General features: G+C 70.3%; 57 protein-coding genes (1 of these 57 running past the window's edge). 22 read left to right on the top strand and 35 right to left on the bottom strand.

Going from position 1 to position 54,445, the window contains the following annotated elements; all coding sequences use genetic code 11:
* Positions 1-357 precede the first annotated feature (357 nt).
* Positions 358-957, top strand: a complete 600-nt coding sequence (locus ACFY10_RS31600; protein ID WP_390668610.1) for an HAD family acid phosphatase — start codon at positions 358-360, stop codon at positions 955-957.
* A gap of 68 nt (positions 958-1,025) precedes the next feature.
* Here the strand turns inward: ACFY10_RS31600 and ACFY10_RS31595 are convergent, their stop codons facing one another.
* The gene (locus tag ACFY10_RS31595) at positions 1,026-3,554 is read right to left on the bottom strand and encodes an ATP-dependent Clp protease ATP-binding subunit (RefSeq protein WP_275777738.1); all 2,529 of its coding nucleotides are present in this window, start codon (positions 3,552-3,554) and stop codon (positions 1,026-1,028) included.
* A gap of 430 nt (positions 3,555-3,984) precedes the next feature.
* Here ACFY10_RS31595 and ACFY10_RS31590 point away from each other — a divergent pair, with 430 nt between their 5' ends.
* On the top strand, positions 3,985-4,593 hold the full coding sequence (locus ACFY10_RS31590; RefSeq protein WP_390668609.1) for an SCO3374 family protein: 609 nt from the start codon (positions 3,985-3,987) through the stop codon (positions 4,591-4,593).
* 8 nt (positions 4,594-4,601) lie between these two features.
* On the opposite strand, the gene ACFY10_RS31585 is transcribed toward ACFY10_RS31590, so the two are convergent.
* From ACFY10_RS31585 to ACFY10_RS31540, 10 genes are all read right to left on the bottom strand, one after another.
* Positions 4,602-4,937, bottom strand: a complete 336-nt coding sequence (locus tag ACFY10_RS31585) for an Lsr2 family protein (RefSeq protein WP_007498879.1) — start codon at positions 4,935-4,937, stop codon at positions 4,602-4,604.
* Between the two features lie 273 nt (positions 4,938-5,210).
* Positions 5,211-5,762: an amino-acid N-acetyltransferase gene (locus tag ACFY10_RS31580; protein WP_390668608.1), complete on the bottom strand. Its 552-nt coding sequence runs from the start codon at positions 5,760-5,762 to the stop codon at positions 5,211-5,213.
* A gap of 9 nt (positions 5,763-5,771) precedes the next feature.
* Positions 5,772-6,179, bottom strand: a complete 408-nt coding sequence (locus tag ACFY10_RS31575; protein WP_390668661.1) for a BlaI/MecI/CopY family transcriptional regulator — start codon at positions 6,177-6,179, stop codon at positions 5,772-5,774.
* Positions 6,180-6,321: 142 nt separating this feature from the next.
* Entirely contained in the window at positions 6,322-6,501 is a 180-nt protein-coding gene (locus ACFY10_RS31570) for a hypothetical protein (RefSeq protein ID WP_266958539.1), read from the bottom strand.
* A 77-nt stretch (positions 6,502-6,578) separates the two neighbouring features.
* Positions 6,579-7,238: a hypothetical protein gene (locus ACFY10_RS31565; protein ID WP_390668660.1), complete on the bottom strand. Its 660-nt coding sequence runs from the start codon at positions 7,236-7,238 to the stop codon at positions 6,579-6,581.
* Positions 7,239-7,367: 129 nt separating this feature from the next.
* The gene (locus tag ACFY10_RS31560; RefSeq protein WP_390668607.1) at positions 7,368-8,165 is read right to left on the bottom strand and encodes a type III pantothenate kinase; all 798 of its coding nucleotides are present in this window, start codon (positions 8,163-8,165) and stop codon (positions 7,368-7,370) included.
* Positions 8,166-8,174: 9 nt separating this feature from the next.
* Positions 8,175-9,152 (bottom strand): carboxylating nicotinate-nucleotide diphosphorylase, encoded by a 978-nt coding sequence (gene nadC / locus ACFY10_RS31555; RefSeq protein WP_390668606.1) that lies wholly within the window; start codon positions 9,150-9,152, stop codon positions 8,175-8,177.
* Between the two features lie 5 nt (positions 9,153-9,157).
* A complete protein-coding gene (locus ACFY10_RS31550) occupies positions 9,158-10,879 on the bottom strand; it encodes an L-aspartate oxidase (RefSeq protein WP_390668605.1) in 1,722 nt (573 codons plus the stop codon).
* Positions 10,876-11,877, bottom strand: a complete 1,002-nt coding sequence (gene panC / locus ACFY10_RS31545; protein ID WP_390668604.1) for a pantoate--beta-alanine ligase — start codon at positions 11,875-11,877, stop codon at positions 10,876-10,878. The genes ACFY10_RS31550 and panC overlap by 4 nt, the downstream gene beginning before the upstream one ends.
* Positions 11,874-12,803 (bottom strand): Rossmann-like and DUF2520 domain-containing protein, encoded by a 930-nt coding sequence (locus tag ACFY10_RS31540; RefSeq protein ID WP_390668603.1) that lies wholly within the window; start codon positions 12,801-12,803, stop codon positions 11,874-11,876. The genes panC and ACFY10_RS31540 overlap by 4 nt, the downstream gene beginning before the upstream one ends.
* Positions 12,804-12,987: 184 nt before the next feature.
* Here ACFY10_RS31540 and ACFY10_RS31535 point away from each other — a divergent pair, with 184 nt between their 5' ends.
* Positions 12,988-14,202: a threonine aldolase family protein gene (locus ACFY10_RS31535; RefSeq protein WP_390668602.1), complete on the top strand. Its 1,215-nt coding sequence runs from the start codon at positions 12,988-12,990 to the stop codon at positions 14,200-14,202.
* 125 nt (positions 14,203-14,327) lie between these two features.
* Positions 14,328-15,431: a DUF5937 family protein gene (locus tag ACFY10_RS31530; protein ID WP_390668601.1), complete on the top strand. Its 1,104-nt coding sequence runs from the start codon at positions 14,328-14,330 to the stop codon at positions 15,429-15,431.
* A gap of 21 nt (positions 15,432-15,452) precedes the next feature.
* On the opposite strand, the gene ACFY10_RS31525 is transcribed toward ACFY10_RS31530, so the two are convergent.
* The 3 genes from ACFY10_RS31525 to ACFY10_RS31515 are packed head-to-tail and all read right to left on the bottom strand — an operon-like array spanning position 15,453 to position 18,066.
* Positions 15,453-16,085 (bottom strand): AAA family ATPase, encoded by a 633-nt coding sequence (locus ACFY10_RS31525; RefSeq protein WP_390668600.1) that lies wholly within the window; start codon positions 16,083-16,085, stop codon positions 15,453-15,455.
* Between the two features lie 50 nt (positions 16,086-16,135).
* A complete protein-coding gene (locus ACFY10_RS31520; protein WP_390668599.1) occupies positions 16,136-16,807 on the bottom strand; it encodes a response regulator in 672 nt (223 codons plus the stop codon).
* A gap of 59 nt (positions 16,808-16,866) precedes the next feature.
* Entirely contained in the window at positions 16,867-18,066 is a 1,200-nt protein-coding gene (locus ACFY10_RS31515) for a sensor histidine kinase (protein ID WP_390668598.1), read from the bottom strand.
* Positions 18,067-18,184: 118 nt separating this feature from the next.
* On the opposite strand from ACFY10_RS31515, the gene ACFY10_RS31510 reads away from it, so the two are divergent.
* Complete coding sequence (locus ACFY10_RS31510) at positions 18,185-19,210, top strand: SAM-dependent methyltransferase (protein WP_390668597.1); 1,026 nt, start codon at positions 18,185-18,187, stop codon at positions 19,208-19,210.
* Between the two features lie 18 nt (positions 19,211-19,228).
* Here ACFY10_RS31510 and ACFY10_RS31505 read toward each other — a convergent pair whose 3' ends face one another.
* Positions 19,229-20,380, bottom strand: coding sequence for an NADH-quinone oxidoreductase subunit D (locus tag ACFY10_RS31505; RefSeq protein ID WP_390668596.1), 1,152 nt, complete (start codon positions 20,378-20,380; stop codon positions 19,229-19,231).
* A gap of 31 nt (positions 20,381-20,411) precedes the next feature.
* Here ACFY10_RS31505 and ACFY10_RS31500 point away from each other — a divergent pair, with 31 nt between their 5' ends.
* On the top strand, positions 20,412-20,933 hold the full coding sequence (locus tag ACFY10_RS31500) for a PH domain-containing protein (protein ID WP_390668595.1): 522 nt from the start codon (positions 20,412-20,414) through the stop codon (positions 20,931-20,933).
* Positions 20,930-22,267 carry a PH domain-containing protein gene (locus ACFY10_RS31495; RefSeq protein ID WP_390668594.1) on the top strand — a complete coding sequence of 446 codons (1,338 nt, stop codon included), beginning with the start codon at positions 20,930-20,932 and terminating at the stop codon, positions 22,265-22,267. The genes ACFY10_RS31500 and ACFY10_RS31495 overlap by 4 nt, the downstream gene beginning before the upstream one ends.
* Positions 22,268-22,278: 11 nt before the next feature.
* Here ACFY10_RS31495 and ACFY10_RS31490 read toward each other — a convergent pair whose 3' ends face one another.
* Complete coding sequence (locus ACFY10_RS31490; protein WP_390668593.1) at positions 22,279-23,700, bottom strand: hypothetical protein; 1,422 nt, start codon at positions 23,698-23,700, stop codon at positions 22,279-22,281.
* 135 nt (positions 23,701-23,835) lie between these two features.
* A complete protein-coding gene (locus ACFY10_RS31485) occupies positions 23,836-24,963 on the bottom strand; it encodes an alpha/beta hydrolase (RefSeq protein WP_390668592.1) in 1,128 nt (375 codons plus the stop codon).
* 224 nt (positions 24,964-25,187) lie between these two features.
* Here ACFY10_RS31485 and ACFY10_RS31480 point away from each other — a divergent pair, with 224 nt between their 5' ends.
* The 6 genes from ACFY10_RS31480 (at position 25,188) to ACFY10_RS31455 (ending at position 30,281) form a co-directional block, all read left to right on the top strand.
* Complete coding sequence (locus ACFY10_RS31480; RefSeq protein ID WP_390668591.1) at positions 25,188-26,999, top strand: phosphatidylglycerol lysyltransferase domain-containing protein; 1,812 nt, start codon at positions 25,188-25,190, stop codon at positions 26,997-26,999.
* A gap of 134 nt (positions 27,000-27,133) precedes the next feature.
* On the top strand, positions 27,134-28,012 hold the full coding sequence (gene folP, locus ACFY10_RS31475) for a dihydropteroate synthase (RefSeq protein ID WP_390668590.1): 879 nt from the start codon (positions 27,134-27,136) through the stop codon (positions 28,010-28,012).
* Positions 28,009-28,512, top strand: coding sequence for a nuclear transport factor 2 family protein (locus ACFY10_RS31470; protein ID WP_390668589.1), 504 nt, complete (start codon positions 28,009-28,011; stop codon positions 28,510-28,512). The genes folP and ACFY10_RS31470 overlap by 4 nt, the downstream gene beginning before the upstream one ends.
* Before the next feature lie 247 nt (positions 28,513-28,759).
* Positions 28,760-29,119: a dihydroneopterin aldolase gene (gene folB / locus ACFY10_RS31465; RefSeq protein WP_115906700.1), complete on the top strand. Its 360-nt coding sequence runs from the start codon at positions 28,760-28,762 to the stop codon at positions 29,117-29,119.
* Entirely contained in the window at positions 29,116-29,727 is a 612-nt protein-coding gene (gene folK / locus ACFY10_RS31460; protein WP_390668588.1) for a 2-amino-4-hydroxy-6-hydroxymethyldihydropteridine diphosphokinase, read from the top strand. Before folB ends, folK begins: the two co-directional genes overlap by 4 nt.
* A gap of 68 nt (positions 29,728-29,795) precedes the next feature.
* Positions 29,796-30,281: a DUF3180 domain-containing protein gene (locus ACFY10_RS31455; protein WP_390668587.1), complete on the top strand. Its 486-nt coding sequence runs from the start codon at positions 29,796-29,798 to the stop codon at positions 30,279-30,281.
* 22 nt (positions 30,282-30,303) lie between these two features.
* Here ACFY10_RS31455 and folE read toward each other — a convergent pair whose 3' ends face one another.
* The 6 genes from folE to dacB all read right to left on the bottom strand — a co-directional run bounded on the left by folE (position 30,304) and on the right by dacB (position 37,988).
* Complete coding sequence (gene folE, locus ACFY10_RS31450; protein WP_266958509.1) at positions 30,304-30,909, bottom strand: GTP cyclohydrolase I FolE; 606 nt, start codon at positions 30,907-30,909, stop codon at positions 30,304-30,306.
* A 144-nt stretch (positions 30,910-31,053) separates the two neighbouring features.
* On the bottom strand, positions 31,054-33,093 hold the full coding sequence (ftsH, locus tag ACFY10_RS31445) for an ATP-dependent zinc metalloprotease FtsH (protein WP_390668586.1): 2,040 nt from the start codon (positions 33,091-33,093) through the stop codon (positions 31,054-31,056).
* A 183-nt stretch (positions 33,094-33,276) separates the two neighbouring features.
* Positions 33,277-33,837 carry a hypoxanthine phosphoribosyltransferase gene (gene hpt, locus ACFY10_RS31440; RefSeq protein ID WP_030043337.1) on the bottom strand — a complete coding sequence of 187 codons (561 nt, stop codon included), beginning with the start codon at positions 33,835-33,837 and terminating at the stop codon, positions 33,277-33,279.
* Positions 33,838-33,890: 53 nt separating this feature from the next.
* Positions 33,891-34,934, bottom strand: a complete 1,044-nt coding sequence (tilS, locus tag ACFY10_RS31435; protein WP_390668585.1) for a tRNA lysidine(34) synthetase TilS — start codon at positions 34,932-34,934, stop codon at positions 33,891-33,893.
* Positions 34,935-35,126: 192 nt separating this feature from the next.
* Entirely contained in the window at positions 35,127-36,251 is a 1,125-nt protein-coding gene (locus ACFY10_RS31430; protein ID WP_390668584.1) for a zinc-dependent metalloprotease, read from the bottom strand.
* 75 nt (positions 36,252-36,326) lie between these two features.
* Positions 36,327-37,988 carry a D-alanyl-D-alanine carboxypeptidase/D-alanyl-D-alanine-endopeptidase gene (dacB, locus tag ACFY10_RS31425; protein WP_390668583.1) on the bottom strand — a complete coding sequence of 554 codons (1,662 nt, stop codon included), beginning with the start codon at positions 37,986-37,988 and terminating at the stop codon, positions 36,327-36,329.
* 79 nt (positions 37,989-38,067) lie between these two features.
* Here dacB and ACFY10_RS31420 point away from each other — a divergent pair, with 79 nt between their 5' ends.
* Both ACFY10_RS31420 and ACFY10_RS31415 read left to right on the top strand, forming a co-directional pair.
* Positions 38,068-38,559: an inorganic diphosphatase gene (locus tag ACFY10_RS31420; RefSeq protein WP_194078292.1), complete on the top strand. Its 492-nt coding sequence runs from the start codon at positions 38,068-38,070 to the stop codon at positions 38,557-38,559.
* 105 nt (positions 38,560-38,664) lie between these two features.
* Positions 38,665-40,335 carry a threonine/serine exporter ThrE family protein gene (locus tag ACFY10_RS31415; RefSeq protein ID WP_390668582.1) on the top strand — a complete coding sequence of 557 codons (1,671 nt, stop codon included), beginning with the start codon at positions 38,665-38,667 and terminating at the stop codon, positions 40,333-40,335.
* A gap of 8 nt (positions 40,336-40,343) precedes the next feature.
* On the opposite strand, the gene ACFY10_RS31410 is transcribed toward ACFY10_RS31415, so the two are convergent.
* A complete protein-coding gene (locus ACFY10_RS31410) occupies positions 40,344-41,222 on the bottom strand; it encodes a DedA family protein (RefSeq protein WP_390668581.1) in 879 nt (292 codons plus the stop codon).
* Positions 41,223-41,364: 142 nt separating this feature from the next.
* On the opposite strand from ACFY10_RS31410, the gene ACFY10_RS31405 reads away from it, so the two are divergent.
* Positions 41,365-41,730, top strand: coding sequence for a YbjQ family protein (locus ACFY10_RS31405; protein ID WP_390668580.1), 366 nt, complete (start codon positions 41,365-41,367; stop codon positions 41,728-41,730).
* 18 nt (positions 41,731-41,748) lie between these two features.
* On the opposite strand, the gene ACFY10_RS31400 is transcribed toward ACFY10_RS31405, so the two are convergent.
* On the bottom strand, positions 41,749-42,531 hold the full coding sequence (locus ACFY10_RS31400) for a MerR family transcriptional regulator (protein WP_390668579.1): 783 nt from the start codon (positions 42,529-42,531) through the stop codon (positions 41,749-41,751).
* A gap of 166 nt (positions 42,532-42,697) precedes the next feature.
* Between ACFY10_RS31400 and ACFY10_RS31395 the strand changes: the two genes are divergently transcribed.
* A complete protein-coding gene (locus ACFY10_RS31395) occupies positions 42,698-44,098 on the top strand; it encodes a glutamate decarboxylase (RefSeq protein WP_390668578.1) in 1,401 nt (466 codons plus the stop codon).
* Between the two features lie 18 nt (positions 44,099-44,116).
* On the opposite strand, the gene ACFY10_RS31390 is transcribed toward ACFY10_RS31395, so the two are convergent.
* The 4 genes from ACFY10_RS31390 to ACFY10_RS31375 all read right to left on the bottom strand — a co-directional run bounded on the left by ACFY10_RS31390 (position 44,117) and on the right by ACFY10_RS31375 (position 47,841).
* Complete coding sequence (locus ACFY10_RS31390; protein WP_390668577.1) at positions 44,117-44,758, bottom strand: PadR family transcriptional regulator; 642 nt, start codon at positions 44,756-44,758, stop codon at positions 44,117-44,119.
* Between the two features lie 24 nt (positions 44,759-44,782).
* Positions 44,783-45,322, bottom strand: coding sequence for a DinB family protein (locus ACFY10_RS31385; protein WP_390668576.1), 540 nt, complete (start codon positions 45,320-45,322; stop codon positions 44,783-44,785).
* A gap of 118 nt (positions 45,323-45,440) precedes the next feature.
* Positions 45,441-46,904: an aldehyde dehydrogenase family protein gene (locus ACFY10_RS31380; protein ID WP_390668575.1), complete on the bottom strand. Its 1,464-nt coding sequence runs from the start codon at positions 46,902-46,904 to the stop codon at positions 45,441-45,443.
* Positions 46,905-47,016: 112 nt separating this feature from the next.
* The gene (locus ACFY10_RS31375; RefSeq protein WP_390668659.1) at positions 47,017-47,841 is read right to left on the bottom strand and encodes a helix-turn-helix domain-containing protein; all 825 of its coding nucleotides are present in this window, start codon (positions 47,839-47,841) and stop codon (positions 47,017-47,019) included.
* A gap of 339 nt (positions 47,842-48,180) precedes the next feature.
* Between ACFY10_RS31375 and ACFY10_RS31370 the strand changes: the two genes are divergently transcribed.
* A complete protein-coding gene (locus ACFY10_RS31370; protein ID WP_390668574.1) occupies positions 48,181-48,696 on the top strand; it encodes an ATP-binding protein in 516 nt (171 codons plus the stop codon).
* Between the two features lie 93 nt (positions 48,697-48,789).
* Here the strand turns inward: ACFY10_RS31370 and ACFY10_RS31365 are convergent, their stop codons facing one another.
* The 5 genes from ACFY10_RS31365 to rpmG form a co-directional block, all read right to left on the bottom strand.
* Positions 48,790-49,008, bottom strand: coding sequence for a DUF397 domain-containing protein (locus tag ACFY10_RS31365; protein WP_390668658.1), 219 nt, complete (start codon positions 49,006-49,008; stop codon positions 48,790-48,792).
* Between the two features lie 451 nt (positions 49,009-49,459).
* Positions 49,460-49,693, bottom strand: coding sequence for a 30S ribosomal protein S18 (gene rpsR, locus ACFY10_RS31360; protein ID WP_390668573.1), 234 nt, complete (start codon positions 49,691-49,693; stop codon positions 49,460-49,462).
* A 5-nt stretch (positions 49,694-49,698) separates the two neighbouring features.
* Positions 49,699-50,823 carry a CobW family GTP-binding protein gene (locus ACFY10_RS31355; RefSeq protein ID WP_390668572.1) on the bottom strand — a complete coding sequence of 375 codons (1,125 nt, stop codon included), beginning with the start codon at positions 50,821-50,823 and terminating at the stop codon, positions 49,699-49,701.
* Positions 50,823-51,071: a type B 50S ribosomal protein L31 gene (locus ACFY10_RS31350; protein WP_390668571.1), complete on the bottom strand. Its 249-nt coding sequence runs from the start codon at positions 51,069-51,071 to the stop codon at positions 50,823-50,825. Before ACFY10_RS31350 ends, ACFY10_RS31355 begins: the two co-directional genes overlap by 1 nt.
* A gap of 9 nt (positions 51,072-51,080) precedes the next feature.
* Positions 51,081-51,245, bottom strand: coding sequence for a 50S ribosomal protein L33 (rpmG, locus tag ACFY10_RS31345; protein WP_030573688.1), 165 nt, complete (start codon positions 51,243-51,245; stop codon positions 51,081-51,083).
* 62 nt (positions 51,246-51,307) lie between these two features.
* Here rpmG and rpmB point away from each other — a divergent pair, with 62 nt between their 5' ends.
* From rpmB to ACFY10_RS31325, 4 genes are all read left to right on the top strand, one after another.
* Complete coding sequence (gene rpmB, locus ACFY10_RS31340) at positions 51,308-51,544, top strand: 50S ribosomal protein L28 (protein WP_352387865.1); 237 nt, start codon at positions 51,308-51,310, stop codon at positions 51,542-51,544.
* The gene (gene rpsN / locus ACFY10_RS31335; protein WP_390668570.1) at positions 51,544-51,849 is read left to right on the top strand and encodes a 30S ribosomal protein S14; all 306 of its coding nucleotides are present in this window, start codon (positions 51,544-51,546) and stop codon (positions 51,847-51,849) included. Before rpmB ends, rpsN begins: the two co-directional genes overlap by 1 nt.
* A 146-nt stretch (positions 51,850-51,995) precedes the next feature.
* Entirely contained in the window at positions 51,996-52,523 is a 528-nt protein-coding gene (locus ACFY10_RS31330; protein WP_390668569.1) for a hypothetical protein, read from the top strand.
* 104 nt (positions 52,524-52,627) lie between these two features.
* Positions 52,628-53,155 carry a DUF4232 domain-containing protein gene (locus tag ACFY10_RS31325; RefSeq protein ID WP_390668568.1) on the top strand — a complete coding sequence of 176 codons (528 nt, stop codon included), beginning with the start codon at positions 52,628-52,630 and terminating at the stop codon, positions 53,153-53,155.
* Between the two features lie 160 nt (positions 53,156-53,315).
* On the opposite strand, the gene ACFY10_RS31320 is transcribed toward ACFY10_RS31325, so the two are convergent.
* Positions 53,316-54,445: the 3' portion of a DUF2786 domain-containing protein gene (locus ACFY10_RS31320; protein WP_390668567.1), read on the bottom strand. Its footprint extends 28 nt past the window's final position; the window shows 1,130 of its 1,158 coding nt (coding positions 29-1,158); its start codon lies beyond the right edge, outside the window; the stop codon is at positions 53,316-53,318.

Raw genomic sequence — 54,445 nt, 5'->3', positions numbered from 1 at the left:
AGCCCAAAACCCGTGATCTACGACGGAAGCTAGTACTTCACCCCAAAACTTCCCACCCCTTGACACGGCGCCAGTAAGGGACGAATCGCCCCGTGACGGCAGAATCGCCCCTGGGGTTCCAGAAAGCGTGCCATTTTCACCCGCCTCGGACCGCCCACTATCCGCACTAGTACCGGCCGAATCGCCTGTGCGGCTTGTCACCGGCCGGCAAGATCCATCGTCACCCCGAACCAACCGTCATGTGACGCACATCTCTGGCCACTTACCACCCGGTAACCCTACGGTTCCCCTCGCGCCACCCTCGCCCTCGAACATGCACAGGACAACGACATACGGACGTGAGAGGACCCCCCACCCATGACAAGCCGACGCCCCTGGGCGCGCCGCGCAGCGGTCACCGCAGTTTCCGCCTCTGCCCTCATGGCCCTGGCCACCCCCGCGAACGCGGCGACAAGCACCACGGACGTCGACTACGCGACCTGGCAGAAGGACTGCCAGACGGTGATGGACCAGGCCCTGCCCTACCTGCAGCAGCGCATCGCCGCGGCGAAGCCCGGCGAGAAGCAGGCGATCGTCTTCGACATCGACAACACCACGCTGGAGACGGACTTCGGCTTCAGCTTCCCGCAGCCGGCCAACAAGCCCGTCCTGAACGTCGCCGAGTACGCCCAGGAGCACGGCGTCTCCCTCTTCTTCGTCACCGCCCGCCCGGGCATCATCTACGCGCCCACCGAGTGGAACCTGGAGCACGACGGCTACGACGTCTCCGGTCTCTACGTCCGCGGCCTGTTCGACCTGTTCAAGGACGTCGCCGCCTACAAGACCGCCCAGCGCGTCGACATCGAGAACAAGGGCTACGACATCATCGCGAACATCGGCAACAGCGCCACCGACCTGTCGGGCGGCCACGCCGACAAGACCTTCAAACTCCCGGACTACAACGGGCAGTTGTCGTAACCGTACGCAGGCATGACGAAGGGGCCGGTGCTCGAAAGCACCGGCCCCTTCTGGCGTCGCCCTGAGGCTTACGCCTCCTTGCTCAGGTTGGGACCAGCCCCACCCGCGGCCTGCTCGATCGGCGGGACGTCGGGCAGTGCCGACTTCTCCTCACCGCGGAAGGTGAAGGTCTGGGTCTCGCCCTCGCCCTCGGTGTCCACGACCACGATGTGACCGGGACGCAGCTCACCGAAGAGGATCTTCTCCGACAGCGTGTCCTCGACCTCGCGCTGGATGGTGCGGCGCAGCGGACGCGCACCCAGCACCGGGTCGTAACCCTTCTTGGACAGCAGCTCCTTGGCGGACTGGGAGAGCTCGATGCCCATGTCCCGGTCCTTGAGGCGCTCGTCCACCTTGCTGATCATCAGGTCGACGATCTTGAGGATGTCCTCCTGCGTCAGCTGCGGGAAGACGACCACGTCATCGACGCGGTTGAGGAACTCGGGACGGAAGTGCTGCTTGAGCTCGTCCGACACCTTGTTCTTCATGCGCTCGTAGTTGGACTTCTTGTCACCCGAGGCCGCGAAGCCCAGGTTGAAGCCCTTGGAGATGTCCCGGGTGCCGAGGTTGGTCGTCATGATGATGACCGTGTTCTTGAAGTCCACGACCCGGCCCTGGGAGTCGGTCAGACGACCGTCCTCCAGGATCTGCAGCAGCGAGTTGAAGATGTCCGGGTGAGCCTTCTCGACCTCGTCGAAGAGGACGACGGAGAACGGCTTGCGGCGGACCTTCTCGGTCAGCTGGCCGCCCTCTTCGTAGCCCACGTAGCCGGGGGGCGAACCGAACAGACGCGACACCGTGTGCTTCTCGCTGAACTCCGACATGTCGAGGGAGATCAGCGCGTCCTCGTCACCGAAGAGGAACTCGGCGAGCGCCTTGGAGAGTTCGGTCTTACCGACACCGGACGGGCCGGCGAAGATGAACGAACCACCGGGACGCTTCGGGTCCTTGAGGCCCGCACGCGTACGACGGATCGCCTTCGACAGCGCCTTGACGGCGTCGACCTGGCCGATGACCCGCTTGTGGAGCTCGTCCTCCATGCGCAGCAGACGCGAGGACTCCTCCTCGGTCAGCTTGAAGACCGGGATGCCGGTGGCGGTCGCGAGGACCTCGGCGATCAGCTCGCCGTCGACCTCGGCGACGACGTCCATGTCGCCGGCCTTCCACTCCTTCTCCCGCTTGGCCTTGGCGGCCAGGAGCTGCTTCTCCTTGTCGCGGAGGGAGGCGGCCTTCTCGAAGTCCTGCGAGTCGATCGCGGACTCCTTGTCGCGGCGCACGCCCGCGATCTTCTCGTCGAACTCGCGCAGGTCCGGCGGCGCGGTCATCCGGCGGATACGCATCCGGGAACCGGCCTCGTCGATCAGGTCGATCGCCTTGTCCGGCAGGAAGCGGTCCGAGATGTACCGGTCGGCCAGGGTGGCGGCCTGGACCAGCGCCTCGTCGGTGATGGAGACGCGGTGGTGGGCCTCGTACCGGTCACGGAGACCCTTGAGGATCTCGATCGTGTGCGGCAGGGACGGCTCGGCGACCTGGATGGGCTGGAAGCGGCGCTCGAGGGCCGCGTCCTTCTCCAGGTGCTTGCGGTACTCGTCCAGCGTGGTCGCACCGATGGTCTGCAGCTCACCGCGGGCCAGCATCGGCTTCAGGATCGAAGCGGCGTCGATGGCGCCCTCGGCGGCACCCGCACCGACCAGCGTGTGCAGCTCGTCGATGAACAGGATGATGTCGCCGCGGGTGCGGATCTCCTTGAGCACCTTCTTCAGGCGCTCTTCGAAGTCACCGCGGTAGCGGGAGCCGGCGACCAGTGCGCCGAGGTCCAGGGTGTAGAGGTGCTTGTCCTTGAGGGTCTCGGGCACCTCGCCCTTGACGATGGCCTGGGCGAGGCCCTCGACGACGGCGGTCTTGCCGACGCCGGGCTCACCGATCAGGACCGGGTTGTTCTTGGTACGGCGGGACAGCACCTGCATGACCCGCTCGATCTCCTTCTCGCGCCCGATGACCGGGTCGAGCTTGGACTCACGAGCGGCCTGGGTGAGGTTCCGGCCGAACTGGTCGAGGACCAGGGACGTCGAGGGGGTGCCCTCGGCAGGCCCGCCACTGGCGCCGGCGGTCTCCTTGCCCTGGTAACCGGAGAGCAGCTGGATGACCTGCTGCCGCACCCGGTTGAGATCTGCGCCCAGCTTGACCAGGACCTGGGCGGCGACGCCCTCGCCCTCGCGGATCAGGCCGAGCAGGATGTGCTCCGTGCCGATGTAGTTGTGGCCCAGCTGAAGGGCCTCGCGGAGCGACAGCTCCAGGACCTTCTTGGCACGGGGGGTGAAGGGGATGTGCCCGGACGGGGCCTGCTGCCCCTGCCCGATGATCTCCTCCACCTGCTGGCGGACCGCCTCGAGCGAAATCCCGAGGCTCTCAAGGGCCTTGGCGGCGACACCCTCACCCTCGTGGATCAGGCCCAGGAGGATGTGCTCGGTGCCGATGTAGTTGTGGTTGAGCATCCGGGCTTCTTCCTGAGCCAGGACGACAACCCGCCGCGCGCGGTCGGTGAACCTCTCGAACATCGTTAATCGCTCCTCAGAGCGGTCAGGCAGTGGGGGGAACTTCCCCTCCCTGTCCTTCCGCAGCTTAGTCCCGCAAGCGGGGACCGCTCATTCCAACTGCCGACACCGTCGATGGCCTCCTGACCCCGAACGCCGACATCTGCTCCAACCCGATGGTGCGAGACGATGTTCCCGCAGGCCAGGTGGTTACCCTCACCATCAGTACGCCGATGGCGAACGTGAGACCACCTTGCCCGCGTGTCGCCCCCTCCCACTAGGGATGTCTTACCCGCTGGGACTGACACTCCATGCCGCGCGCACCGGTTCGCTCCGCTATGGGCGAACAACCTTGCGCCACCCCGCACCCCCGCACGCCCCCTCTTTCGGCACTCTGTGCATCTGCCAGAACACCCAGCGTAACTCGGGAGCCCTTCTGGCGGTTGCCCTTGGCATGGTTGGCAGCCTCCCCACGGTCCCGTTCCCTCGCCGGCCGCTCGATGCGAGCGATCAGGTCAGCCGGTGGTACGAGAACGAACTGGGCTGGGCGACAGTGCCCGCGCATGCGGAAAGCCCCGGATCCCCGGTACGGCTCTGCGTGGGCGACCGCTTCGACGTCCTGGACGTCCCGGCCGAGGCGGGCCGGGCGGGCCTTCGTCATCTCGCGCCGGCCTCTCCGGTGGCCGTGCAGGCGGACCGGATGCGGCTGCTGGTGGCCGCGGGCAGCGCCGAGGAACTGCCTGGGCTGCTCGACTGGCTGGAGTGGGGCGCGCTGACGCCCGATCTGAGGGCGCTCGGCGAGGGCTGCGTCATGGACGCGCCGCTGCCGCCCGGGGCGCAGCCCGAGGTGCGGCCTGCGGGCCGCTCGGGCGTGCAGGGGGCCGCCGTATGGCTGCGGCCCCCCGAGCCGGGGTGCGCGGTCGAGGCCTCGCTGCCGACACTGTCGGCTGTGAGGGGCGGTGGGGGCGCCCCCGATCTCGTACGACTTGTGGACACGGTGGCAACGCAGTGCCATCGATTGCGGCTGCGGCGCGCGTGCGCCCGGCCATTGGCCCTGCCGTAGACCAGCGATCAGGCGTTGGCCTTCTCGTAGGCCTCGCGGATGGACGCCGGAACACGGCCGCGGTCGTTGACCTCGTAGCCGTTCTCCTTCGCCCAGGCGCGGATCTGTGCGGTGTCCTGGCTGCCGCCGGAAGCGGCGCGCGCCTTTCCGCGTCCGCCCGAAGCGCGACCTCCGGTACGACGACCACCCTTCACGTAAGGCTCGAGAAGGCCACGGAGCTTGTCCGCATTGGCGGTCGTGAGATCGATCTCGTAAGTCTTGCCGTCCAACGCGAACGTGACGGTCTCGTCCGCCTCGCCGCCGTCGAGGTCATCGACAAGAAGGACCTGAACCTTCTGTGCCACCGGATTTCCTTTCATCCATAACTTCAGGGCCGGGGGTCTGCGGCGTCCGCCGTTTCGCCGTCCCCTGTTATATGCAGTACTGCAGTACGTCGGAAAGCAAACCGCTTTTGCCGGAAAAACACAAACCCCTTGGAGAGACTGAGCGAGAGACCGAGCGCGAGACCCAGTGCAGGGCCGAGTGCTGGGCAGACACCCACGCCGTCCGGAAACATACGCGTTTCGGACATAGGGAACCCGGGCATGGGCGGCGGAATACGCCACGATGATCGGCGATCACAGATGCAGAAGCATCCGGCTGTTGCCCAGGGTGTTCGGTTTCACCCGTTCGAGACCGAGGAACTCTGCTACGCCTTCGTCATAGGAACGCAGTAGCTCCGCGTAGACATCGGTGTCGACGGGTGTCTCACCGATCTCGACGAAGCCGTGCTTGGCGAAGAAGTCCACTTCGAAGGTCAGACAGAAAACGCGACGAACGCCCAGCCAGCGCGCGGTGTGCAGCAACTTCTCCAGCAACTGGTGCCCGACACCGGCACCCTTCAGGCCGGGCTTCACCGCGAGAGTGCGGACTTCCGCGAGGTCTTCCCACATCACGTGCAGAGCGCCGCAGCCGACCACCTCGGCGTTGTCGTCCCGTTCGGCGACCCAGAACTCCTGGATGTCCTCGTAAAGCGTGACCGTTGCTTTGTCGAGCAGGATGCGGCCGCGGACGTACGTGTCAAGGAGACGGCGCACGGCCGGGACATCGCCGGTGCGGGCCCGCCGGACAGTGATGGCTTTAGCGCTGACTTCGGGACCTTCGGGGCCTTCGGGACTCTCTGCTGACATGAGCGGACGCTATCGCCCGTCGTCCTCCAGTGCCGACCCGGGGTTCTCGCCGGCGGTATCGCTGCCGGTATCCGAGGCCGCTTCGGGTGTTTCCGGCCCTTGGACCATGCGTACCGCGTCACTGAGGGCCAGTCGCTGTTCATCGCTCATCATCCCGAAGAAGGCGACGAGAGCAGCTGCGGGGTTGTCGCTCTGCGACCAGGCATCGTTCATCAGAGCAGCCGCGTAGGCGGCCCTGGTGGAGACGGCCTCATATCGATAGGCCCGGCCTTCCGCCTCGCGGCGTACCCAGCCCTTCTGATGGAGATTGTCCAAAACGGTCATCACCGTGGTGTACGCGATGGACCGTTCCTGCTGAAGGTCTTCCAGGACTTCTCGAACGGTCACCGGGCGGTTCCACTTCCACACCCGCGTCATGACCGCGTCTTCGAGTTCTCCCAATGGGCGAGGCACACCTCAGCACAATAGTGGGAGAAGTCCCCATTGGCGTGCCGGACGGGCACTTTCACTGACATACGGGACCAAAAATGGGCGTACGGGGTGCCGTCGGGGGGAGGGCTCAGCCGTCGGTCTTGGCGGGGCCCTGCCGGACGCCCTCCGCGCGCGCGATGGCGGCGTCGACGGCCGCGTCCTCCTTGGCCTTGTTGGCCCCGCCCTGGGTCTTCACGATCACCCTGATCACGCCGATGAAGAACACGGCCATGACGACCGGGGGCACAAGCGCGGAGACGTAGTCCATGCGTCCAGGGTAGCCACGGGGTGGCGGGGCGGGCGGGGCGGGGCGGGGCTGGGAGGTACCGGACGGTTCGGGCCGGGTCAGCCGGCGGCGAGGTGCCGGGGCGGGTTGGAGCCGGACGGCGGGGTCGGTTTGCGGCGGGGGAAGACCTCGCCCGGGGTCGGGATGGGACGGGCGGGTTTCGGGGCGGCCGGGGCGGGGGCCGGCTTGGGGGCCGCCGGCTTCTCCGCGGGCTTCTTCTCGGGTTTCCTGGCGGGATCCCGGTCGACGTCCGGGCCGGGGTGCGCCCCGACGCCCTTGATGCCGCCCTGAAGGGCTGTGAGGCGGTTGCGGGCGGCAGGGACGGTCGGGACTGTCGCGCGGGCCGGATCGCGCGCGAGGCGGGCACGTACGTCCTGCTCGGCGAGCATCCGGCAGCGCCCCAGGAGGACGGAGGCGGCCGGGTTGCCGCGCAGGGCCCGCAGGGCGGCGAGATCGTCGGGGTCCGGGCGGTACCCGGCGCCCAGTGCCTCCTCGAGGAGTACGAGGTAGTCGGCGGTGGTGCCGGGCAGGGCGGCGCGGTAGCGCGCGAGGTCGGCCACCAGGAAGGCACGCAGCCTGGCGCCCTCGCGCATGGCCTCGTCGAGGGATTCGGCGAGCCGGAGACAGTCCTGGACGTCCCCGGCAGGGGTGGGGCCTGACTGAAGGGCGAGGGCGAGGGCGCGGCGGAGCACACGCAGCTCCTCCACGCCGAACGCCATGCCGCCGCGGGATCCGTATGGCGTGGGCATGCAGCGACGATACGCGCTAATCAGACAAATTCGACATATTTCGACATAGTGGGTGGGTGTGGCGCGACCGAGCCACCCGGTTGCGCCACCAGGCCGCGCTCACATCCGTGACACGTTCCGCTCGTACACCAGCCGCAGCCCGACCAGGGTCAGCCACGGCTCGTGCTCGTCGATCACCGACGACTCCCCCAGCACCATGGGTGCCAGCCCGCCGGTCGCGATCACGGTCACGTCGTCCGGGTCCTCCGCCAGTTCCCGCGCCATGCGGCTCACGACCCCGTCGACCTGCCCGGCGAACCCGTAGATGATCCCGGACTGCATCGCCTCGACCGTGTTCTTGCCGATCACGCTCCGCGGCCGGGCCACCTCGATCTTCCGCAGCTGCGCGCCCCGCACGCCGAGCGCCTCGACGGAGATCTCGATGCCGGGCGCGATGACGCCGCCGATGTACTCCCCGCGCGCGGAGACCGCGTCGAACGTCGTCGCCGTGCCGAAGTCCACGACGATCGCGGGCCCTCCGTACAGCTCGACCGCCGCCACCGAGTTGATGATGCGGTCGGCGCCGACCTCCTTGGGGTTGTCGGTCAGGATCGGCACGCCCGTCTTCACGCCCGGCTCCACCAGCACTGCGGGCACGTCGCCGTAGTACCGGCGTGTCACCTCACGCAGCTCGTGCAGCACGGACGGCACCGTCGCGCAGATCGCGATCCCGTCGATGCCGTCGCCCAGTTCGTCGCCGAGCAGCGGGTGCATGCCCATCAGGCCCTGCAGCAGCACCGCCAGCTCGTCCGCCGTGCGGCGCGCGTCGGTGGAGATGCGCCAGTGCTCGACGATGTCGTCCCCGTCGAAGAGGCCCAGGACGGTGTGCGTGTTGCCTACGTCGATCGTCAGCAGCATGGCCGGTACCTACTCCGCCGCTCGCAGGTCGAGACCGATGTCGAGGATCGGCGAGGAGTGGGTCAGGGCTCCTACGGCGAGGTAGTCGACGCCGGTGTCCGCGTACGCCTTCGCGTTCTCGAGGGTGAGCCGGCCCGACGCCTCCAGGGCTGCGCGGCCGTGCACGAGGGCCACCGCCTCCTCGCACTCGCCGGGCGTGAAGTTGTCCAGGAGGATCAGGTCCGCGCCGGCGTCGACGACCTCGCGCAGCTGGTGCAGGGTGTCGACCTCGACCTCGATCGGGACGTCCGGGAAGGTCTCCCGTACGGCCTTGAAGGCCTGTGCGACACCGCCCGCGGCGACGACGTGGTTGTCCTTGACGAGTGCCGCGTCCGACAGCGACATGCGGTGGTTGACGCCACCGCCGCAGCGGACCGCGTACTTCTCCAGGGAGCGCAGCCCCGGCGTCGTCTTGCGCGTGTCGCGCACCCTCGCCCTGGTGCCGTCCAGAACGTCCGCCCACGCGCGCGTGGCGGTCGCGATGCCCGACATGCGGCACACGAGGTTGAGCGCGCTGCGTTCGGCGGTGAGCAGGTCACGCGTGCGCGTGGTGACCGACAGGAGCTTCTGCCCGGCCTCCACCCGGTCGCCGTCCTCGACGTGCCGCTCGACCTCGAACTCGTCCGTGCAGACCACCGAGATCACCGCTTCGGCGACCCTGAGGCCCGCCACGACGCCCGCCTCGCGCGCGGTGAAGTCGGCGGTGGCGACGGCCTCCTCGGGGATGGTCGCGACGGTCGTCACGTCCACACCGTGGTCCAGGTCCTCCTGGATGGCGACGTTGGCGATGTCCTCGACCTCGACGGGGTCGAGTCCGGCGTCGGCCAGGAGCTGCGCGAGCGCGGGGTCGAGCCCGCACTCCAGATACTCCGCGTCGGCGTCCGCGCCGCAGGCACAGCCGTCGCCGCAGCCTCCGGACGGGGCGAGGGGAAGGTCGGGGGTGCTCACTTCTGTCACTGCTCCTGGGGACGGTGCTGCTGCCGGGTCGGGGGGAAGTCTGGGGTTTCCGTGGTGTGTACGGCCAGCGTCCGGTCGGGATTCAGCCGTACGACGATGTGGCGCCGCCACGCGGTGTCGTCGCGGTCGGCGCGGTCCTCGCGCCAGTGGCAGCCGCGCGTCTCCTCGCGCAGCAGGGCGGCGGCGACCAGGACGCGGGCCACGCACAGGAGGTTGGTGGCCTCCCAGGTGTCGACGCCGGGCTCGGACGTCTTGCCGTTCTCGTCGAGCGCGTCGCGGGCCTCGGTGTGCAGCTGGTGGAGCTGTTCTGCGGCCTTGGCGAGGGATTCGGCGGAGCGCAGGACGCCGGCACCGTCCGTCATGATCCGCTGGACCGCGAACCGGTCCTCGGGGGCGAGCAGGGGGTGCGCGGGCACCTCGGGGTGCTCGACCGGTTCGGGCACGCGCGCGTGGAGGCCGATTTCCGCGTGGGCGGCGGCGATGTCCTCCGCGATGCGCTCGGCGTAGACGAGCCCTTCGAGCAGGGAGTTGGAGGCGAGGCGGTTGGCACCGTGCACGCCGGTGCACGCGACCTCTCCGCACGCGTACAGGCCGGCGACGGTCGTACGGCCCTGGGAGTCCGTGCGGACGCCTCCGGAGGCGTGGTGGGCCGCCGGGGCGATCGGGATGGGATCGGTGACCGGGTCGATGCCGTGGGCCCGGCAGGCGGCGAGGATCGTCGGGAAGCGGCGCTCCCACATGTCGGCGCCGAAGTGCCGGGCGTCCAGGAACATGTGCTCGGCGTCCTGCTCCTGCATGCGGCGCATGATGCCCTTGGCGACGATGTCCCGGGGTGCGAGCTCGGCCAGTTCGTGCTGCCCCAGCATGAAGCGCACGCCGTCGGCGTCGACCAGGTGCGCGCCCTCGCCGCGTACGGCCTCGGAGACCAGCGGCTGCTGGCCCTCCGCATCGGCGCCCAGGAAGAGCACGGTGGGGTGGAACTGCACGAACTCGAGGTCGGAGACCTCCGCGCCCGCGCGCAGGGCGAGCGCCACGCCGTCGCCGGTCGACACCGAGGGGTTGGTGGTCGCTGAGAACACCTGGCCCATGCCGCCGGTCGCGAGGACGACCGCGGGGGCGTGCACGGCGCCCACGCCGTCGTGCTGGCCCTCGCCCATGACGTGCAGGCTCACGCCCGCCGTACGGCCGTCGGGGTCGGTCAGCAGGTCCAGCACGAGCGCGTTCTCGATCATGCGCACACCACGCGCGCGAGCCGCCTCGACGAGCGCCCGGGAGACCTCCGCGCCGGTCGCGTCGCCCCCGGCGTGCACGATGCGGCGGCGGTGGTGGCCGCCCTCGCGGGTGAGCTCCAGGCCGCCTTCGGAGGACTCGTCGAAGTGGGCGCCGGTGTCGATCAGGCGGCGCACGGCGTCGGGGCCCTCGGTCACGAGGATCCGTACGGCCTCCTCGTCGCACAGGCCCGCGCCCGCCACCAGGGTGTCGTCCAGGTGCTGTTCGGGGGTGTCGCCCTCGCCGAGGGCCGCGGCGATACCGCCCTGCGCCCAGCGGGTGGAGCCGTCGTCGAGACTGGCCTTGGTGACGACGACCGTCCTCAGGCCGGCCGCCTCGCAGCGCAGGGCGGCGGTGAGGCCGGCGACGCCTGAGCCGACGACCACGACGTCCGCGGCGATGGACCACCCGGGGGCGGGCGCGTGCAGTCGTATGCCTGTGCTGGTCACGAGGCGGCTCCGAGGGTTCCGAATACGAGTGGGATGTTGTCGATCAGCCGGGTCGTCCCGACCCGGGCGGCGACGGCGAGGACGGCCTCGCCGTCGAAGTCGTCCTCGATCTCGGTGAAGTCGGACGGGTCGACGAGGGCCAGGTAGTCCAGTTCGAGCGGCGGAGACAGCCGCGCGGCGTCGTCGAGGATCAGCCGTGCGGCGGCGCGGACGGCCGTCGGGGCGCCCGGGAGCGCCTTCGCGACGGCGTGCGCGTCGGCGGCCGCGCGGGACTCCCCTATGGCGCTGAGCGCCTCGGCACGCGCGTGTGTGGCGGGCACTTCGCGGGCACGCGCGCGCAGCGCCTCCTGGGCTGCGTGCCGGTCGCTGCCCGCGAACAGCGCGCGGGAGAGGCTGAGTGCCGTGCGCCGCTGCTCGGGCGAGAGGTAGCGGTTGCGGCTGGAGAGGGCGAGGCCGTCCTCCTCGCGCACGGTGGGCACGCCGACGATCTCGACACCGAAGTTCAGGTCCCGCACCATGCGCCGGATCAGGGCGAGCTGCTGGGCGTCCTTCTGGCCGTACAGGGCGATGTCGGGGCGGGTGAGGTGCAGCAGCTTGGCGACGACGGTGAGCATGCCGTCGAAGTGGCCGGGGCGCGAGGCGCCCTCCAGGCGCGCCCCCATGGGGCCCGCGGTGATGCGGACCTGGGGTTCGCCGCCCGGGTAGACCTCGTCCACGGCAGGGGCGAACACGGCGTCCGCGCCGGACTGTCCGGCGATCTTGAGGTCGGCGTCCAGGGTGCGCGGGTAGCGGTCGAGGTCCTCGCCCGCGCCGAACTGCAGGGGGTTCACGAAGACGGTGACGACGACCTCGCCGTCCGGTCCTGCGATCTCGCGCGCGGTGCGGATCAGCGTGGCGTGGCCCTCGTGCAGGGCGCCCATGGTCATCACCACGGCGCGGCGGCCGGTACGCGTGCGTGCGTGCAGTTCGTCGGCGGTGCGCAGCAGGGCGGTGGTCATCGGGCGTCTCCCTCGGCGCCGTTGGTCCCGGTGGCGAGTACCCCGAGAAGGTCCTCGGCGAGTTCCGGCTTCAGCAGCCCGTGGGCGAGCGCGCGGTCGGCGGTGGCCCGCGCCATCGCCAGGTAGCCGGCGACGGTCTGCGGGGCGTGCTTGCGCAGCTCCGCGACGTGCGCGGCGACCGTGCCGGCGTCCCCGCGGGCGACGGGGCCGGTCAGGGCGGCGTCACCGGAGCGCAGAGCGTTGTCGAGGGCGGCGCCGAGCAGCGGGCCGAGCATCCGGTCGGGGGCCGTGACGCCGGCCTCGCGCAGCAGCTCCATGGACTGGGCGACGAGTGTCACCAGGTGGTTCGCGCCGAGCGCGAGCGCCGCGTGGTACAGCGGGCGCATCTCCTCGGCGATCCACTCCGGTTCGCCGCCCATCTCGATGACAAGAGCCTCGGCGGCCAGCCGCAGCTCCTCGGGCGCCGTGACCCCGAAGGAGCACCCGGCGAGGCGCTGGACGTCCACAGGAGTGCCGGTGAAGGTCATCGCCGGGTGCAGCGCCAGCGGCAGCGCGCCCGCGCGCAGGGCGGGGTCCAGGACCTTGGCGCCGTACCGCCCGGAGGTGTGCACGAGCAGCTGCCCGGGCCGTACGGCACCGGTATCGGCGAGCCCCTCCACCAGGCCGGGCAGCGTGTCGTCCGGGACGGTCAGCAGGACCAGGTCGGCGCGCTCCAGCACCTCGGCGGGCGGCACCAGCGGCACATCGGGGAGCAGCTCCGCGGCGCGCTTCCTGGAGGCGTCGGAGACTCCGGAGACGGCCACCGGACGGTGACCGGCGAGCTGGAGGGACGCGGCCAGCGCGGGGCCCACACGACCGGCGCCGACGACGCCGACGGTGAGCCGCGCGGGACGGTCCCTGGGGTCTGGCTGTTGGCTTGTACTCACGCGACGGCGGCCTTCCCGTTCCAGTCCGCTCCGGGTACCGGACGATTTCTCGTCATGTTAACGCGATCTGTTCGAGGGGCGTCCGGTTGTCCACAGGGTGTGGGTTACGCCACGGCGAAGGCGCACGGGAATGCCTGTGGAAATCCGGGTGCTCGCGCGGACCGCGCCAGGCATGATCCGGACCATGAGCGATGCGGCGGAGCGGGACGGGCAGCAGGCCGAGCAGATATCGGACGACGAACGGCTCAAGCGGCGGCGCAAGCGGCGCATCAGCGCACACCGGAGTGCCGAGCGCGTCCTCGCGCGCCCCGGCTTCCTGGGCACGCTCCGGGAGCGCCTCGCGGTGCTGGAGGGCGCGCAGGACCTGTACGACCTGGACGAGCCGGTGGACATCTACGGCAACGGCATCGTCGAGTTCCTGGAGGAGAAGACCGCGCGGCTGCTCGGCAAGGAGGCCGCCGCGTTCTTCCCGACGGGCACGATGGCCCAGCAGGTGGCGCTGCGCTGCTGGGCGGGCCGCACCGGCAACCCAGCCGTCGCCCTGCACGCACTGGCCCACCCGGAGGTGCATGAGCGGAATGCGTTCAGCCAGGTCAGCGGTCTGCGCCCGGTGCGCATCACGAGCGAGCCGCGACTGCCGTCCGCCGACGAGGTGCGTGACTTCGACGAGCCCTTCGGGGCGCTGATGCTCGAACTGCCCCTCAGGGACGCCGGTTTCGTGCTCCCGTCCTGGGAGGAACTCACCGAGGTGGTGGAGGCCGCGCACGAGCGCGACGCGGTGGTGCACTTCGACGGCGCGCGTCTGTTGGAGTCGACCGTCCACTTCGGCCGGCCCCTGGACGAGATCGCAAGCCTGGCGGACAGCGTCTACGTGTCGTTCTACAAGTCCCTCGACGGTTACGGCGGCGCGGCGATCGCCGGCCCGAAGACGCTGATCGACGAGGCGAAAGCCTGGCGGCACCGGTACGGCGGCCAGATCTGCCAGCAGTTCCCGACGGCTCTGTCGGCCCTCGCAGGACTGGAACGGGAGCTGCCCCGGCTGCCCGAATACGTACGCCACGCGCGCGTGGTGGCCGAGGCGTTGCGCGAGGGGTTCGCGGCGGCCGGGGTGCCGTGGATGCGCGTCCACCCCGAGGTGCCGCACACGAACGAGTTCCAGGTCTGGCTGCCGTACGACGCCGACGTCCTCTCGGAGGCCGCGATCCGGCACGGCGAGGAGACGAAGACGCTTCTGTTCGCACTCCCTTGGGACGCAAGCGGACCGGGCCTGGCGTTCACCGAGGTGTACGTCCGGGCCGCGGGCCTGGAGTGGACCGCCGACGACGTGAAGGCGGCGGTCACGGAGTTCGTGTCCCGGCTCACCGATGTGGCGAGCGAGGCGGAAGCGGTCGGCAAGTAGCGCAAGTCGTCGGCACCGGGCGCGGGCGGACCGGGCTCGCCGCGCTTCGGGGCCCGGCAGGTGCCGATTGACGGCCGCCGTCGATCGAGGCCGGCGTTGTCAGTGGCGGGGTGCACCATGAGGTCATGAGCGTGCGCATCGACATCGCGGGGCTGCGGCCGGAGAGGGTCGCCGTCGTCCCCTCGCCCCTGGCCGAGCTCGGCATGGCGCTGCACGCGCTGTCCGAGCCGGGGCACCACCCCGGCCTGCAGGGCTGGGTGACGGGCGTGACGGCCCGGCTCGACCCGCACCTGGCGGACCGTATGTGCGAGGCGGACTTCCTGTGGCGGACGGCGTTCTCGGACCTGTTCCTGCCGTACGCGGGCATCCCGGGCGGCGACGCCCTCCCCGGGGCCACGCTCGCCGACGAACTGGACCTGCTGGACAAGCTGACGGACGAACAGTTCGTGGACGCGGCCCTGGAGTTCAGCTGCGCAATGCCCTACGGCGACGGGCCCAGCCCGCTCGTCGACGCCGGGCTGCGCCGGCGCGCCCTCGAACTGGCCGCCGCGCGGGGTCCGCAACAGGAGCGGTTCACCGAGCTGCTGCTGGCCGACCCGCCCAGCATCCGGGCCTGGCTGCGGCAGTTCCTCCAGGACTGCGACGAGGGGTTCTTCGCGGAGTCGTGGTCCCGGCTGCGCCATCAGCTCACGGCGGACGCCCGCCACAAGACCGACCTGCTGCGCCGTAGGGGCCTGGCCGAGGCACTGGCCGCCGCGTCCCCGGCGATCACAGTCGACGAGGCCGCCACCGAGATCACGGTCGACAAGCTGAGCGTGGGCAGTACGACCACGGGGGACGGCCCCCTCCTCCTCGTACCGACCAGTCTCGGCCGGCCCCACCTGGCCGTCCTGTACCGGCGCGGCTGGCAGCCGGTGCTGCACTACCCGGTCGGCGCCCCGGAGCTCGCGGCTCCGCCCTCCGTCGGCCAGCTGTCCCTGCGGATGACCGCCCTGTCCCACCCCGTCCGGATGCGGATCTGCCGCTACCTGGCCCGCAGCGCCCACACCACGAGCGAGCTGACGCAGACGCTCGGCATGACGGCCCCGGAGATATCCCGGCACATCGGCGTCCTGAAGAAGGCGGGCCTGATCACCACGCGCCGCCGCGGCCGGTACGTCCAACACCAGCTGGACATAGCGGTCGTGGCCCGGCTCGGCAGCGATTTCCTGGAGGGCATCCTGCGCTGAGTACCGGCCCGTCCGCCCGGCTCAGTCGAACCGGATGTGCCGGATCCCGACGCGCATCTGCCGCATCCGCGTCCTGAGCGCGCCCTCGTTGTTCGGCCGCAGCCTCAGTCCGGCCAGCACGGCGATACGGTCCGCCGTCTTCGGCACGGTCGAGTGGTCCGTCCACAGGTGTTCGGCGAACTCCGGCTCCTGCAGCCGCTCCAGACAGTGGTCGAGCTGCTGCACGGCCCAGGTCTCCCTGCCCAGACCGGAGTTCTTCCCGGCGACGTACTGAAGGAGGTGCCCGAAGCCGCGTTCACGCAACCGCTTGAGCACTGTCTCGCGCTGAGCAAGGAGAGTGAAATGGCGTACGTCATGGCCGAGTTCGCGCAGCCGGCCGACGGTCTCCTCGAAGCAGACCGGGTCGGTGACCGTCATGGGCGCGATCACGACCCCTTCCCGTTTGGCGAGGGCGAGGTCGAGCACCTCGACCACCCCCTGCCGCCAGGACGTCAAGTCCTGGAAGTTGCCGCGCAGTTCGGGCGGGAGCATCCGGCGCAGACCGAAGCCGGCGTGCTCGGGATCGCAGATGACGCTGCCCGGCAGGCGCCGCTGGATCTCGTGTGCGGTCTGTGTCTTGCCACCGCCGAAGGGGCCGTTGATCCACAGGAGCATGCGCAGACCCTAGTGGTCACCGGTTACGTGAGAGTCACGCGCCCGGTGGCTCAGCCGTGGCCGCCCGCGCGCACCAGCCCGGTCTCGTACGCCAGGACCACCACCTGCACCCGGTCCCGCAGCCCCAGCTTGGTCAGGATGCGGCCCACATGGGTCTTCACGGTCGCCTCGGACAGCACGAGCCGGGCCGCGATCTCGCCGTTGGACAGGCCCTGCGCGACCAGGATCATGACCTCGCGCTCGCGCTCGGTGAGCCGCTCCAGCTCCTTGTGCCGGGGCTCCTTCCCGACACTCGGCAGCATCGGCGCGAACCGGTCGAGCAGGCGGCGCGTGGTCGACGGGGCCACCACCGCATCACCGCTGTGCACGGCACGGATGGCGGCGAGGAGTTCGCCGGGCGGCACGTCCTTGAGCATGAAGCCGGAGGCGCCCGCCTTCAGACCCGAGAAGGCGTACTCGTCGAGGTCGAAGGTGGTCAGGATCAGCACCTTCGGCGGGTCGGGCTCCGAGCAGATGCGGCGGGTGGTCTCCACGCCGTCGAGCTTCGGCATGCGGACATCCATGAGCACCACGTCGACGGCGGTCGAGCGCAGCTCCTGGAGAGCCTCGACGCCGTCCCCCGCCTCCGCGACGACCTCCATGTCCGGCTGGGCGGCGAGCACCATCCGGAACCCGGTGCGCAGCAGCACCTGGTCGTCGACGAGCATCACGCGGATCGTCATCGGAGCCTCTTCCGTTTTCGGCGGTCATTACAGGTGTCAACGAGGGGCGTACGTAAGCGTCAGTGTGCGGGTTTCAGCGGGAGCAGCGCACTGATCCGGAATCCGCCGCCGGGGCGCGGGCCCGCGTCGAGTGTGCCGCCGACCATACCGACCCGTTCACGCATACCGATCAGGCCGTGGCCCTGGCCGTCGGCGCCGCCCTCCTCGTACAGCTCGTGCGGGGCGCCCTTGCCGTCGTCCTCGACGAGCAGGCCGAGGCCGTCGTCGAAGTAGACCAGTCGCACGCTGGCGCCCGCGTTCGGCCCGCCGTGCTTGCGCGTGTTCGTCAGCGCCTCCTGCACGATGCGGTACGCGGTGAGCTCGACGCCGCTGGGCAGCGGGCGCGGGGTGCCCTCGACCTTGAAGTCGACGGGCAGCCCGGAGGTGCGGCACTGCTCGATCAGCTCGTCGATCTGGTCGACGTCGGGCTGCGGAACGTACTCGCCGACCTCCTTGTGCTCGCCGGTGCGCAGCACACCGAGCAGCCGGCGCATCTCGGCGAGGGCCTGACGGCCGGTGGAGGAGATGGTCTCCAGGGCCTTCTTGGCCTGGTCGGGGGCGGCGTCCAGGACATAGGCGGCGCCGTCGGCCTGCACCACCATCACCGACACGTTGTGCGCGACGACGTCGTGCAACTCGCGTGCGATCCGGGCGCGTTCGGCCGCAACGGCGACCTTGGCCTGCGCCTCCCGCTCCTTCTCCAGCCGGGCGGCGCGCTCCTCCAGCTGCGCGAAGTAGGCGCGGCGGGTGCGGATGGAGTCGCCGAGCACCCAGGCGAGTGCGAAGGGCACGGTCAGGAAGATCGCCTTCGCGGCATTGCCCAGTGCGCTCCCGTCCTGCGGCCAGCGCATCTGCGCCATCGGCGCCGCACACAGCCCCATGGCCAGCGCGAGCCAGGAGGCCCGTCGGGCGCCCGTCGCGGCCACCGTGTAGACGATCACCAGCATCGCGAAGTCGGCGGCCATCGTCTGGACGTTCAGCGCCAGCTGTGCCACACCGAGTCCGATCGCCAGCAGCAGCATCTTCTCCGGCATGCGCCGGCGCAGCGCGATCACCAGGCACAGCAGAAGCGTGATCGGAACGATCAGCGCCGGTGAGTCGGTGCCCCGGACCGCCGAACTGGACGTTCCGCTCAGCAGCGAGATCCCGAACAGGAAGACGGCCCAGAAGGAGTCGACCCCGGTCGGGTGTCTGCGGAGGAAGTCATAGAGGCGCTGCACGTAACCCAGCGTAGGGAAGGGAGATGCGTGCAGGGGTCAACCGGAGGGCCGATCCGCGCCCGGCGCGCATACTCCCCAAGGTGGAGGCCCTGTTCTCCTGCACGCTTAGCCTGAGCCGGTGACGAAAGAGACATCGAGCCGGTGGCAGGGCTGGCGGGCGGCGGCCGAGGCCGCGCTGTACGGGCCCGACGGCTTCTATCGCAGGCCCGAGGGTCCGGCCGGACACTTCCGTACGTCCGTGCACGCGTCCCCCCTGTTCGCCGCGGCCGTCGCCGGGCTGCTGTGCCGCGTGGACGAGGCCCTGGACCGGCCCGGCTCGCTCGCCTTCGTCGACATGGCGGCGGGCCGGGGTGAGCTGGTCGGCGGCGTGCTGGCCGCGCTGCCCGCCGAGGTGGCGGCACGCACGCGTGCTTACGCCGTCGAGATCGCCGACCGCCCGGAGGGCCTCGACGACCGCATCGAGTGGCTCGCCGAACCGCCGCGGGGAGTCACCGGGCTGCTGTTCGCCAACGAGTGGCTGGACAACGTACCGGTGGACGTCGCCGAGGTGGACTCGGCGGGCGTACCGCGGCGGGTGCTCGTACGGCAGGACGGGGCCGAACGGCTCGGGGAGCCGGTCGGCGGTGCGGAAGCGGAGTGGCTCGCCCGGTGGTGGCCGCTGCCGGCCGAAGAGGGCATGCGGGCCGAGATCGGGCTCCCCCGGGACGAGGCCTGGGCTGCCGCGGTCTCTTCGCTCGCCCGGGGGCTCGCGGTCGCCGTCGACTATGCGCACACGCGGGATGCGCGCCCCCCGTTCGGCACACTCACCGGCTTCCGCGCGGGGCGCGAGACGGCGCCCGTGCCGGACGGGTCGTGCGACATCACGGCACACGTCGCACTGGACGCGTGCGCGGCGCGCGGGTCGGCGCGGACGCTCTCCGGCGCGCGCCTGTTGCCGCAGCGCGAGGCCTTGCGCGCCTTGGGTGTCGCAGGCGCACGCCCCCCGCTCGCACTCGCGTCCACACAGCCGGCCGCCTACGTACGAGCCCTCGCGAGCGCCGGCGAAGCCGCCGAACTGACCGCACCGGGCGGCCTCGGCGACTTCGGCTGGCTGCTGCAGCCGGTTGGAATTCCGGACGTACTGCCGGATGTACTGGTCGACTGACCCGTTGCTTGCCCGTCCCTACTTGTCGATGTCCCCGACCACGAAGAACAGCGACCCCAGGATCGCCACCATGTCCGCGACCAGCGTCCCCGGCAGCAGCTCCACGAGCGCCTGGATGTTGTTGTACGAGGCCGAGCGCAGCTTCAGCCGGTACGGGGTCTTCTCGCCCTTGCTGACGAGGTAGTAGCCGTTGATGCCGAGCGGGTTCTCGGTCCACGCGTACGTGTGGCCCTCGGGTGCTTTCAGGACCTTGGGGAGCCGCTGGTTGATCGGCCCGGGCGGCAGCTCGGCGAGCCGGTCGAGGCAGGCGTCGGCGAGGTCGAGGGCGACATGGGTCTGCTCCAGGAGCACCTCGAAGCGGGCGAGACAGTCGCCCTCCTGCCGGGTGACGACCTTCAGGGTGTCCTGCAGCTCGCCGTACGCGAGGTAGGGCTCGTCGCGGCGCAGGTCGAAGTCGACGCCCGAGGCGCGCGCGATGGGCCCGCTCACGCCGTACGCGTGCACGGTCTCGGGCGCCAGCGCGCCCACGCCCCGCGTGCGCCCCCGGAAGATCTCGTTGCCGAGCACCAGGTCGTCGAACCGGTCCATGCGCGAGCGCACGGCGGCGACGGCGCCGCGCGCGCGTGAGGCCCAGCCGGCCGGCAGGTCCTCCTTGAGGCCGCCGACGCGGTTGAACATGTAGTGCATGCGGCCGCCGGAGACCTCCTCCATGACGTTCTGGAGGACCTCGCGCTCCCGGAACGCGTAGAAGACCGGGGTGATGCCGCCGAGCTCCAGCGGGTACGAGCCCAGGAACATCAGGTGGTTGAGCACCCGGTTGAGCTCCGCGAGCAGCGTGCGCGTCCACACCGCGCGCGTGGGCACCTCCATGCCGAGCATGCGCTCCACGGCGAGGACCACGCCGAGCTCGTTCGAGAAGGCCGACAGCCAGTCGTGGCGGTTGGCGAGCATGATGATCTGGCGGTAGTCGCGCGCCTCGAAGAGCTTCTCGGCGCCGCGGTGCATGTACCCGATCACCGGTTCCGCGTGCACGATGCGCTCGCCGTCCAGTACCAGGCGCAGCCGCAGTACGCCGTGTGTGGACGGGTGCTGCGGCCCGATGTTGAGCACCATGTCGGTGCTCTCCGCGGCGCCGCCGATACCGACCATGGTCTCCGTCGTAGGAGTCATGGACCCAGTCTCCCCTACGTACGCTGGCCGTATGGAGACGGGGAGCCCGCAGAGCACGGGACCGACGGGGACAACGGGGGACGAGTCGGCGGAGCCGGTGTGGATCGGGCTGCCGTCCGGCCTGCTGCGGATGCGTCGGCTGTTGCTGGTGGTGTGGCTGGGGCTGCTGGCCCTCGCCCTGGGCCTGCTGCTCGGGCTGCTCGCCGGGGCCGTCTGGGCGGCCTTCGCGCTGCTGCCCCTGGCGCTGGCGGCCTGGGGCTGGGTGCTGCTCGGCCGCAACTGGCGCTCCTGGCGGTACGCCGAGCGCGCCGACGACCTGCTGATCAGCCGGGGCGTGCTGTGGCGCGAGGAGACCGTCGTGCCGTACGGGCGGATGCAGCTGGTCGAGGTCACCTCCGGGCCCGTCGAGCGGCACTTCGGGCTGGCCAGCGTGCAGCTGCACACGGCGGCCGCGGCGACCGACGCGACCATCCCGGGCCTGGACCCGGCCGAGGCGGAACGGCTGCGCGACCGGCTCACCGAGCTCGGCGAGGCCCGATCGGCGGGTCTGTGACCGCGCCCGGCGTCGACGACGCCGTACGCGCGAAGGAGCCCGTGATCGAACGGCGGCTGCATCCCGTGACGCCCCTGAGGCGGGCCTGGGCGCCGGTGGCTGTGGTCGTCGGGTGGGCCGTGCACGACCCCGACCAGGCGCAGCAGCAGCTGACGAGGCTGACGACCACGACCCTTCTGGTCGCGCTCGCCGTCCTTGTCCCGGCCGCCGCCCTGTACGGCTTCCTGACCTGGTGGTTCACACACTTCGCGGTGACCGAGACGGAACTGCGGATACGGACCGGTCTGCTGTTCCGGCGCACCGCGCACATCCGGCTGGAACGCATCCAGGCCGTCGACATCACCCAGCCGCTCCTCGCGCGCGTGGCGGGCGTCGCCAAGCTCAAACTCGACGTCGTGGGGACCGACAAGAAGGACGAGCTCTCCTTCCTGGGGGAGCGCGAGGCGCGTGCGCTGCGTGCGGAACTGCTCGCGCGCGCCGCCGGGTTCGCGCCCGAGACGGCGCACGAAGTCGGCGAGGCGCCGGTGCGCGAGCTGTTGCGCACGCCTCCGCGCGACCTGGCGATCTCCGTCGCGCTGACGGGCGCCACCTGGGGCTCCCTGGCCGCCGCGCTCGTCGTCCCGCCGGTGCTCTGGCTGGCCACCCACAGCGTGTGGACGGTCCTGGCGACCGGCCTGCCACTGCTGGGCGCGGCGGGCGCGAGCAGCGCGGGCCGGTTCGTCGGCGAGTACGACTGGACCGTGGGCGAGTCGCCGGACGGGCTGCGCATCGACCACGGACTGCTCGACCGTACGCACGAGACGGTGCCGCCCGGCCGGGTGCAGACCGTACGGATCGTGGAGCCGCTGCTGTGGCGGCGGCGCGGATGGGTGCGGGTGGAGCTTGATGTGGCCGGTTCGTCCAACTCCGTGCTGGTGCCGGTCGCTCCGCGGGCGGTCGCCGAGTCGGTCGTCGCGCGCGTGCTGCCCGGGGTGAGCGTGCCGTCGGCCGAGGCGCTGTCACGGCCCCCTCGGCGGGCCGGGCGGTGCGTACCGGTGTGGTGGCGGGGCTGCGGACTCGCCGTCACCGACACGGTGTTCGCCGCCCGGCACGGGCTGCTGCGCCGGAGCCTTGCGCTCGTGCCGCACGCGAAGGTGCAGAGCGTACGGCTGTCTCAGGGGCCCTGGCAGCGGCTGTGGCGGCTCGCCGACGTCCATGTGGACACGGGGGCCAACAAGACCGTGACGGCCCGGCTGAGGGGCGCCCAGGAGGCGGCGGAGTTGCTGCGGGGGCAGGCCGAGCGGTCACGGACGGGGCGCAGGGACGCCCGCCCGGACCGCTGGATGGCGCCGTAGGGCGGCGGGCCTCAGGAGACCGCGCTGCGCAGCCCCTGCACGTCGATCTGCTCGGTCTCGTCGTGGGCCGTCAGGTCGATGACCTGGCCGACGCCGCGCGCCTCCTCGTCGGCCGGCTTGAACTCCGCCCCGGCCTCGGCCTTGTGCACGGCGAGCGCCTCCTGGCCGACCACATCGGCGAGGTCCTCGTTCTGCACGGCCTCCAGAGCGTCCTGCGCCTCCTCCGTCTTCGTACCGAAGAAGTCGAATCCGCCCTCGACCGCCGGACGCCGCACGGGCGCGGCCGGTACGACGGCCACCGCGGTCGGCGCGACGAAGTGACCGGCGGGCTGCTGCACGGGCCGGTCGGACGGGGCGGGCCTGGCCGGAGTGGTGGCGGCCGCGCGCTCATGCCCGTCGACCGCCTGGGGCTGCCCCTGCGACTCATCCTCCTGGGCCGCGGCCTCGGTACCGCCGTCGGCGGCGGCCTCGCTCGCGGTGGGGGCCGTCTCGACCGCGGTGGCAACGGCCTCGGCGGTGGCGGACCCGGCCTTCACCTTCACCGGCTCACGCTTCGGGGAGGTGTCGCCCTTGGTGGGACCGTCGCCCTTCGGAGAGCCGTCGTCGTCGGGCGAGGAGTCGTCCGTCGCGCTGTTCTCGCCCTCCGGGGAGTCGTCCTTCGCGGAGTCGTCGATCGGCGAGTCGTCCTTCGCGGAAGCGCCCTCCTGAGAAACCCCTTCCGGAGAAACTCCCTCCGAAGAAACCCCCTCGGGAGAATCGTCCGCCGCCGAGTCGTCCTTCGGAGAACCGTCACCGTCCTCGTCGAACTGCTTCAGTGCCGCCTTCGCCCGCAGGAACAGGTGGGATCCCTCCGGCGAGAAGACCGCGGGAGCCTCCGGCGTGCCGTCGGTGTCCTCCGCGTCCGCCGAGGCAGCCACAGCCTCGGTCTCCGCCGCCATGTCGCCCACCGGCACGGGCGGCAGCGCGCGGGCCGGGGCACCGGCCTCTATCTCGAGCAGGCGGCGGCCCTCCAGGGCGCTCGCACGCTCGGTCTCGGCGGTGGCGTACCGCCGCAGCAGCGCCGCGTGTTCGTTGCGCAGTCCCGCCAGTTCGGTGCGCTTCGCGCGCAGCCGCTGCTCCAGCTTGGCGCGCAGCTCGCGCGACTCCTCGAGGTCGGTCTCCAGCTCGGCGACCCGCTCCTCGTGCCGCCACTCGTCGCTCGCACGCGCGCGCGTGAGGTCGGCGACCTGCTTGCCGGCCTGAGTGTCCCAGCGGCGCATGACGGCCGCACCGACGATCGCCGTCGCCGCGGCGGCCGCGGCTATGACACGGAGCACGGCCTGTTGCGAGAACACCCACGGACCGAAGGCGCAGACGAAAGAGACGCCTGCGATCGCCGACGGTGGCAGCAGTCTGTGCAAGGGCGGGGAATGGCGGTGACGTCCACGTGGCATGGCCAGAAACTTACCGCGCGTAGGCGAGTGTTGGTGCCCCGCCCCGCAAAAACACAGCCATACCGAAACGTTCACAGGGCATCAGGAATTGCCCTTTGCCGAATTCAGCAAGATCAACACCTGTCGCAACCCTGGTCACCGGTCGCTCAGCCGCCCGCTGATCCACTGCAGCGTCGCCGGAATCTCCCGCCGCCAGGTGTTGAAGTTGTGGCCGCCGCTGTCAAGGATGATCGACGAGATCCGTGTCAGGTTCGTGGCCCGCACACCCTCTATGAACTTCAGTGTCGCCTTGTAGTTGGATTCCCCGATCTTGCTGCTGGTGACGAGCAGTGAAGTGTCCGGGGCGGGCAGGTGCTTGAGGCACCACCACAGGTCGGCGCGGTTGCGCAGTCCCTTGTTGCCGTGGAAGAGATCGCCCGTGGTGGGGTCGATCGGCGCCTTGTAGTACGGCGACAGACCCGCCCCTGCGGCGTAAGCCCGGGGGTGGTGCATCGCGAGCTTCAGCGCGCAGTAGCCGCCCGTGGAATCGCCGATGATGCCCCAGCTGCCCGGCTTTTTGCCCACCCTGTAGTGCGCGAGTACGGCGTCGGGCAGGTCCTTCGCGAAGAAGGTCTCCGTCTTCGGACCACCGGGGATGTCCACGCATTCCGTGTCCCTCGGCGGCGCCACCGTCGGCCGCAGCATCACCAGGATCATCGGCTGCATACGGCCGTTCTTCGCAAGGCTCTGGGCCGTACTCGGATAGTGCAGCTTGTCCACGAGCGCCTGGGCGGTGCCCGGATATCCGGTGAGGACGACGGCCGCGGGGAACGTACGCGTGCGGTACTGCGGCTGGAAGTACTCCGGCGGCAGATACACGTACGCGGGTGTCGCGATGTTCGTCGTACGGCCGACGATGTCGACCTTCTGGATCTGGCCGCCGACCTGCGGCCGGGAACCGCCGGTTCCACGCACGCTCGCCGTCTCGATCACCTGCAGCGGACCGCCCGACCCGCCGAGCGCCGTGTGGTTTATGACCACACCCTGGTCCGTCTCCTGGCCGAACAGGTCCGCCCAGCTGGCGTAGAACCCGAAGGCCTGGTTGGCGGCGAGGCCGACCGACAGGAAGAGGGCCAGCTGGGTGCCGAGCAGCAACCCGACGCGTCCGCTGACGGCACGCCAGTTGCGCCGCGCCAGGCGTGGCCACAGCCACACCGTGCCAACGAACAGCAGTACGGCGAACATGACTGCCAGCAGCAGCACTTTGTTGCTCGTAAGACCCATGACCTGCTTCCTGCCTGCGCTTTCCACCCGGCTCCCTCACTCCTTCGCGAGGGCTTGTCCGGGACTTTCCTCGGCCTTTGGACCGGCTTTGAGGAGAGGCTGGAACCTTGCTCCCCGAGACACCGTCCTAGAGGGCGCAATGTCGCCGGATGCCCGAATCGGGCCCGGATCCAAGGTCTCTCGCAGAACTACGGGATGCGATGTCTGTCAGGACAGATGAGGAAATGTCGGGTGGGGTTCCCTCCCGATCACGCAGCGCGCGACGCGTATTCCGTGGTCCGCGCCCCGAGGCCGTCCCCGTCCTCGTCGCCAGAGCCTGCGCACTCGTAGGCGTTCTGGACATCGCCGCGGGCGTCTTCCCGCGCTTCAGGCACAGCCGTATGCACTCGATCGCCGAGGTGCTGCCCGGGTCGTTCGGCCCGTTCGCGGCCGCGCTCTCGCTCAGCGCCGGCATCCTGCTGCTGCTGCTCGCACACGGCCTCAAGCGCGGCAAACGCCGGGCGTGGCGCGCCGCGGTGGCGCTGCTGCCGGCGGGCGCCGTGGCGGAGTACACGTACCGCCACTCCGTCATCGGAGTGGTCATCTCGCTCGCGCTGCTCGCGCCCCTGCTGCGCCACCGCGACCAGTTCGCGGCGCTGCCCGACCCGCGCAGCAGGTGGCGTGCGCTCGCCAACTTCGTCCTCATGGGCGCCGGTTCCCTGGTCCTCGGACTGGTCATCGTCAGCGTCCACCCTCACCGCATGGTCGGCGACCCGAGCCTGGCCGATCGCATCACGCACGTGCTGTACGGCCTGTTCGGCTTCGAGGGCCCGGTCGACTACCAGGGCAACACCTCGTGGACGGTCGCCTTCTCACTGGGCGCCCTCGGCCTGCTGACGGCGGTCACGACGATCTACCTCGCCTTCCGGCCGGAGCACCCGGCCGCGCGCCTGACGGAGGAGGACGAGGCCCGTCTGCGCACCCTGCTGGAGAAGCACGGCCGCCGCGACTCCCTCGGCCACTTCGCGCTGCGCCGCGACAAGGCGGTCGTCTTCTCGCCCAGCGGCAAGGCGGCGGTGACGTACCGGGTCGTGTCCGGCGTGATGCTCGCCAGTGGTGACCCCATCGGCGACGTCGAGGCCTGGCCGGGCGCCATCGAGCGGTTCATGGACGAGGCCAGGGCCCACTCCTGGACGCCGGCCGTCATGGGCTGCTCGGAGACGGGCGGCGAGGTGTGGACCCGCGAGACCGGTCTTGACGCCCTCGAACTGGGCGACGAGGCGGTGGTGGACGTAGCGGATTTCTCCCTCGCCGGCCGCGCGATGCGCAACGTGCGCCAGATGGTCAAGCGCATCGAGCGCGCCGGTTACGAAACCCGGGTACGACGTGTACGTGACCTCGGCGAGGCCGAGCTGGAGCGGATCCGCGACGCCGCCGAGGACTGGCGCGGCACCGACACCGAGCGCGGCTTCTCCATGGCACTGGGCCGTATCGGCGACACCGCCGACGGCGACTGCCTGATCGCCACCGCACACAAGGCGGACGACCAGCCGAGCGAGTACGGCGACCTCAAGGCGATCCTGCACTTCGTCCCGTGGGGCGAGGACGGCGCGTCCCTCGACCTGATGCGCCGCGACCGTTCGGCCGACCCCGGCATGAACGAACTCCTCATCGTCGCGGCCCTCCAGGCGGCACCGAAGTTCGGCATCACGCGCGTGTCGCTCAACTTCGCGATGTTCCGCTCGGCACTCGCGCGTGGCGAGAAGATCGGCGCGGGCCCGGTGCTGCGCGCCTGGCGCGGCCTGCTGGTCTTCCTCTCCCGCTGGTTCCAGATCGAGTCCCTGTACAAGTTCAACGCGAAGTTCCAGCCCCGCTGGGAACCCCGCTTCGTCGTCTACCGCGCCTCGGCCGACCTGCCGCGCATCGGCTTCGCCGCCATGCAGGCGGAGGGCTTCGTCAACCTCGCACTGCCGCTGCCGCGCTTCCTGCGCCGCCGCAGGACCGCCCCGCGCGTGTGCACACACGCCGTCGCGGAGCGCGACGTACGCGCGGCGTGACCGCCTGACCGGGACACCGGACGCCGGACACCGTGAAGAACAGGCCCGGACGGAAGCCCCGCCCCTCCAGCCGGGGGGGGCTTCCGTCCGGGCCGTGGCGTATCCCGGCCGCGGCCGGGGCCTACGCTGAACGTATGAGCAAGCAGAGCGGACGCGGGCGCGTCGCGGGCCTTCCGGAGTGGGACCGCTGCGCGGTCATGGGGGTTGTGAACGTCACGCCCGATTCCTTCTCCGACGGCGGCCGCTTCTTCGACACGACGGCGGCCGTCAAACACGGCCTCGACCTGGTCGCCGAGGGCGCGGACCTGGTCGACGTCGGCGGCGAGTCCACCCGGCCCGGCGCCACGCGCGTCGACGAGGCCGAGGAGCTCAAGCGCGTCATCCCGGTCGTCCGCGGCCTCGCCTCCGAGGGCGTCACCGTCTCCGTCGACACTATGCGCGCCTCCGTCGCCGAACGGGCCCTGGCCGCCGGCGCCGCCCTCGTCAACGACGTCAGCGGAGGCCTCGCCGACCCCGCGATGATCCAGGTGGTGGCAGCAGCAGGCGCCCCCTTCATCGTCATGCACTGGCGCGGCTTCCTGGAGGGCGGCAACGTCAAGGGCGCGTACGACGACGTCGTCACCGAAGTCGTCGACGAACTGCACGCACGCGTGGAGGCCGTCCTGGCCGGCGGCATCGCCCCCGAGCGCGTCGTCGTCGACCCCGGTCTCGGCTTCTCCAAGGACGCCGAGCACGACCTGGTCCTGCTCGCCCACCTGGACCGGCTGCTCGGCCTCGGCCACCCCCTGCTCGTCGCCGCCTCCCGCAAGCGGTTCCTCGGCCGCGTCCTGGCCGGCTCGGAGGGCGCGCCCCCGCCCGCGCGCGAGCGCGACGCCGCCACGGCCGCCGTCTCCGCACTCGCGGCGCACGCCGGCGCATGGGCGGTGCGCGTGCACGAGGTGCGCGCAACGGCGGACGCGGTACGGGTCGCACGCGCCGTGGAGGGCGCGCGCGCTGCCGAAGGAGCCCGGTGAGCGCCCCCCACACCGACGTCGAACAGGTGGAAGCCGCCAACACCGCCTTCTACGAGGCCATGGAGCGCGGCGACTTCGAGGACCTCTCCGCGCTCTGGCTCGCCCCGTCCGACCTGGGTGTCGACGAGGAGTACCACGACCCGGCCGACACCGGCGTTATCTCGTGCGTGCACCCCGGCTGGCCCGTGCTCACCGGCCGCGGCGAGGTCCTGAGGTCGTATGCGCTGATCATGGCGAACACCGACTACATCCAGTTCTTCCTCACGGACGTGCATGTCTCCGTCACCGGCGACACCGCCCTGGTGACCTGCACCGAGAACATCCTCAGCGGCGGGCCCGCCCCCAAGGGCAGCGAGGAGCTCGGCCCCCTCGTCGGCCAGCTGGTGGTCGCCACCAACGTGTTCCGCCGCACCCCGGCAGGCTGGAAACTCTGGTCCCACCACGCCTCCCCGGTGATGACCGAAAACGACGAGGACGAGGACGACGACACACCCTCCTGAGTGGGTAGGCGCCCCTTGAGAACCAAGAAGTGGTTGGAATCACGGACCCCTGGGTAGGGGCGGCTACCAACCCGTGAGCCGCCGGGTTCCCCAGGGGAAACACGCGATGAACCCTCCTGGTCCCGGCACGGGCCACGCCCCCGTGGCCCGGCCCTGTCAGTGCCCGCAGGTAGATTCGTTCGAGGCCGGTGTGCCGCCCGCACACGGTACGGACCGGTCGTTACCGACGATTGCAGGAGTGATTCGCGTGGATCGTGTCGCGCTGCGCGGCCTCAAGGCCCGCGGGCACCACGGTGTCTTCCCCAAGGAGCGCGAGGAGGGCCAGACCTTCATCGTGGACCTCGTCCTCGGCCTGGACACCCGCCCGGCCGCCGCCGACGACGACCTGGCGAAGACAGTGCATTACGGCATCGTGGCGGAGGAGGTCGTGGCCGTCGTCGAGGGCGAGCCCGTCAACCTCATCGAGACGCTCGCCGAGCGCATCGCCCAGGCCTGTCTGAAGCACGACGGGGTCCAGGAAGTCGAGGTCTGCGTCCACAAACCGGACGCCCCGATCACGGTCCCCTTCGACGACGTGACCGTCACCATCACCCGGAGCCGAGTATGACCGCGTCCTTCGCCACGGGTCCGAGCGACCCGACCGTACAGCCGGTACCCGCCTCCGTCGTGGCGCAGGTGGACGCCGCCGACACGACGCTCCACAACCCGAAACGGGCGGTGATCTCCCTCGGCGCGAACCTGGGCAACCGCCTGGAGACCCTCCAGGGCGCCATCGACGCCCTGGAGGACACCCCGGGCGTCCGCATCAAGGCCGTGTCACCGGTGTACGAGACGGAGCCGTGGGGCGTCGAGCCCGGCAGCCAGCCGTCGTACTTCAACGCGGTCGTCGTCCTGAAGACCACCCTCCCGCCGTCCTCGCTCCTGGAGCGGGCCCACGCGGTGGAGGAGGCCTTCCACCGCGTACGGGACGAGCGCTGGGGCGCGCGCACCCTCGACGTCGACATCGTCGCGTACGCCGACGTCATCGACGACGACCCGCACCTCACGCTGCCCCACCCGCGCGCCCACGAGCGCGCCTTCGTCCTCGCCCCCTGGCACGATCTGGAACCGGAGGCGCAGCTGCCCGGCCGCGGTGCGGTCGCCGATCTCCTCGACGCCGTCACCCGCGAAGGCGTGACACCGCGCAAGGACCTGGAACTTCACCTGCCCGAGTAGTCGTTAAGGTCAGGACGACCACTGTCCGCGGGACGGTCCGCAGGACCCGGGGGAGCTGAAGGGACACCGTGAGAGAGCTGCGCATCAGGGTGCTGGCCGGCGTTTTCGTCGTGGCCGGAATCTTGTCCTGGGCGGGCGCCCGCCTCTGGAACGCGATCGGGACCCTGCCCAGCGTCCCCCTCGCCGCCCCCATCGTCCTCGCCCTGATCGCGGTGGTCCTGCTGGCCACGGCGCTCTCCCTGCGCGGCCGCTTCAAGGCCCAGCGCGAGCGCCTCCCCGACGCCAAGGGCGTCGACCCCCTGATGGCGGCCCGCGCGGTCGTCTTCGGCCAGGCCAGCGCCCTGGTCGCCGCCCTCGTCGCCGGTATGTACGGCGGCACGGGCGTCTTCCTCCTGGAACAGCTCGACATCCCCGCCCGCCGCGACCAGGCGATCTACGCCGGCTTCTCGGTCGTGGCGGGCATCGCGGTCATAGCGGCGGCCATCTTCCTGGAGCGCGTGTGCCGGCTCCCCGAGGACGACGAACACAACAACGGGGCGGCGTCGGCCGCCTGAGGCCGGATCCGCCGGCCCGGCGTCAGCGCGCCATGATCAGGCTCATCGCCTCGTTGCGGGTGGCGGGATCGCGCAGCTGTCCACGCACGGCCGACGTTATGGTCTTGGCCCCGGGCTTGCGGACACCGCGCATCGACATGCACATGTGCTCGCACTCGACGACGACGATGACCCCGCGCGGCTCCAGGATCTTCATCAGCGAGTCGGCGATCTGCGTGGTGAGTCGTTCCTGCACCTGAGGCCGGCGGGCATAGACATCCACGAGCCGGGCCAGCTTCGACAGACCCGTGATCTTGCCGTCGACGGACGGGATGTAACCGACATGGGCCACGCCGACAAAGGGCACCAGGTGATGCTCACAGGAGCTCAGTACCTCGATGTCCTTCACGAGCACCATCTCGTCGTGCCCGAGGTCGAACGTCGTCGTCAGCACGTCCTCGGGCTTCTGCCACAGCCCCGCGAAGATCTCCCGGTACGCCCGCGCCACCCGCGCCGGCGTCTCCCTCAGGCCCTCCCGGTCAGGGTCCTCGCCGACCGCGATCAGCAGTTCGCGTACGGCGTTCTCGGCGCGCTTCTCGTCGAACTCGCCGATCGAGCCCTCGCCGTCCAGCGTCACGGGGTCGGTCATCTGGTGCCTCGTTCCTGTGCGGGTCACGCGTGCGGGCCACGCGCCTCATCTGCGACATGGCTGAAAATGCCGCGCCCCCCAGGCTAAAACCTGGGGGGCGCGGCATTCATTCCGGGCCTGGTGAGGGCGCCGGGAGAGCGCTGATCAGCTCTCCGGGCGGTCCTCCGGGGCCGTCTCGATCGCCGGAGCGGACTCCGCCGCCGTGGACTTGACCGTGCTGATCGCCGGGGTCGCGCCGTTGGCGCCGTTCGTCAGTGCGAGCTCCTTCGGGGAGAGCACCGGCGGACGGGTGGACGGCGTACGGCGGGAGGAGCCGGTCCAGGCGGGCCTGGCCGGGCGCTTGACGATGGCGGAGAAGATCTCGGCGATCTGCTCCTTGCCCAGCGTCTCCTTCTCCAGCAGCTGCAGGACGAGGTTGTCGAGGACGTCGCGGTTCTCGACCAGGATCTCCCAGGCCTCGTTGTGCGCGTTCTCGATGAGCTTCTTGACTTCCTCGTCGACCAGCGCGGCGACCTCTTCCGAGTAGTCGCGCTGGTGAGCCATCTCACGTCCGAGGAACGGCTCGGTGTTGTCGCCGCCGAACTTGATGGCACCCAGCCGCTCGGTCATGCCGTACTGCGTGACCATCGCGCGGGCCGTTGCGGTGGCCTTCTCGATGTCGTTCGCAGCGCCCGTCGTCGGGTCGTGGAAGACGAGCTCCTCGGCCGCACGGCCGCCCAGCATGTAGGCCAGCTGGTCCAGCATCTCGTTGCGGGTCGTGGAGTACTTGTCCTCGTCAGGCAGGACCATCGTGTAGCCGAGGGCCCGTCCGCGCGACAGGATCGTGATCTTGTGGACCGGGTCGGAGTTCGGCGAAGCCGCCGCGACCAGGGCGTGACCGCCCTCGTGGTACGCGGTGATCTTCTTCTCCTTGTCCGACATGATCCGGGTCCGCTTCTGCGGTCCCGCGACCACGCGGTCGATCGCCTCGTCCAGCATGGAGTTGTCGATCAGCTTCTTGTCGCTGCGGGCGGTGAGCAGCGCGGCCTCGTTGAGGACGTTGCTCAGGTCCGCACCGGTGAAGCCCGGCGTACGGCGGGCGACGGCCGCGAGGTCGACGTCCGGAGCGACCGGCTTGCCCTTCTGGTGGACCTTGAGGATCTCCAGACGGCCCTGCAGGTCCGGCGGGTCGACCGCGATCTGGCGGTCGAAGCGGCCGGGGCGCAGAAGGGCCGGGTCGAGGATGTCCGGGCGGTTGGTGGCTGCGATGAGAATCACACCACCCTTGACGTCAAAGCCGTCCATCTCGACGAGCAGCTGGTTCAGCGTCTGCTCGCGCTCGTCGTGACCGCCGCCGAGGCCGGCGCCGCGGTGGCGGCCGACCGCGTCGATCTCGTCGACGAAGACGATCGCCGGAGCGTTCGCCTTGGCCTGCTCGAACAGGTCACGGACTCGGGAGGCACCGACACCGACGAACATCTCGACGAAGTCGGAACCGGAGATCGAGTAGAACGGGACCCCGGCCTCGCCGGCGACGGCACGCGCGAGCAGCGTCTTGCCGGTACCGGGACGGCCGTAGAGCAGCACGCCCTTGGGGATCTTGGCGCCGACGGCCTGGAACTTCGCCGGTTCCTGCAGGAACTCCTTGATCTCGTGGAGCTCCTCGACGGCCTCGTCGCAGCCCGCGACGTCCGAGAACGTCGTCTTGGGGGTGTCCTTGGTGATGAGCTTGGCCTTGGACTTCCCGAAGTTCATGACCCGGGAGCCGCCGCCCTGCATCTGATTCATCAGGAACAGGAAGACGACCACGATCAGGACGAAGGGGAGCAGGGAGAGCAGGATGCCCAGGAAGGGGTTCTGCTTGGACGGCGAAACCGTGTAGCCGTCCGGGATCTGCTTGTCCTGGTACTTGGTCTGCAGCGTGTTGGCGAGGTTCACGCCCTGGTCGCCGATGTAGCTCGCCTGGATCTTCGAGCTGCCCTCGACCTTTTCGCCGTTCTTGAGCTGGACCTTGATGGTCTGCTCGTCACCGGTGGTGAGCTTGGCCGACTCCACCTTGTTGTCGTTGATCGCTGCCACGACCTGGCCGGTGTCCACCGTCTTGTAGCCGCCGGACGAGCCGACGACCTGCATCAACACGACCACGGCAAGGACGGCCAGCACGATCCACATGACCGGCCCACGGAAGTATCGCTTCACGTCCATCCATACGGAGCGGTGTCGCCCCGTCCCTCCTGCCATAGTGAGTTTGATAAGACAGTTCTTCTGACGGTACCCCAGCATTGTCGCGCGAAGCCGCACGGGACGGCTGGCAAACCCGTCTGCATGCTCCAACGGCGCGAAACCCGCTGGGGTTCCCGATCGTCCTACAAAGACGGCCCTGCTGGCTCAGCCGCCGTAGACGTGGGGCGCGAGCGTACCGACGAACGGGAGGTTGCGGTACTTCTCGGCGTAGTCGAGGCCGTAGCCCACGACGAACTCGTTGGGGATGTCGAAGCCGACCCACTCGACGTCGATGGCGACCTTGGCGGCGTCCGGCTTGCGCAGGAGTGTGCACACCTTGAGCGACTCGGGCTCGCGGGAGCCTAGGTTGGACAGCAGCCAGGACAGGGTCAGGCCGGAGTCGATGATGTCCTCGACGATGAGGACGTGCTTGCCCTTGATGTCGGTGTCGAGGTCCTTGAGGATCCGCACGACACCGGAGGACTGGGTGCCCGCGCCGTACGACGACACGGCCATCCAGTCCATGGTGACGGGGGTGGACAGCGCCCGGGCGAGGTCGGCCATGACCATCACCGCGCCCTTGAGGACGCCGACGATGAGCAGGTCCTTGCCCGCGTATTCCGCGTCGATCTTCGCGGCCAGCTCCACCAGCTTCGCGTCGATCTCTTCCTTGGTGATGAGCACTTCTTTGAGGTCGGTGCCCATGTCTTTCGCGTCCACCCGCATCACTTTCGGTCGTCCCACCGGCCGCTCGGACCGACCCTCGGGAGGGTCCGGTTTCAGCCTTGCCGAATCACCAGTCTGCCACCCTGGCGCTGGGCGACGACTTTCCCCGGGAGATTGATGGCTCCCTGGCCGCGCCAGCCGGTGATCAGCCGGTCGACTTCCTCGATGTGGCGGGCGAACAGCGAACCGGCGGGAGCCCCGGCCTCGATGGCCGCGCGGCGCAGGATGCGGCGGCGCACGGCGGGCGGCAGGGCGTAGAGCTTGGCGCACTCCAGGAGGCCCGTGGCGTCGCGCACGGAGGCCTCGGCCTGGCCGGCCCAGGCGTCGAGGGCGTCGGCGTCGTCGCGGGAGAGCTGGGCCGTGCGGGCGAGGGCCTCGACGACGCCCTTGCCGAGCGCCTTCTCGAGGGCGGGCAGGCCTTCGTGGCGCAGCCGGGAGCGGGTGTACGCGGGATCCGCGTTGTGGGGGTCGTCCCAGACGGGGAGCGACTGGACCATGCAGGCCTTGCGGGCGGTCTGCCGGTCGAGCTGGAGGAAGGGGCGGCGGTAACGGCCGGCGGCCCCCGAGACCGCGGCCATTCCGGACAGGGAACGGATACCCGAGCCGCGGGCGAGGCCGAGCAGGACGGTTTCGGCCTGGTCGTCGCGGGTGTGGCCGAGCAGGACGGCGGCGGCGCCGTGGCGGACGGCGGCGGCGTCGAGTGCGGCGTACCGGGCGTCGCGGGCGGCGGCCTCGGGGCCGCCTTCGCGGCCTACGGTCACGGCGACGGAATCCACCGGGTCGAGGCCCAATTCGCGCAGCCGCAGGGCGACTTCGTCGGCGCGCAGGTCGGAGCCTGGTTGCAGTCCGTGGTCGACGGTGATGCCGCCGGCCCGGATGCCGAGCTTGGGGGCCTCGAAGGCGAGGGCCGAGGCGAGGGCCATCGAGTCGGCGCCGCCGGAGCACGCCACGAGCACGAGCGGCGACGAGGGGCGCTCGTGCGGGGCCGGTCCGGAGAGCCCAGGGGGCTCGGGGGACGTCCGGTGGTCGTTGAGGATGTCGTGGAGGACGTGGCGGACCGCCAGGCGTATCGCCGCGACCGCAGGATGGGGACCCATGTCCGGTTCCCTTCATGAAGTTTTCGGGGGGTGAGCCCGAGGTCGGTCACTCAGAGTGTGTAGATGGTGACAGAACCGGGGCGTTCCCCGAGCATCGCACGCCTACCCATGGCTCACGGTCCCTCGGACGGGTGATTGAAGGGGCGTTCGCCTGCCGTCGGCCGGATTCGTTTCACGACCTGCCCACGGGGTTCACGACTCACTCTTGCGGTGCACCCGTGCGACCCAGTCCGCCGGTTTGGCGATCTCCGCCTTGGTCGGCAGGGTGTTGGGGGACGTCCACACGCGGTTGAAGCCGTCCATGCCGACCTGGTCCACGACCGCCCGTACGAACCGTTCACCGTCCCGGTACTGCCTGAGCTTGGCGTCCAGGCCCAGCAGCTTGCGCAGGGCCATGTCCAGTCGGGAGGCGCCCTTCGCCCGGCGCTGCTGGAACTTCTCGCGGATCTCGGAGACGGACGGCACGACTGCCGGACCCACCCCGTCCATCACGAAGTCGGCGTGGCCCTCCAGGAGCGACATCACGGCGGTGAGGCGCCCGAGGATCTCCCGCTGCGCCGGGGTCTGCACGATCTCGACGAAGGACCGCCCGCCGTCGTCCTCCTCGCCCTCGGGGCGCCCGCCGGCGAGGGACTGGGCGGCCTCCCGGATGCGCTCCAGCACGGTCATGGGGTCGACCTCGGTCTCCCCCAAGAAAGACTGGATTTCGCCCTCAAGGTGGTCGCGAAGCCAGGGCACCGCGCTGAACTGCGTGCGGTGCGTCTCCTCGTGCAGGCAGACCCAGAGGCGGAAGTCGTGGGGCTGTACGTCGAGTTCGCGCTCCACGTGCACGATGTTGGGGGCGACGAGGAGCAGCCGGCCGCCGCCGTTCTCCCCCGCGGGAAGTTCGCGGGTGGCCGGGGCGAAGGTCTCGTACTGGCCCAGCACGCGGGAGGCCAGGAACGACAGCAGCATGCCCAGCTCGACGCCGGTGACCTTGCCGCCGACCGCGCCGAGGACCGCGCCGCCGGGGGTGTTGCCGCGCCGCTCCTGCATCCGGTCGAGCAGCGGTTTGAGGATCTCCCGGAAGCCCGCGACGTTCGCCCGGACCCAGCCGGGGCGGTCGACGACGAGGATCGGGGTGTCGTGGGTGTCTTCCTTGCCCATACGGGTGAAGCCCCGGACGTGCTCCTCCGAGGCCTTGGCATGCCGGCGCAGTTCCGCGACGACGGCCCGGGCCTCGTCACGGCTCACGTCGGGGCCCGGCCGCACGAGGCGGGTCGCGGTCGCCACCGCGAGATTCCAGTCGACCATCTCGGCACCACCGATGCTCGTCATGCGTCAACGGTACGTGAGCGTTCCCACTTGGGGCAGGCCGCGGGAGGTCGGCGGAGGCGGCGGTCGGTGGCCGTGTCAGCTGCAACCGCACGCCGCCAGGGCCGTGGCCGTCCGGTCCAGGGCCGACTGGGCCTCCAGCGGGTTGGTCGTGTTCGAGGCCAGGAAGGCGAACGCCAGCAGGCGGCCGTCCTGGTCGACGACCGTTCCGGCCAGGGTGTTCACACCCGTCAGGGTGCCCGTCTTCGCTCGTACGACTCCTGCCGCGCCGCCGGTGTAGCGGCTGGTCAGGGTGCCGGTGAAACCGGCCACCGGAAGGCCCGTCAGGACCGGGCGGAGTTCGGGGTGGGAGGGGTCACCGGCCTTCACCAGCAGGGCCGTGAGCAGGTCGGCCGTGAGTCTGTCGTCCCGGTCGAGGCCGCTGCCGTCGTGGAACTCGGCGCCCTTGAGGGGGAGTTCGAGCTTCTTCAGTGCGCCGGCGATCGCGGACGCGCCGCCGTCGAAGCTCGCGCGCTCCCCCGATGCGGCGGCCGTCTGGCGGGCCAGGGCCTCCGCGATGTCGTTGTCGCTGTTGGTCAGCATGCGCTCGACCAGGGACGAGAGCGGGGGCGACGACACGGCGGCGAGGTTCTCGGCGCGGGTCGTCGCCTTGGACGGGCCGGGGGACGTGGTCCTGATGCCATGGTCCTCGAGGAGCGTGCCGAACTTGCGGGCCGCGTCCGCCGCCGGGGCCGTCACGCGCGCGACGGGGCCGCTGGTCGAGTCGTCGGTGCGGCCCTCGTCGGCCATCAAGGCGCTCACGGGCGCGAGGTTGCCGTTGACGCCGATGGAGTGGAGTTCGGGCCCGGCGTACAGGGTGGTGTCGTAGGAGAGCGTGACTTCCTTGATGCCGCGTTTCTTGAGTGCGGCCGCCGTCCTGTCGGCCAGGTCCGGCAGGCTCGCCCAGCCGTCGGCTTCCGTGTGCGCCGTCAGGGTCGGGTCGCCGCCGCCGACCAGGATGAGTTCCTTGGTGTCGGGTTCCAGGGCCGTGCGGGTGGTCAGGCGGTGGTCGGCGCCCAGCGTCGACAGCGCGGCGACCGCGGTGGCGATCTTCGTCACGGAGGCGGGGGTCAGGGCGGTGTCGGCGCCGGTGCCGTAGAGGCGCCTGCCGGTGGCGACGTCGACGACCGCGGCGGTGTGCCGGGTGCCGAGCGCCGCGTCCTCCAGCAGGGGGCCCAGGACACCGGAGAGGGCCGCGGCGGTCGGGGCCGAGCTGACGGTGCTCGTGGCGCCGCCCAGGCCGGTCAGGACGGATGCGGCGCTGGGGGCGGGGCGTGGTCCCCCGGCCGCCGTATCGCCTGAATCGGACGTATCGGGATTACGTCCGTGATCTGCGCCACCCGTACGGTCCAGGGCGGCTGCGCGGTCCGCCTCGGCCGTACGCTGACCGGTGGAGTCCCAGGGGCCGACAGCGGTCGCTGCGGCGACGGCCAGCGCCACACCGGCGGTGGCGGCGCCCGCGGTGTACTGCCAGGTCCTGACGGTCTTCGGCCACCTGATCCGGGTGGGCCGCACCCGTGCGAGCTGTGGTTTCGCAGCGGTCGCGGCCCGTTCGAGACGCGGTCGCGCGGCGTTCGCGGCCCGTTCGAGCTTCGGGCGTACGGTCCCGGCGGCCCGTGCCAGACGCGGTCGGACGGCGTTCGCGGCCCGCACCACATGCGGTCTCGCGGCCCGCCAAGGCCTCAGCTCTGGCACGACCACCAGCCCCTTTCGCGATCACACACCTGCGTGAGGGACACTTAACCACCAGAACTATGTGCTGATCATGGAGGAGCCACCGGTGGAGTTCGACGTCACGATCGAGATCCCGAAGGGTTCGCGGAACAAGTACGAGGTGGACCACGAGACCGGTCGGATCCGCCTGGACCGTCGACTCTTCACCTCGACCGCCTACCCGACCGACTACGGCTTCGTCGAGAACACCCTCGGCGAGGACGGCGACCCGCTGGACGCGCTGGTCATCCTGGACGAGCCCACGTTCCCGGGCTGCCTGATCAAGTGCCGCGCGATCGGCATGTTCCGGATGACGGACGAGGCCGGCGGCGACGACAAGCTGCTGTGCGTGCCGGCGACGGACCCGCGTGTGGAGCACCTGCGTGACATCCACCACGTGTCGGAGTTCGACCGCCTGGAGATCCAGCACTTCTTCGAGGTCTACAAGGACCTGGAGCCCGGCAAGTCCGTCGAGGGCGCCAACTGGGTGGGCCGGGTCGACGCCGAGGTCGAGATCGAGCGGTCGTACAAGCGCTTCAAGGAGTCCGGCGGCCACTGAGCCCCCAGGAGTGTCCACGGGCCGCACGCATACGCGTGCGGCCCGTTTGCATATCTGTGCGCATACTGGCGTAGCTGCACGCGTCGTACAGGGAGCGTTACTCAAGTGACGGAGGCGGAGGACCGCAAGCCGCAGTCGGACGAGGCCAGGGGCGCGTTCGATCCCGAGATCACATCGGAGTTCGCCATTCCGGCGGGGTTCGCCGCCCCCAGGGGCGTCGTCGAGCCGGAGACCACGTCCGAGTTCGCCGTCCCGGACGGGCTGGACGTCCCGCAGCCGCCGGGCGCGGAGCCGGAAGGGTCGGCGTTCAGCACGCCGGACACCTACAGCGCCAAGCAGGCCCTCGTCGCCTTCACGCCGGCCACCGGCATACCGGTGGTCAGCCTCACCAAGGACGTGCCCTGGCAGGACCGGATGCGCACGATGCTGCGGATGCCGGTGGCCGAGCGGCCCGCTCCGGAGCCGGGGCCGAAGGCGGAGGAGGGCGGTCCGGCCGTCCCGCGCGTCCTCGACCTGACGCTGCGTATCGGTGAGTTGCTGCTCGCGGGCGGTGAGGGCGCGGAGGACGTGGAGGCCGCGATGTTCGCGGTCTGCCGGTCCTACGGCCTCGACCGCTGCGAGCCGAACGTCACCTTCACCCTGCTGTCGATCTCGTACCAGCCGTCCCTGGTCGACGACCCGGTGACGGCGTCGCGTACGGTGCGCCGCCGGGCCACCGACTACACGCGGCTGGCGGCCGTCTTCCAGCTGGTGGACGACCTCAGCGACCCGGAGACCCATATCTCCCTGGAGGAGGCCTACCGGCGGCTCGCCGAGATCCGCCGCAACCGGCACCCGTACCCGGGCTGGGTGCTGACCGGGGCGAGCGGACTGCTCGCCGGGGCGGCCTCCGTGCTCGTCGGCGGTGACTGGATCGTCTTCATCGCGGCCATGCTGGGCGCCGTGCTCGGCGACCGGCTGGCCTGGCTGTGCGCGGGGCGCGGGCTGCCGGAGTTCTACCAGTTCACGGTCGCGGCGATGCCTCCGGCGGCCATCGGGGTCGCGCTCAACGTGGCGCACGTCGACGTCAAGGCGTCCGCGGTCATCACCGGTGGGCTGTTCGCGCTGCTGCCGGGGCGGGCGCTGGTGGCGGGCGTGCAGGACGGGCTGACCGGGTTCTACATCACCGCGTCGGCGCGCCTGCTGGAGGTCATGTACCTCTTCGTCGGCATCGTCGTGGGCGTGCTCGTGGTCCTGTACTTCGGAGTGAACCTGGGCGCCAAGCTCAACCCCGACGCGGCTGTGACCATCGCCGAACGGCCCGGCTGGCAGATCGGGGCGTCGATGCTGCTGTCGCTGACGTTCGCCGTGCTGTTGCAGCAGGAGCGGGCCACCGTGCTGTGGGTGACCTTGAACGGCGGGGTGGCGTGGTCGGTGTACGGCGCGCTGCACTATCCCGGCGGGATCTCGCCGGTCGCCTCGACGGCTGTGGCGGCGGGGCTGGTCGGGCTGTTCGGGCAGCTGCTGTCGCGGTATCGGTTCGCTTCGGCGCTGCCTTACACGACCGCGGCGATCGGGCCCCTGTTGCCAGGGTCGGCCACCTATTTCGGGCTGTTGTCGATCGCGCAGAACGAGGTCGACAAGGGGCTGGTGTCGCTCGCCACGGCGGCGTCCTTGGCCATGGCCATTGCCATCGGGGTCAACCTCGGGTCGGAGATCTCGCGGTTGTTCCTGCGGATTCCCGGCGGGGCTTCGGCGGCGGGGCGGCGGGCTGCGAAGCGGACGCGGGGGTTCTAAAAGCCCCTTCAGTAACCCTGGTTCTGGTTGTACGGGTACTGCTGCTGGTCGCCGTAGTGGCCCTGCTGGTACGGCTGCTGCGGGTACTGCTGGGCGTAGTGCTGCTGGTTGGGGTCGTACGGCTGCTGCTGCGGCTGCTGCTGGTACTGCTGGTGGTGGTAGCCGCCCTGGTCGTCCGTCGGCGGGATGCGGCGGAGCTGGGTCGTTGCGTCGTCCATGACCGGGGGCTGCTGGGCCTGGCGCTGGGTCGGCTGCTCGGGGTTCTTCTTGGCCTTGGAGCGGGCGCGCAGGAACTCGATGATGATCGGGATCACCGAGACGAAGACGATCAGGATGAGGATCGCCTCGATGTTCTTGTGGACGAAGTCCACGTTGCCGAGCCAGGAGCCCAGCAGGGTCACGCCCGCGCCCCAGAGCACGCCACCGATGACGTTGAAGGTGATGAACGAGCGGTACTTCATGCCGCTGACGCCGGCGATGATCGGCGTGAATGTGCGCACGATGGGCACGAAACGGGCCAGGACCAGGGACTTGGGGCCGTACTTCTCGAAGAACTCGTGCGCCTTGACCACGTTCTCCTGCTTGAAGAGGCGGGAGTCCGGGCGGGTGAAGAGGGACGGGCCGACCTTCTTGCCGAAGAGGTAGCCCGCCTGGTCGCCGAGGATCGCGGCGAGGCAGATCAGCAGGATGGCCGCCCACAGGGGGAAGTCCAGGGTGCCTGCGGTGATCAGCAGACCGCAGGTGAACAGCAGCGAGTCGCCCGGCAGGAAGAAGCCGATGAGCAGGCCCGACTCCGCGAAGACGATGAGGAGCAGGCCCCAGATGCCGAACGAGTCGAGGAGATTGTTCGGATCCAGCCAGCTCGGGCCGAGGGCAAGCGTCGTCACGGTTCCGGGCTCCTGAGGGGGTGGAGGAAGGTACGGCGTCCTTGTGCGGGCGCCCAAAGCTATCAACGCAATGTGTCTGCCCCAGGTTCCACCGGTGTCTCCAGGATGCACTGTGCGTCGACTGGCACAAAGCTGTGAGGCTATGGGAATCGATGAATACGGCGGCGGGCAGGGCCCGCGGCCCGACGTGCTGGTCGTGACGACGAACGACGTACCCGGGCACCGGGTTCAGGAGGTACTCGGCGAGGTCTTCGGGTTGACGGTGCGCTCCCGCCATCTGGGGAGCCAGATCGGCGCGGGGCTGAAGTCGATGATCGGCGGGGAGCTGAAGGGGCTCACCAAGACGCTCGTGCAGACCCGGAACCAGGCCATGGAGCGGCTCGTCGAGCAGGCACGCGCGCGTGGGGCGAATGCGGTGCTGATGTTCCGCTTCGACGTGACGGAGGCTGCGGACGTGGGCACGGAGGTCTGCGCGTACGGGACCGCGGTGATCCTGGCCCGGGAGTGATCCCCCGGGCCAGGAGGGCTACGCGGTGTGGCGGGACGCGTTCGCCTCGATGGCGTCCCTGAGGTGCTCGGCGAGGCCCGGCCGCATGGAGTCGTAGAACGCCTTGAAGCGCTCGTCGGAGACGTACATGCCGCCGAGGCAGCGGTGCATTTCGTACGGGCACTCGTAGAACCACCTGCTGATGTGCTGCCGGTGTTCCTCGGCCAGGTCCATCGCCGCCTCGCCGGCCGGCGGTTCGCCGGCGGCCACCAGGGCGGCGTAACGCTCGCTCCAGGCGTCCACCTCGGCCTGCAGACGCTTCCAGTCCTCCTTGGTGTAGCCGGCCGCGCGGCGCTGCGACTCGGCGTATGCCTCCGTGCCGCCCCAGCGCTGTTCCGCCTCCTCGGCGTACTGCTCGGGATCCTTGTCGCCGAAGACCTCGAACCGCTCCTCGGGGGTGAGATTGATGCCCATCTTGCGTGCCTCCATGGCGTGCTCCACGGCCGCCGCCATCTTCTGCAGCTTCTCGATCCGGGCGGTCAGCAGTTCGTGCTGACGGCGCAGGTGTGCGCGCGGGTCCGCGGCCGGGTCGTCGAGCAGGGCGGCGACCTCGTCGAGCGGGAAGCCGAGCTCCCGGTAGAACAGGATCTGCTGCAGCCGGTCGAGGTCGGCGTCGCTGTAGCGCCGGTGGCCCGCGTGGCTGCGCTCGCTCGGGGCGAGCAGGCCGATGTCGTCGTAGTGGTGCAGCGTGCGCACCGTGACGCCGGCGAAGCCCGCGACCTGTCCCACGGAGTAGCCGGCCTGTCCTGCCGAGTGGCTCACTTCGTCCGCTCCCTTCTCGTATCGGTACGCACTCCACGGTGGGTCCTCACGCCGCGTGAGGTGCAAGCCGGAACCCGGGCGTGCCGGGCGGCCCCGGATGCAGTTGTGCAACAACGGAACTCAGATCCGCCGGCATCCGTTCCTCAGACGACACAAGGAGACGTCCATGCCGCTCCACAAAGGTCCCGAGAAGCACGACGAGCGCCCGCTGTCGGTCAACCCCTTCTTCGGGGAGGCCAATCCGGTCGGCGGCATGACCCAGGCGCCGCCCAAGCACCGGCTCCCGGACGCTCCGCTCCCGCCGATGACGGCGTACCAGCTGGTGCACGACGAGCTGATGCTGGACGGCAACTCCCGTCTGAACCTGGCCACTTTCGTCACCACCTGGATGGAGCCGCAGGCCGGCGTCCTGATGGCGGAGTGCCGGGACAAGAACATGATCGACAAGGACGAGTACCCGCGCACCGCCGAGCTGGAGCGGCGCTGCGTGGCGATGCTCGCCGACCTGTGGAACGCGCCGGACCCGTCGGCGGCCGTGGGCTGTTCGACGACCGGTTCCAGCGAGGCGTGCATGCTCGCCGGGATGGCGCTCAAGCGGCGCTGGAGCAAGCGGAACCCCTCCCCCGCCGCCCGCCCGAACCTCGTCATGGGTGTCAACGTCCAGGTCTGCTGGGAGAAGTTCTGCAACTTCTGGGAGGTGGAGCCCCGCCTGGTCCCCATGGAGGGCGACCGTTTCCATCTCGACCCGCAGGCCGCCGCCGAGCTGTGCGACGAGAACACCATCGGGGTCGTCGGCATCCTGGGCTCCACCTTCGACGGCTCGTACGAGCCCATCGCCGACCTGTGTGCGGCGCTCGACGCCCTACAGGAGCGCACGGGCCTGGACATCCCGGTGCACGTCGACGGCGCGTCCGGCGCGATGGTCGCGCCCTTCCTCGACGAGGAGTTGGTGTGGGACTTCCGCCTCCCGCGCGTGGCGTCCATCAACACCTCGGGGCACAAGTACGGCCTGGTCTATCCGGGCGTCGGCTGGGCGCTGTGGCGCGACAAGGAGGCGCTGCCCGAGGAACTCGTCTTCCGCGTCAACTACCTGGGCGGTGACATGCCGACCTTCGCCCTGAACTTCTCCCGTCCGGGCGCCCAGGTCGTCGCGCAGTACTACACGTTCCTTCGGCTGGGGCGGGAGGGCTACCGGGCCGTGCAGCAGACGACGCGGGACGTGGCCCGGGGCGTCGCCGAACGCGTGGCGGCGCTCGGCGACTTCCAGCTGCTGACCCGGGGCGACGAGCTGCCCGTGTTCGCGTTCACGACGGCGCCGGGCGTGGAGTCGTACGACGTCTTCGACGTCTCCCGGCGGATGCGCGAGAGCGGCTGGCTGCTGCCCGCGTACACCTTCCCGCCGAACCGCGAGGACCTGTCCGTGCTGCGGGTGGTGTGCCGCAACGGCTTCTCGACGGACCTCGCCGACCTGTTCATCGAGGACCTGACCCGCCTGCTGCCCGAGCTGCGCCGACAGCCGCACCCGCTGACCAGGGACAAGGAAGCGGCCACCGGCTTCCACCACTAGCGACTCGGTCAAGCTTGACTAGTGGTCGTCCTCCGGGTGCCGCACCCCCGTCGCATACGGGTTCTCCTCGCCCTCCGCGAGGACGCCGACGAACGGCGCACCCTCCCCCGCGAACGTGTACGCCCCGCCCTCGATCCGCCCGATCAGCCCCTGGGTCCACCCGGCCTCGGCGTCGGCCGTGTGGATCCAGAGGTTCATGATCTCGCCGATGTGGCCGAGCTGTTCGGGGCCGTCCGCGGGCACGTAGTGCTCGGTGACGGCCCCCCGCCACTCCTCGATCCGCCGGATCCGCTCCTTCAGGAGCGCGACCGCCTCCGCACGCGGCAGGTCCACGATGAAGCCGATGGCGGCCGACTTGACGTCCGTCTTCTGGTCGTACGAGGTCAGCGCCTCGCGCAGCAGCCGGTAGTACTCCTCGGTGCCCCGGTCGGTGATCTCGTACTCCGTGCGCGGCGGACCGCCGGCCGTGGACGGCGCGACCTCGTGCGCGTGCAGCAGCCCCAGCTTCGCCATCTGCTTGAGCGCGTGGTAGATCGAGCCGGGCTTGGCGTTGGACCACTCGTGCGCGCCCCAGTACTCCAGGTCGCCCCGCACCTGGTAGCCGTGGGCCCGCCCGTGCTGGCGGACCGCGCCGAGCACGAGGAGACGGATCGCGGACATGGGATCCAGCTTATTGTCAAGCGATCAGCCCGCGTGCTCCAGGGCGACCAGCTCGAACGCCGTCTTCCCGTCGAGCGACTCCCGGATGATGTCGGCGTGGCCCGCGTGCCGGGCCGTCTCGCGGATCAGGTGCAGGCACAGCCAGCGCACGGAGACACGGCCCTCCGGCGGGAACCAGGGGTCGTTCGGGAGCGGGAAGGTGTCGTCGAGGCTCGGCACCGAGCGGATGTAGGCCTCGGTCTCGGCAGCGACCTTCTCCCAGTACGCGAGTTGGGACTCGACACTCTCGCCGTCGACGAGCTGGAAGGTCTCGTGCCAGTTGGTCTCGTCCCGCTTGATCGCCGGGGGCTCCTGCTTGGCCCGGGCGATCCAGCCCTGCTCGACCTCGGCGACATGCTTGAGCAGACCGGAGAGGGACAGCTCACTGGCGCTCGGCTTGCTGGCGGCCTGCTCCTCGGTAAGCCCGAGCAGCGCCCGCCGGATCCCACCGCGCTGCTCCTCGATGAACGCAAGCAGCGCCCCGCGCTCGTCGCCCTGCGCCTCTGCCGGTACGTGCGTGACCATGATCGTCGCCTTTCGTCGGATCGGGACCTCGGGAGGCCTCCTGACACCGACGAAGCTACGGGCCATTGAGGTCAGATTCGGTCCTCAATGGCCCGCCTGTGGTGACGTGCTCAAGAAATCAGAACGGGAACCCGCTCCGCCCGTGCTGCACCGAGATCCACTTCTGCGTGGTGAAGCACTCGACGGTCCCCTCGCCGTTCAGGCGGCCGACGCCGGAGCTCTTCTCGCCGCCGAAGGGGACGAGGGGCTCGTCGTGGACGGTGCCGTCGTTCACGTGGAACATGCCGGTGTCGATCTGCTTGGCGAAGGAGACACCCCGGTCGACGTCGCCCGTGTGGACGGCGCCGCTCAGGCCGTACGGCGTGTCGTTGACGAGGCGTACGGCCTCCTCCTCGCCGTCGAAGGGGATGAGGAAGGCGACCGGGCCGAAGACCTCCTGCCGGAGGAGGGCCGAGTCGGCGGGGACGCCGGTGAGGACGGAGGGCTCGACCAGGTTGTCGGTGGTCGCGCCGCGCACCAGGGCCGTCGCGCCCTCGGCGACCGCCTGCTCGACCACGCCCGAAAGCGCCTCCGCCTGCGAGGAGTTGATCACCGGGCCGATGACCGTCTGCGGGTCGCTCGGGTCGCCGACCTTGAGCGTCTTCACCTTGGCGACGAACTTCTCCGTGAACTCGTCGGCGATCGCACGGTCGACCAGGACACGGTTGGCGGCCATGCAGACCTGGCCCTGGTGGACGTAGCGGCTGAAGACCGCCGCGTCGACCGCGTAGTCGATGTCGGCGTCGTCGAGGACCACGATCGCGCTGTTGCCGCCGAGTTCGAGGACCGAGCGCTTGAAGTGCGAGGCGCAGACGGTGGCCACATGGCGGCCGACCTTGTCGGAGCCGGTGAAGGAGATGACCTTCGGGACCGGGTGCTCGATGAAGGCGTCGCCTATCTCCGCGATGTCGGTGATGACGACGTTCAGGAGGCCGCCCGGCAGGCCCGCGTCCTCGAAGATCTTCGCGACCAGGGAACCACCCGTGATCGGGGTGTTCTGGTGCGGCTTCAGCACCACGGCGTTGCCGAGCGCGAGGGCCGGGGCGACCGACTTGATGGAGAGGAGGAAGGGGAAGTTGAAGGGGCTGATGACGCCCACGACGCCGACCGGCACGCGGTAGAGGCGGTTCTCCTTGCCGTCCACGGGCGACGGGAGGATCTTGCCTTCGGGGCGCAGCGCCCACTGGATCGACTCGCGCAGGAACTCCTTGGCGAGGTGAAGCTCGAAGCCGGCCTTCAGATGTGTGCCGCCGAGCTCGGCGATGATCACCTCGGTGATCTCCTGCTCGCGCTCCTCGATCAGTCTGAGGGCCTTCTCGAAGACCGCCCGGCGCGCGTACGGATTGGTCGCTGCCCACTGCTTCTGGGCTCGGGCCGCCGCCTGGTACGCCTCGTCGACCTCGTCCACCGTGGCTATGGTGATCGACGCCAGCTTCTCGCCGTCGTACGGGTTGAAGTCGATGATGTCCCAGGAGCCTGTGCCCGGGCGCCACTCACCGTCGATGTACTGCTGGGCCAGGTCGGTGAAGTAGGACGACGACATGTGATCCCCAAATCACTAGCAGACACACGATCAACGTGACGGTCTGATCACACGTCATCGTACTTGCGTCCCAAGTGAGTTGGGGACTCTGAGCGAACTTATGGGGAGAACCCTAGGAGAGTTGGAGGAGGCCTCGTAGAAGATCGCGGCTTTCGTCCGGTCCGGGGCTGTCCTGCTGGAGCTCCTTGAGCGCCTTCTCGTACTGCGCGACGTCCTCGTGCTTGTCCAGGTAGAGCGCGCTGGTGAGCTGCTCCAGATAGACGACGTCCGACAGGTCGGACTCCGGGAAGCTGAGGATCGTGAACGCGCCGCTCTCGCCCGAGTGCCCGCCGAAGCTGAACGGCATGATCTGCAGCCGTACGTTGGGGCGTTCGGAGATCTCGATCAGATGCTGGAGCTGGCCCCGCATCACCTCGCGGTCGCCGTAGGGGCGGCGCAGGGCGGCCTCGTCCAGGACGACGTGGAAGTCGGGGGCACCCTCGGAGACGAGATGCTTCTGCCGCTCCAGGCGCAGCGCCACACGCTTGTCGATGTCGACCTTGCTCGCGCCCTTCATACCCCGCCGTACGACTGCACGTGCATACGCCTCGGTCTGCAGCAGGCCGTGCACGAACTGCACCTCGTACGCCCGGATCAGATGGGCCGCGCCCTCCAGGCCCACATAGGTGGGGAACCAGCTCGGCAGGACGTCCGAGTAACTGTGCCACCAGCCCGCGACATTGGCCTCCCGGGCGAGGGAGAGCAGCGAGGTGCGCTCCTGCTCGTCCGTGATGCCGTACAGCGTCAACAGGTCTTCCACATCACGCGTCTTGAAGCTCACCCGGCCCAACTCCATCCGGCTGATCTTCGACTCGGAGGCGCGGATCGAGTAGCCCGCCGCCTCGCGCGTGATGCCGCGTGCCTCACGCAGCCGCCTGAGTTGCGAGCCGAGCAGCATCCGCCGCACCACCGATCCGGGCTCTCCCACGCTCACGTTCGCCAGCCTCCCCAACGCCTTCAGGGGCCGAAGTCTGCCACTAAATCACTCCGAGCAGTACTCGACCGATTACAGAGAAGCAAAGAAGCCAAAGATTCTGCACAGGAAGAGGGAAGGAGTTGGCAAGCAGAGGGAGAGAAGATGGCGGAAAAAATGGCCAACAAGCGGTACGGGAGGGTCCAATTCGGTCGCGTGCACGTGCATCTGCACCTTGCATCTGCACCGCGCATCCAAGACCATGGTCTCGCGCAACCGCAGCATCGCAACGCACCGACCGCGAATTCCTCGGGAGTGCCTCGCATGGGGACGAATGGATCGACCATGCTCGAGCCGTTACGGCAGGGCCTTCCGCCGCTGGATCCCGCGGCCGTGTCAAACGCCGCCTCCTGCGCTCTGCCCGCCCGCTACGAAGCGGTGCGCGAGGCACGGCTGTTCACCCGCAGAACGCTCGACCAGTGGGACATAGGCGACCGCTTCGACGACGTCTGTCTGGTGGTCTCCGAGCTGGTCACCAACTCGCTGCGGCACGGCCTGCCGGCCGGCACCCTGTGCACCGCGGAGCAGAGCCCGCCCGTGCGGCTGCACCTGATGCGCTGGACGGAGCGGCTGGTGTGCGCGGTGCGCGACCCGAGCCACGCAAGCCCGGTCGCGCGCGAGGCGGACGACTTCTCCGCGGAGTCGGGCCGCGGCCTGTTCCTCGTCGACTCCTTCGCCGACAGCTGGGGCTGGCACCCGATGGCGGGCACACTGGGCGGCAAGGTCGTCTGGGCGCTGTTCCAGCTGCCGCACTCGCCTCAGCCGCTGCCCGCCGAATAGCGCACCCCGGCGTCGTCTGACGCCGGGGTTCTACGCGCGTTACTGGGCGTAAGGCACTGATTGCCCCGAGTTGCACCCGGGGCGGACCGGGTGTCAGCCCGCTATCAGGTGGTCGAACTCGCCGTCCTTGATGCCCAGGAGCATCGCCTCGATCTCCGCGCGCGTATAGACGAGCGCCGGACCGTCGGGGAAGCGCGAGTTGCGCACGGCGACGTCCCCGCCGGGCAGCCGGGCGAACTCCACGCAGGAGCCCTGCGAATTGCTGTGCATGCTCTTCTGCCAGGCCACCCCGTTCAGCTCCGTGGCTGCCATGCCGTTGTACACGTCGTGGTCCACAGGTCGCTCCCGGTGGTGCAGTGGCTTTGGGGCCAGTGATGCAGTGGTCAACTGGTCCGGATCATAGCCCTGTTCACGTGCGGATGCATGAGCAGATGCACGTGCACGCCGGGTGGTTCTGTGGTTACAGATGTGACGTACGGGGCGCTACATCCGTTCCAGCGCTTTGCCCCGAAGCCTGCATGGCATGCACTAGGAAGAAGACGCTTACCGCGGCCCTCTTGTTCCACCCTTCAAGGGTTGGTCCGGCCCGGAGCTGGGCGTGCGCCGCCTCTGGCCGACGCCGGCCAGCGCCTTTCAGCCCGTCCGGCGTTTGAGGACGAGGCCGTTCAGGCCGATGGGGGTCCAGGGGGCGGAGCCCCCTGGGGACGCTGCCACCGGCGCCGGGTGCCACCAAGCCGACGGGGCCTCCAGACGCCGCCAAGCCTCAGCGGCCGGCGTACGGCAGGAGTGCCATCTCCCGGGCGTTCTTGATCGCGCGGGCGAGCAGTCGCTGCTGCTGGGCCGTGACACGGGTGACCCGGCGGCTGCGGATCTTGCCGCGGTCGGAGATGAACTTCCGCAGCAGGTCGGTGTCCTTGTAGTCGATGTACGTGACTCCGGCCTGGTCCAGTGGATTGGGGCGGGACTTGGCGGGGGTACGGTCGGGCTTGCGGGCCATGCGGGTCAGACCTCCAGGAGGGTGTCGAAGGCGGGCGGCAGCCGCTTCCAGGCATCGCGCCCGGCGGCGTACTCGGCGTCGGTCAGCAGGCAGGACTCCAGCAGGTGTTCGAGTCCGTCGCGGTCGAGGCCGGGGGATGTGAAGACCAGGTGCTGGCAGCAGTCGCCGTGCTCGGGATGCCAGTCCAGCGCGGCGGCGGCGCGGCGCACGGGCGGGACCATGTCCCAGGCGGCGTCGGGGAGCGAGGCCAGCCAGGGCCCCACGCTCTCCACGCACAGGGCCCCGCCCGCCGCGTCCCAGTGCAGCAGTGTGTCCGGCTTGTCCGCAAGCCAGAACCGGCCCCGGCTGCGGGCGGCGGCGCAGGTCAGGTCCTCGAGCGCCGCGTACAGCCGCTCCGGGTGGAAAGGGCGGTCGCCGTGCCAGACGAGGGTGGAGACGCCGTGCGCGTCGGCCTCGGCGGGGAGGAGGGCGCAGGCCGGGTGCTGGGCGGCTGCCGCCGCTTCGACGTCGAAGCCCGCGCGGGCGGCTACCGCCAAGTCGCCATGGCCGATGACGACTTGACGGGCCGTCGGGTGGAGCTGTGCGAGCAGCTCGCGGTCCTCCTCGTCGGCCTCCTCGGAGTCGGTGACGGCGAGGACAGGGGCGTACTCCAGCTGGCGCGCGAAGGTGTCCGCGACCGTCCGCTGGTCGGTGGCCGCCGCGGCGAGGCCGCCGTCGGCGAGGTCGTCGCCGTTGCCGAGACAGGGCAGGACGAGTGCCGGGTCCACGGCGGTGATCACGCCGGTGACCGTCAGACCGCCGGCCACGACCACCTCGGCCATGGCCTTGGGTTCGACGGAGTCCCACAGCTCGACCACGGCGAGACGGGTGTCCCCCGCGTCCGCGAGCCGGCGCAGCTCGGGGACGAGGTCTTCCCTGAGCGCACAGCACGCACAGTCGTTGACCAGGGGCGCCTCACCGGCCGACACGATGCCGGTCGCGTCGCGGATCGTCCGTACGACCGTGCCTGCCGCGGCCGTGGCGAGGTCGTGGTGGAGTACGACGCTGCCGGGGACGTCGACGAGCAGCTGCGCGACCGCGGCCCTACGAGCGTCGGCGTGCAGTCCGCCGACGATCACGACGGAGAGCATCAGCCCTTCTTTCCGTACCGGCGCTCGAAGCGCTCCACGCGGCCTGCGGTGTCCAGGACGCGGGCGGTGCCGGTGTAGAAGGGGTGGCTGACGTTCGAGATCTCGACGTCCACGACGGGGTACGTGTTGCCGTCCTCCCACTCGATCGTCTTGTCGCTGCTCATGGTCGAGCGGGTGAGAAAGGCGTGGTTCGCGGCTCGGTCGCGGAAGACGACAAGGCCGTAGGCCGGGTGGATTCCGTTGCGCATGGCGGTGGTTCAGCGCTCCTCTCGGAAGTCGACGTGGCGGCCGGCGACCGGGTCGTACTTGCGCAGCGTCATGCGGTCGGGGTCGTTGCGGCGGTTCTTGCGGGTCACGTAGGTGTAGCCGGTCCCCGCGGTGGACCGGAGTTTGATGACCGGGCGGAGTTCGTTGCGAGCCATGGTGGTACCTTACTGAAAATGAATTCCATTAGCGACTCCGCTTCAAGAGAGGTACATCACCCATGTCCGCGCACTGCATGCTGACCGGCGCCCAGCCGGGATTCGGCAACCGCATCTCCCACTCCCACCGGCGCACTTCCCGCCGTTTCGACCCCAACATCCAGAGCAAGCGCTACTGGCTGCCGAGCGAGGGCCGGTACGTACGGCTGCGGCTGAGCACGAAGGGGATCAAGACCGTCGACTCGATCGGAGTCGAGGCCGCCGTGGCGCGGATCCGCGCGCGGGGGGTGCGGGTCTGATGGCGAAGAAGAGCAAGATCGCGAAGAACGAGAAGCGGCAGGAGATCGTCGCCCGGTACGCCGAGCGGCGCGCCGAGCTGAAGGAGATCATCCGGCGGCCGTCGTCGACGGAGGCGGAACGGCTCGCCGCCCAGCGGGAGCTGCGGCGCCAGCCACGCGACGCCAGCGCGACGCGCGTACGCAACCGGGACCAGGTGGACGGGCGGCCGCGGGGGTACTTCCGGGCGTTCGGGCTGTCGCGGGTTTCGTTGCGGGGGCAGGCGCATGCCGGGTACTTGCCGGGGGTGCGCAAGTCGTCCTGGTGAGCTCGGGCAGGTCTGGTGAATCTCACAGCCGCTCCTCATGGGCCCGACGGCCGTCCCTGGTAGCTTGCTGCGGGCGTTCGGGCCAAACGGCCCGGCCCACCGGCTACGGCTTGCCACTGCTCGTTGCTACTGCTTGGGAGCTACCAGTGACTTCGGCGACCTTCACGCGTCCTGCCCGCACGGTGTCGCGCCGGCAGCTGCGGATCGCGGCCGCCGCCGCGGCGCTGACGGGTGCGCTCGTGCTGACCGCGTGCAGCAGCGGCGGCGATTCCAAGGACGACTCCTCGTCCAGCCCTTCCTCCTCCGCGGCCTCCACCGCGGACACGGGCGGCGGCTCCGGCGGGACGACGTCCACGTCCGACAGCCTGCAGGGCAGCTGGCTGGCCACGACCGGCGGCAAGGCCGTCGCCCTGGTGATCAACGGCAAGCAGGCCGGCCTCTTCTCGACCGGCGGGTCCGTGTGCAGCGGGACCGCGGGCAAGGAGGCCGGTATGCAGATGATCCACCTCACCTGCACGAAGGGCGACAAGGAGCGTGCGACGGGGATGGTCGACTCCGTGTCCAAGAGCTCGCTGAAGATCACCTGGTCGGGCAGCGTCGGCAAGGAGACGTACACCAAGTCGGAGGGCGGGACCCTGCCGACGGGGCTGCCGACGGCAAGCCTCGGTCAGTAGTCCGGCAGGGCGGGCACCCGCTTCACGGGATCGTGCGTGATGATCGATGCACGCGATCACCGGCATCACGCCGCAGAGCACCAGCAGAGCACCAGAGGATCCACATGCGCGCCACCCCGATCACCGTCGCCGCTCTCGCTGCGGCGCTTCTCCTGACCGCCTGCGACGACAACGGCGGTGACAGCGGCTCCACCGGCGAGAACAAGGCCGCCGGCGACGCCTGCACGCTCGACGCCGTCGGCGTGCAGGTCGCGGCGAGCGCCGCCCCGTCCGCCGGGGACTCCGGCAGTGTCACCGTCACGCTCACCAACCGCGGCTCCAAGTGCACCCTGAACGGCTTCCCGGGCGTCGCCCTCCGCACGGGCAGTGCGTCGGACACCATCCCCGCCGCCAAGGCCGCGAAGGCCCAGAAGCTGACCCTCGCCAAGGCCGCGACCGCCTCCTTCACGATCACGTACGTCCGGGGCGAGGCGGGCGGCAGCAAGAGCCTCCCGGCGAAGACCGTGAAGTTCACCCTGCCCGGCTCCACCGCAGGCCACAGCTTCAAGTGGTCGTACGGCGAGGTCGCTCTCAAGGGCGACGCGGGCGCGCCGAATGCCTCGGTGACCCCCTTCCAGCAGGCCGGCGACTGACCGCTCCGCGGGCTGTGTCGATTTGCGGCTCCGCCGCGGGGCCGCGATGGGCCGTCGGTAGTCTGCGGCGCCGTCGTGGCCGGTCGCGCACGCGCGGCGGAGCCGCATATCGATACGGCCCCGCGCCCCTTTTGAGGCGCGGCCCCCGTGTCTGGACGCCTCACGGAAGCCGCGGCCGGGCACCCACCTGGGCCCGGTCCGCCGCCTGGGCGCCCTCCGTCCAGCCCGCCTCGTCGCTCACCCCGCGCAGGCGGGTCGTGGTCGTCTCGGGGAACATGCGGTCCGTGTGGGCCGTGACCGCGACCTCGCGGGAGGCCAGCACCGGGAGCAGGTCGTCGGTCACCTGCGTCTCGGCGGCCGCCGCGAGGCGGGTGCCTATGCGGTGGGCGTAGGCCGCGAGGAAGGACTGCCGGAAGGTCTTGGTGCGCTTGCGGCCGCCCGCCCGCTGGGCGGTCTCCGCCCTTGTCATCGCCGTCGTGGCCTGTACGAGGAGCGAGGTGTAGAGGAGCTCGACGGCTTCCAGGTCGGCCTCGAAGCCTACGACGGTGGAGAAGCCCAGCGGCTCGTTCCACACCGCCCGGCAGTGGTTCGCGGTGGCGACCGCGTCCAGCAGCACGGCCTTGGCCTGCTCGTACGGCGCCTCGACGCCGATCCGGCAGGCGCCGGGGGCGTCCGGGGACGGCGCCCGGGCCGCGAGCAGCGCCTCGTCGATGCTGTGCCTGGCCATCAGCTCCTGCGCCTTGGCGGACAGCGCCTCTGCCTCGTCCGGGAACCCGGTCGCCTCCGCCTTGGCGAGCAGCGCGCGGATGCGGGTGAGCATGCGGGACTCGGATGCGGGGCCGGATGCGGATCCGGGATCGGGCCGCCGCGTCGGCTCGGCGAGGGGTTCGAGGGTCGGCAGGCGCAGCAGCAGGCGGTACAGCTCCAGGACGGTGGTCGCGTGCGAGAAGCGGTCGGTGCGGGGTGATGCGGCGGTGGCCTCGGCGGTTTCGGCCGCTTCGGCGGTGAGCTCGTCCAGCTGTGCGCTCCAGCGGGGGCCGCGCGGGCCGTCGTCCGGCGCTTGCGCGCGGATCAGCTCCGCCGCCAGACGTACGTGTACGTCGTCCAGCTCGCGCCGCACGAGCCGGACGACGTCGGCGGGCTGCCAGCCGCGCCGCCAGGCCGTCGCCACGAACTCCCGGCCGCGGCGGGCGAGTTCGGCGTCCGCCGCCGGGTCCGCGGCCAGCAGGGACGCGCCCGTGTCGAGGGCGGTGTCGGTCTCGGCGTACAGGGCGGCCCGGAAGGCGCGGT

It is taken from the genome of Streptomyces sp. NPDC001401 (assembly GCF_042895385.1).
GTDB lineage: Bacteria > Actinomycetota > Actinomycetes > Streptomycetales > Streptomycetaceae > Streptomyces.
This window is presented reverse-complemented; position numbering and strand designations above follow the sequence as displayed.

What these genes read in the sequence shown, in the direction of transcription:
- rpsR (WP_390668573.1), bottom strand. Translation starts at nt 49,693, where the DNA reads ATGGCCCGCAAGCCCGACCGTACCCCCGCCAAGTCCCGCCCCAATCCA.
- folE (WP_266958509.1), bottom strand. Translation starts at nt 30,909, where the DNA reads ATGACCGACCCCGTGACGCTGGACGGCGAGGGCTCGATCGGCGAGTTC.
- ACFY10_RS31595 (WP_275777738.1), bottom strand. Translation starts at nt 3,554, where the DNA reads ATGTTCGAGAGGTTCACCGACCGCGCGCGGCGGGTTGTCGTCCTGGCT.
- ACFY10_RS31375 (WP_390668659.1), bottom strand. Translation starts at nt 47,841, where the DNA reads ATGCTGCTCGGCTCGCAACTCAGGCGGCTGCGTGAGGCACGCGGCATC.
- ACFY10_RS31370 (WP_390668574.1), top strand. Translation starts at nt 48,181, where the DNA reads ATGGGGACGAATGGATCGACCATGCTCGAGCCGTTACGGCAGGGCCTT.
- ACFY10_RS31430 (WP_390668584.1), bottom strand. Translation starts at nt 36,251, where the DNA reads ATGACGAGCATCGGTGGTGCCGAGATGGTCGACTGGAATCTCGCGGTG.
- rpmB (WP_352387865.1), top strand. Translation starts at nt 51,308, where the DNA reads ATGTCCGCGCACTGCATGCTGACCGGCGCCCAGCCGGGATTCGGCAAC.
- ACFY10_RS31590 (WP_390668609.1), top strand. Translation starts at nt 3,985, where the DNA reads ATGGTTGGCAGCCTCCCCACGGTCCCGTTCCCTCGCCGGCCGCTCGAT.
- rpsN (WP_390668570.1), top strand. Translation starts at nt 51,544, where the DNA reads ATGGCGAAGAAGAGCAAGATCGCGAAGAACGAGAAGCGGCAGGAGATC.
- ftsH (WP_390668586.1), bottom strand. Translation starts at nt 33,093, where the DNA reads ATGGACGTGAAGCGATACTTCCGTGGGCCGGTCATGTGGATCGTGCTG.
- ACFY10_RS31350 (WP_390668571.1), bottom strand. Translation starts at nt 51,071, where the DNA reads ATGCGCAACGGAATCCACCCGGCCTACGGCCTTGTCGTCTTCCGCGAC.
- ACFY10_RS31535 (WP_390668602.1), top strand. Translation starts at nt 12,988, where the DNA reads ATGAGCGATGCGGCGGAGCGGGACGGGCAGCAGGCCGAGCAGATATCG.
- panC (WP_390668604.1), bottom strand. Translation starts at nt 11,877, where the DNA reads ATGACCACCGCCCTGCTGCGCACCGCCGACGAACTGCACGCACGCACG.
- folP (WP_390668590.1), top strand. Translation starts at nt 27,134, where the DNA reads ATGAGCAAGCAGAGCGGACGCGGGCGCGTCGCGGGCCTTCCGGAGTGG.
- ACFY10_RS31525 (WP_390668600.1), bottom strand. Translation starts at nt 16,085, where the DNA reads ATGCTCCTGTGGATCAACGGCCCCTTCGGCGGTGGCAAGACACAGACC.
- ACFY10_RS31560 (WP_390668607.1), bottom strand. Translation starts at nt 8,165, where the DNA reads ATGCTGCTGACGATCGACGTAGGCAACACGCACACCGTCCTGGGCCTC.
- ACFY10_RS31390 (WP_390668577.1), bottom strand. Translation starts at nt 44,758, where the DNA reads ATGTCCGCGATCCGTCTCCTCGTGCTCGGCGCGGTCCGCCAGCACGGG.
- ACFY10_RS31485 (WP_390668592.1), bottom strand. Translation starts at nt 24,963, where the DNA reads ATGGGTCTTACGAGCAACAAAGTGCTGCTGCTGGCAGTCATGTTCGCC.
- ACFY10_RS31520 (WP_390668599.1), bottom strand. Translation starts at nt 16,807, where the DNA reads ATGACGATCCGCGTGATGCTCGTCGACGACCAGGTGCTGCTGCGCACC.
- ACFY10_RS31480 (WP_390668591.1), top strand. Translation starts at nt 25,188, where the DNA reads ATGTCGGGTGGGGTTCCCTCCCGATCACGCAGCGCGCGACGCGTATTC.
- ACFY10_RS31380 (WP_390668575.1), bottom strand. Translation starts at nt 46,904, where the DNA reads ATGTCGTCGTCCTACTTCACCGACCTGGCCCAGCAGTACATCGACGGT.
- ACFY10_RS31385 (WP_390668576.1), bottom strand. Translation starts at nt 45,322, where the DNA reads ATGGTCACGCACGTACCGGCAGAGGCGCAGGGCGACGAGCGCGGGGCG.
- ACFY10_RS31490 (WP_390668593.1), bottom strand. Translation starts at nt 23,700, where the DNA reads ATGCCACGTGGACGTCACCGCCATTCCCCGCCCTTGCACAGACTGCTG.
- ACFY10_RS31325 (WP_390668568.1), top strand. Translation starts at nt 52,628, where the DNA reads ATGCGCGCCACCCCGATCACCGTCGCCGCTCTCGCTGCGGCGCTTCTC.
- folK (WP_390668588.1), top strand. Translation starts at nt 29,116, where the DNA reads ATGACCGCGTCCTTCGCCACGGGTCCGAGCGACCCGACCGTACAGCCG.
- hpt (WP_030043337.1), bottom strand. Translation starts at nt 33,837, where the DNA reads ATGCGGGTGGACGCGAAAGACATGGGCACCGACCTCAAAGAAGTGCTC.
- tilS (WP_390668585.1), bottom strand. Translation starts at nt 34,934, where the DNA reads ATGGGTCCCCATCCTGCGGTCGCGGCGATACGCCTGGCGGTCCGCCAC.
- ACFY10_RS31580 (WP_390668608.1), bottom strand. Translation starts at nt 5,762, where the DNA reads ATGTCAGCAGAGAGTCCCGAAGGCCCCGAAGGTCCCGAAGTCAGCGCT.
- ACFY10_RS31575 (WP_390668661.1), bottom strand. Translation starts at nt 6,179, where the DNA reads ATGACGCGGGTGTGGAAGTGGAACCGCCCGGTGACCGTTCGAGAAGTC.
- ACFY10_RS31500 (WP_390668595.1), top strand. Translation starts at nt 20,412, where the DNA reads ATGGAGACGGGGAGCCCGCAGAGCACGGGACCGACGGGGACAACGGGG.
- rpmG (WP_030573688.1), bottom strand. Translation starts at nt 51,245, where the DNA reads ATGGCTCGCAACGAACTCCGCCCGGTCATCAAACTCCGGTCCACCGCG.
- ACFY10_RS31570 (WP_266958539.1), bottom strand. Translation starts at nt 6,501, where the DNA reads ATGGACTACGTCTCCGCGCTTGTGCCCCCGGTCGTCATGGCCGTGTTC.
- ACFY10_RS31565 (WP_390668660.1), bottom strand. Translation starts at nt 7,238, where the DNA reads ATGGCGTTCGGCGTGGAGGAGCTGCGTGTGCTCCGCCGCGCCCTCGCC.
- ACFY10_RS31365 (WP_390668658.1), bottom strand. Translation starts at nt 49,008, where the DNA reads ATGGCAGCCACGGAGCTGAACGGGGTGGCCTGGCAGAAGAGCATGCAC.
- ACFY10_RS31355 (WP_390668572.1), bottom strand. Translation starts at nt 50,823, where the DNA reads ATGCTCTCCGTCGTGATCGTCGGCGGACTGCACGCCGACGCTCGTAGG.
- ACFY10_RS31530 (WP_390668601.1), top strand. Translation starts at nt 14,328, where the DNA reads ATGAGCGTGCGCATCGACATCGCGGGGCTGCGGCCGGAGAGGGTCGCC.
- ACFY10_RS31600 (WP_390668610.1), top strand. Translation starts at nt 358, where the DNA reads ATGACAAGCCGACGCCCCTGGGCGCGCCGCGCAGCGGTCACCGCAGTT.
- ACFY10_RS31505 (WP_390668596.1), bottom strand. Translation starts at nt 20,380, where the DNA reads ATGACTCCTACGACGGAGACCATGGTCGGTATCGGCGGCGCCGCGGAG.
- ACFY10_RS31405 (WP_390668580.1), top strand. Translation starts at nt 41,365, where the DNA reads ATGGGAATCGATGAATACGGCGGCGGGCAGGGCCCGCGGCCCGACGTG.
- ACFY10_RS31395 (WP_390668578.1), top strand. Translation starts at nt 42,698, where the DNA reads ATGCCGCTCCACAAAGGTCCCGAGAAGCACGACGAGCGCCCGCTGTCG.